The sequence below is a fragment of the Ruegeria sp. BHSB172 genome (assembly GCF_059613165.1).
The window spans coordinates 55,761-111,227 of sequence record NZ_JBXWRZ010000007.1; the positions used below are offsets into that span (position 1 = coordinate 55,761).

At 62.4% G+C, this 55,467-nt stretch carries 55 protein-coding genes and 1 other RNA gene (2 of these 56 running past the window's edge); 34 read left to right on the forward strand and 22 right to left on the reverse strand.

The features are described from left to right. On the forward strand, positions 1-773 hold the 3' portion of the coding sequence (locus AC2FM3_RS05845; protein ID WP_496679849.1) for a DUF808 domain-containing protein. Its footprint begins 199 nt before the window's first position; only the last 773 of its 972 coding nucleotides appear in the window; its start codon lies off the left edge, out of view; its stop codon occupies positions 771-773. Between the two features lie 57 nt (positions 774-830). Here AC2FM3_RS05845 and tkt read toward each other — a convergent pair whose 3' ends face one another. Then, positions 831-2,852, reverse strand: a complete 2,022-nt coding sequence (tkt, locus tag AC2FM3_RS05850; RefSeq protein WP_496679851.1) for a transketolase — start codon at positions 2,850-2,852, stop codon at positions 831-833. A gap of 235 nt (positions 2,853-3,087) precedes the next feature. Here tkt and AC2FM3_RS05855 point away from each other — a divergent pair, with 235 nt between their 5' ends. Genes AC2FM3_RS05855 through AC2FM3_RS05865 form a run of 3 tightly spaced genes read left to right on the forward strand, consistent with a single transcriptional unit; the run spans position 3,088 to position 4,615 of the window. Further along, the gene (locus AC2FM3_RS05855) at positions 3,088-3,876 is read left to right on the forward strand and encodes a hypothetical protein (RefSeq protein ID WP_496679853.1); all 789 of its coding nucleotides are present in this window, start codon (positions 3,088-3,090) and stop codon (positions 3,874-3,876) included. Beyond that, positions 3,876-4,271, forward strand: a complete 396-nt coding sequence (locus tag AC2FM3_RS05860; RefSeq protein WP_496679855.1) for a cell division protein ZapA — start codon at positions 3,876-3,878, stop codon at positions 4,269-4,271. Before AC2FM3_RS05855 ends, AC2FM3_RS05860 begins: the two co-directional genes overlap by 1 nt. Positions 4,272-4,300: 29 nt before the next feature. Beyond that, the gene (locus AC2FM3_RS05865) at positions 4,301-4,615 is read left to right on the forward strand and encodes an MliC family protein (protein ID WP_496679856.1); all 315 of its coding nucleotides are present in this window, start codon (positions 4,301-4,303) and stop codon (positions 4,613-4,615) included. Positions 4,616-4,624: 9 nt separating this feature from the next. Here the strand turns inward: AC2FM3_RS05865 and grxD are convergent, their stop codons facing one another. The 6 genes from grxD to AC2FM3_RS05895 all read right to left on the reverse strand — a co-directional run bounded on the left by grxD (position 4,625) and on the right by AC2FM3_RS05895 (position 12,417). Continuing rightward, positions 4,625-4,987 carry a Grx4 family monothiol glutaredoxin gene (gene grxD / locus AC2FM3_RS05870; RefSeq protein ID WP_496679859.1) on the reverse strand — a complete coding sequence of 121 codons (363 nt, stop codon included), beginning with the start codon at positions 4,985-4,987 and terminating at the stop codon, positions 4,625-4,627. Positions 4,988-5,189: 202 nt separating this feature from the next. Beyond that, the gene (locus tag AC2FM3_RS05875; protein WP_149775191.1) at positions 5,190-5,426 is read right to left on the reverse strand and encodes a BolA/IbaG family iron-sulfur metabolism protein; all 237 of its coding nucleotides are present in this window, start codon (positions 5,424-5,426) and stop codon (positions 5,190-5,192) included. Positions 5,427-5,565: 139 nt separating this feature from the next. Continuing rightward, positions 5,566-7,725, reverse strand: coding sequence for a phosphoribosylformylglycinamidine synthase subunit PurL (gene purL, locus AC2FM3_RS05880; protein WP_496679862.1), 2,160 nt, complete (start codon positions 7,723-7,725; stop codon positions 5,566-5,568). Positions 7,726-7,813: 88 nt separating this feature from the next. Then, entirely contained in the window at positions 7,814-8,965 is a 1,152-nt protein-coding gene (locus tag AC2FM3_RS05885) for a BamA/TamA family outer membrane protein (RefSeq protein WP_496679865.1), read from the reverse strand. 8 nt (positions 8,966-8,973) lie between these two features. Beyond that, a complete protein-coding gene (locus AC2FM3_RS05890; protein ID WP_496679867.1) occupies positions 8,974-11,247 on the reverse strand; it encodes a mechanosensitive ion channel domain-containing protein in 2,274 nt (757 codons plus the stop codon). Positions 11,248-11,508: 261 nt separating this feature from the next. Then, entirely contained in the window at positions 11,509-12,417 is a 909-nt protein-coding gene (locus AC2FM3_RS05895; protein ID WP_496679870.1) for a LysR family transcriptional regulator, read from the reverse strand. 169 nt (positions 12,418-12,586) lie between these two features. On the opposite strand from AC2FM3_RS05895, the gene AC2FM3_RS05900 reads away from it, so the two are divergent. From AC2FM3_RS05900 to AC2FM3_RS05945, 10 genes are all read left to right on the forward strand, one after another. Next, the gene (locus tag AC2FM3_RS05900; RefSeq protein ID WP_496679872.1) at positions 12,587-16,006 is read left to right on the forward strand and encodes an indolepyruvate ferredoxin oxidoreductase family protein; all 3,420 of its coding nucleotides are present in this window, start codon (positions 12,587-12,589) and stop codon (positions 16,004-16,006) included. Positions 16,007-16,082: 76 nt separating this feature from the next. Next, positions 16,083-16,961, forward strand: a complete 879-nt coding sequence (locus AC2FM3_RS05905; RefSeq protein WP_496679875.1) for a lysophospholipid acyltransferase family protein — start codon at positions 16,083-16,085, stop codon at positions 16,959-16,961. Between the two features lie 8 nt (positions 16,962-16,969). Continuing rightward, positions 16,970-17,779 (forward strand): glutamate racemase, encoded by an 810-nt coding sequence (locus tag AC2FM3_RS05910; RefSeq protein WP_496679877.1) that lies wholly within the window; start codon positions 16,970-16,972, stop codon positions 17,777-17,779. A gap of 95 nt (positions 17,780-17,874) precedes the next feature. Beyond that, positions 17,875-18,903: an N-acetyl-gamma-glutamyl-phosphate reductase gene (gene argC / locus AC2FM3_RS05915; RefSeq protein WP_496679879.1), complete on the forward strand. Its 1,029-nt coding sequence runs from the start codon at positions 17,875-17,877 to the stop codon at positions 18,901-18,903. Between the two features lie 7 nt (positions 18,904-18,910). After that, positions 18,911-19,357, forward strand: coding sequence for a cytochrome c maturation protein CcmE (gene ccmE, locus AC2FM3_RS05920; protein WP_496679880.1), 447 nt, complete (start codon positions 18,911-18,913; stop codon positions 19,355-19,357). A 130-nt stretch (positions 19,358-19,487) separates the two neighbouring features. Then, positions 19,488-20,099, forward strand: a complete 612-nt coding sequence (locus tag AC2FM3_RS05925) for a holin-associated N-acetylmuramidase (RefSeq protein ID WP_496679882.1) — start codon at positions 19,488-19,490, stop codon at positions 20,097-20,099. Next, positions 20,090-20,665 (forward strand): holin family protein, encoded by a 576-nt coding sequence (locus AC2FM3_RS05930; RefSeq protein WP_496679884.1) that lies wholly within the window; start codon positions 20,090-20,092, stop codon positions 20,663-20,665. The genes AC2FM3_RS05925 and AC2FM3_RS05930 overlap by 10 nt, the downstream gene beginning before the upstream one ends. Before the next feature lie 74 nt (positions 20,666-20,739). After that, positions 20,740-22,704 carry a heme lyase CcmF/NrfE family subunit gene (locus AC2FM3_RS05935; RefSeq protein ID WP_496679887.1) on the forward strand — a complete coding sequence of 655 codons (1,965 nt, stop codon included), beginning with the start codon at positions 20,740-20,742 and terminating at the stop codon, positions 22,702-22,704. Continuing rightward, a complete protein-coding gene (locus AC2FM3_RS05940; RefSeq protein ID WP_496679890.1) occupies positions 22,701-23,156 on the forward strand; it encodes a cytochrome c-type biogenesis protein in 456 nt (151 codons plus the stop codon). The genes AC2FM3_RS05935 and AC2FM3_RS05940 overlap by 4 nt, the downstream gene beginning before the upstream one ends. Before the next feature lie 72 nt (positions 23,157-23,228). Then, entirely contained in the window at positions 23,229-24,005 is a 777-nt protein-coding gene (locus AC2FM3_RS05945; RefSeq protein ID WP_496679892.1) for an enoyl-CoA hydratase-related protein, read from the forward strand. Between the two features lie 3 nt (positions 24,006-24,008). Here AC2FM3_RS05945 and bmt read toward each other — a convergent pair whose 3' ends face one another. Together bmt and AC2FM3_RS05955 are read right to left on the reverse strand one after the other, a co-directional pair. Continuing rightward, complete coding sequence (gene bmt, locus AC2FM3_RS05950) at positions 24,009-25,022, reverse strand: betaine--homocysteine S-methyltransferase (RefSeq protein WP_496679895.1); 1,014 nt, start codon at positions 25,020-25,022, stop codon at positions 24,009-24,011. Between the two features lie 118 nt (positions 25,023-25,140). After that, positions 25,141-25,458 carry a DUF1476 domain-containing protein gene (locus tag AC2FM3_RS05955; protein ID WP_496679965.1) on the reverse strand — a complete coding sequence of 106 codons (318 nt, stop codon included), beginning with the start codon at positions 25,456-25,458 and terminating at the stop codon, positions 25,141-25,143. 188 nt (positions 25,459-25,646) lie between these two features. Here AC2FM3_RS05955 and purC point away from each other — a divergent pair, with 188 nt between their 5' ends. The 6 genes from purC to AC2FM3_RS05985 all read left to right on the forward strand — a co-directional run bounded on the left by purC (position 25,647) and on the right by AC2FM3_RS05985 (position 33,839). Beyond that, positions 25,647-26,402, forward strand: a complete 756-nt coding sequence (gene purC, locus AC2FM3_RS05960; protein WP_496679897.1) for a phosphoribosylaminoimidazolesuccinocarboxamide synthase — start codon at positions 25,647-25,649, stop codon at positions 26,400-26,402. 89 nt (positions 26,403-26,491) lie between these two features. Continuing rightward, entirely contained in the window at positions 26,492-26,722 is a 231-nt protein-coding gene (purS, locus tag AC2FM3_RS05965) for a phosphoribosylformylglycinamidine synthase subunit PurS (RefSeq protein ID WP_149775174.1), read from the forward strand. A 33-nt stretch (positions 26,723-26,755) separates the two neighbouring features. Continuing rightward, positions 26,756-27,424 (forward strand): phosphoribosylformylglycinamidine synthase subunit PurQ, encoded by a 669-nt coding sequence (purQ, locus tag AC2FM3_RS05970; protein WP_496679901.1) that lies wholly within the window; start codon positions 26,756-26,758, stop codon positions 27,422-27,424. Between the two features lie 36 nt (positions 27,425-27,460). Further along, positions 27,461-29,233, forward strand: a complete 1,773-nt coding sequence (locus tag AC2FM3_RS05975) for a sensor histidine kinase (RefSeq protein ID WP_496679904.1) — start codon at positions 27,461-27,463, stop codon at positions 29,231-29,233. A gap of 13 nt (positions 29,234-29,246) precedes the next feature. After that, positions 29,247-30,581, forward strand: coding sequence for a sigma-54-dependent transcriptional regulator (locus AC2FM3_RS05980; RefSeq protein ID WP_093961984.1), 1,335 nt, complete (start codon positions 29,247-29,249; stop codon positions 30,579-30,581). Between the two features lie 501 nt (positions 30,582-31,082). After that, positions 31,083-33,839, forward strand: coding sequence for an Rne/Rng family ribonuclease (locus AC2FM3_RS05985; RefSeq protein ID WP_496679906.1), 2,757 nt, complete (start codon positions 31,083-31,085; stop codon positions 33,837-33,839). Between the two features lie 44 nt (positions 33,840-33,883). On the opposite strand, the gene AC2FM3_RS05990 is transcribed toward AC2FM3_RS05985, so the two are convergent. After that, the gene (locus AC2FM3_RS05990; RefSeq protein WP_496679907.1) at positions 33,884-34,117 is read right to left on the reverse strand and encodes a sulfurtransferase TusA family protein; all 234 of its coding nucleotides are present in this window, start codon (positions 34,115-34,117) and stop codon (positions 33,884-33,886) included. Between the two features lie 105 nt (positions 34,118-34,222). On the opposite strand from AC2FM3_RS05990, the gene AC2FM3_RS05995 reads away from it, so the two are divergent. From AC2FM3_RS05995 to AC2FM3_RS06010, 4 genes are all read left to right on the forward strand, one after another. Then, complete coding sequence (locus tag AC2FM3_RS05995) at positions 34,223-34,975, forward strand: cytochrome c biogenesis CcdA family protein (RefSeq protein ID WP_496679909.1); 753 nt, start codon at positions 34,223-34,225, stop codon at positions 34,973-34,975. 78 nt (positions 34,976-35,053) lie between these two features. Continuing rightward, positions 35,054-36,268 carry a hypothetical protein gene (locus AC2FM3_RS06000; protein WP_496679910.1) on the forward strand — a complete coding sequence of 405 codons (1,215 nt, stop codon included), beginning with the start codon at positions 35,054-35,056 and terminating at the stop codon, positions 36,266-36,268. Then, a complete protein-coding gene (locus AC2FM3_RS06005) occupies positions 36,265-37,614 on the forward strand; it encodes a cytochrome P450 (RefSeq protein WP_496679912.1) in 1,350 nt (449 codons plus the stop codon). The genes AC2FM3_RS06000 and AC2FM3_RS06005 overlap by 4 nt, the downstream gene beginning before the upstream one ends. Before the next feature lie 72 nt (positions 37,615-37,686). Further along, positions 37,687-38,568: a fructose bisphosphate aldolase gene (locus AC2FM3_RS06010; RefSeq protein ID WP_496679913.1), complete on the forward strand. Its 882-nt coding sequence runs from the start codon at positions 37,687-37,689 to the stop codon at positions 38,566-38,568. A gap of 2 nt (positions 38,569-38,570) precedes the next feature. On the opposite strand, the gene AC2FM3_RS06015 is transcribed toward AC2FM3_RS06010, so the two are convergent. From AC2FM3_RS06015 to fumC, 4 genes are read right to left on the reverse strand one after another with little or no spacing between them, the layout of a single operon-like run. Continuing rightward, positions 38,571-39,173, reverse strand: coding sequence for a DNA-3-methyladenine glycosylase I (locus AC2FM3_RS06015; RefSeq protein ID WP_496679915.1), 603 nt, complete (start codon positions 39,171-39,173; stop codon positions 38,571-38,573). Between the two features lie 51 nt (positions 39,174-39,224). Continuing rightward, complete coding sequence (locus AC2FM3_RS06020) at positions 39,225-39,455, reverse strand: ribbon-helix-helix domain-containing protein (RefSeq protein WP_496679917.1); 231 nt, start codon at positions 39,453-39,455, stop codon at positions 39,225-39,227. Beyond that, positions 39,452-39,628 carry a DUF4169 family protein gene (locus tag AC2FM3_RS06025; protein ID WP_496679919.1) on the reverse strand — a complete coding sequence of 59 codons (177 nt, stop codon included), beginning with the start codon at positions 39,626-39,628 and terminating at the stop codon, positions 39,452-39,454. Before AC2FM3_RS06025 ends, AC2FM3_RS06020 begins: the two co-directional genes overlap by 4 nt. Next, the gene (fumC, locus tag AC2FM3_RS06030; protein WP_496679920.1) at positions 39,628-41,022 is read right to left on the reverse strand and encodes a class II fumarate hydratase; all 1,395 of its coding nucleotides are present in this window, start codon (positions 41,020-41,022) and stop codon (positions 39,628-39,630) included. Before fumC ends, AC2FM3_RS06025 begins: the two co-directional genes overlap by 1 nt. A 249-nt stretch (positions 41,023-41,271) precedes the next feature. On the opposite strand from fumC, the gene AC2FM3_RS06035 reads away from it, so the two are divergent. Next, positions 41,272-41,793 carry a hypothetical protein gene (locus AC2FM3_RS06035; protein WP_496679923.1) on the forward strand — a complete coding sequence of 174 codons (522 nt, stop codon included), beginning with the start codon at positions 41,272-41,274 and terminating at the stop codon, positions 41,791-41,793. A 24-nt stretch (positions 41,794-41,817) separates the two neighbouring features. Here AC2FM3_RS06035 and AC2FM3_RS06040 read toward each other — a convergent pair whose 3' ends face one another. The 8 genes from AC2FM3_RS06040 to AC2FM3_RS06075 form a co-directional block, all read right to left on the reverse strand. Continuing rightward, positions 41,818-42,288 (reverse strand): SspB family protein, encoded by a 471-nt coding sequence (locus AC2FM3_RS06040; RefSeq protein WP_496679924.1) that lies wholly within the window; start codon positions 42,286-42,288, stop codon positions 41,818-41,820. 76 nt (positions 42,289-42,364) lie between these two features. After that, positions 42,365-43,618 carry a chromate efflux transporter gene (chrA, locus tag AC2FM3_RS06045; RefSeq protein WP_496679927.1) on the reverse strand — a complete coding sequence of 418 codons (1,254 nt, stop codon included), beginning with the start codon at positions 43,616-43,618 and terminating at the stop codon, positions 42,365-42,367. Between the two features lie 255 nt (positions 43,619-43,873). Next, positions 43,874-44,305, reverse strand: a complete 432-nt coding sequence (locus tag AC2FM3_RS06050) for an ester cyclase (protein ID WP_496679929.1) — start codon at positions 44,303-44,305, stop codon at positions 43,874-43,876. A 102-nt stretch (positions 44,306-44,407) separates the two neighbouring features. Continuing rightward, positions 44,408-44,755: a transfer-messenger RNA gene (gene ssrA, locus AC2FM3_RS06055) on the reverse strand. Positions 44,756-44,789: 34 nt separating this feature from the next. After that, positions 44,790-45,152: a DUF4345 family protein gene (locus tag AC2FM3_RS06060; protein WP_093961997.1), complete on the reverse strand. Its 363-nt coding sequence runs from the start codon at positions 45,150-45,152 to the stop codon at positions 44,790-44,792. A 64-nt stretch (positions 45,153-45,216) separates the two neighbouring features. After that, complete coding sequence (locus tag AC2FM3_RS06065) at positions 45,217-45,867, reverse strand: hypothetical protein (RefSeq protein ID WP_496679931.1); 651 nt, start codon at positions 45,865-45,867, stop codon at positions 45,217-45,219. A gap of 13 nt (positions 45,868-45,880) precedes the next feature. Then, positions 45,881-47,281, reverse strand: coding sequence for a selenium-binding protein SBP56-related protein (locus tag AC2FM3_RS06070; protein WP_496679932.1), 1,401 nt, complete (start codon positions 47,279-47,281; stop codon positions 45,881-45,883). 127 nt (positions 47,282-47,408) lie between these two features. Further along, positions 47,409-48,140, reverse strand: coding sequence for a FadR/GntR family transcriptional regulator (locus AC2FM3_RS06075; RefSeq protein WP_496679934.1), 732 nt, complete (start codon positions 48,138-48,140; stop codon positions 47,409-47,411). A gap of 111 nt (positions 48,141-48,251) precedes the next feature. Here AC2FM3_RS06075 and AC2FM3_RS06080 point away from each other — a divergent pair, with 111 nt between their 5' ends. The 9 genes from AC2FM3_RS06080 to dxr form a co-directional block, all read left to right on the forward strand. Continuing rightward, positions 48,252-48,989 carry a DUF2182 domain-containing protein gene (locus AC2FM3_RS06080; protein ID WP_496679937.1) on the forward strand — a complete coding sequence of 246 codons (738 nt, stop codon included), beginning with the start codon at positions 48,252-48,254 and terminating at the stop codon, positions 48,987-48,989. A 17-nt stretch (positions 48,990-49,006) separates the two neighbouring features. Beyond that, entirely contained in the window at positions 49,007-49,636 is a 630-nt protein-coding gene (locus AC2FM3_RS06085; protein ID WP_005983316.1) for a DUF1326 domain-containing protein, read from the forward strand. Further along, the gene (locus AC2FM3_RS06090) at positions 49,636-50,163 is read left to right on the forward strand and encodes a DinB family protein (RefSeq protein ID WP_496679938.1); all 528 of its coding nucleotides are present in this window, start codon (positions 49,636-49,638) and stop codon (positions 50,161-50,163) included. The genes AC2FM3_RS06085 and AC2FM3_RS06090 overlap by 1 nt, the downstream gene beginning before the upstream one ends. Continuing rightward, positions 50,164-51,267 carry a dimethylsulfoniopropionate demethylase gene (locus tag AC2FM3_RS06095; protein ID WP_496679940.1) on the forward strand — a complete coding sequence of 368 codons (1,104 nt, stop codon included), beginning with the start codon at positions 50,164-50,166 and terminating at the stop codon, positions 51,265-51,267. Between the two features lie 102 nt (positions 51,268-51,369). Beyond that, on the forward strand, positions 51,370-52,365 hold the full coding sequence (gene acuI, locus AC2FM3_RS06100) for an acryloyl-CoA reductase (protein ID WP_496679941.1): 996 nt from the start codon (positions 51,370-51,372) through the stop codon (positions 52,363-52,365). A gap of 180 nt (positions 52,366-52,545) precedes the next feature. After that, positions 52,546-53,109: a ribosome recycling factor gene (gene frr / locus AC2FM3_RS06105; RefSeq protein WP_496679942.1), complete on the forward strand. Its 564-nt coding sequence runs from the start codon at positions 52,546-52,548 to the stop codon at positions 53,107-53,109. 9 nt (positions 53,110-53,118) lie between these two features. Beyond that, positions 53,119-53,850: an undecaprenyl pyrophosphate synthase gene (gene uppS, locus AC2FM3_RS06110; protein ID WP_496679945.1), complete on the forward strand. Its 732-nt coding sequence runs from the start codon at positions 53,119-53,121 to the stop codon at positions 53,848-53,850. Next, on the forward strand, positions 53,847-54,629 hold the full coding sequence (locus AC2FM3_RS06115) for a phosphatidate cytidylyltransferase (RefSeq protein ID WP_496679946.1): 783 nt from the start codon (positions 53,847-53,849) through the stop codon (positions 54,627-54,629). The genes uppS and AC2FM3_RS06115 overlap by 4 nt, the downstream gene beginning before the upstream one ends. Beyond that, a protein-coding gene (gene dxr, locus AC2FM3_RS06120; RefSeq protein WP_496679947.1) for a 1-deoxy-D-xylulose-5-phosphate reductoisomerase crosses the window boundary here: on the forward strand, positions 54,629-55,467 show its 5' portion. Its footprint extends 334 nt past the window's final position; only the first 839 of its 1,173 coding nucleotides appear in the window; its start codon is at positions 54,629-54,631; its stop codon lies beyond the right edge, outside the window. The genes AC2FM3_RS06115 and dxr overlap by 1 nt, the downstream gene beginning before the upstream one ends.

The following is a 55,467-nucleotide window of genomic DNA, read 5'->3' on the forward strand; positions in this document are numbered from 1 at the left end:
CACGGGGGTCGATTTTCAACAAGGTCATTCTGCTGCTGCCGGTGGCCTTGCTGCTTGCGAATTTCGCACCATGGATGATCACGCCCTTGCTGATGATTGGTGGGTCATACCTGTGCTTCGAGGGGGCCGAGAAGATCTTCCACGTGCTATTCCCGCATGGCAGCCACGTCATCGAAGAAGACATGAACGTCCGTGATCCGGGTCATCTGGAGGAGCAGAAGATCAAGGGTGCCATCAAGACTGATTTCATCCTGTCGGCCGAAATCATGACCATCGCGCTTTCTGCCATTGAGGCGCCAAATGTCTGGATGCAGGCGGCGACGCTGGCGGTTGTGGGGATCGGTGTCACGGTGGCCGTTTATGGCTCGGTCGCATTGATCGTCAAAATGGACGATGTCGGGCTTTATCTGGCCAAGAACGCGCTGACGTCGGTCGGCCGCGGGTTGGGCCGCGGGCTGGTCAAGGCGATGCCAAAGGTCATGAAGACGCTGTCGGTCGTGGGTACGGCGGCGATGCTATGGGTTGGCGGCTCGATCATGATCCATGGGCTAGAGGTGCTGGGCTTTGGCTGGTTGGCACACCATATCCACGATTGGGCTTATGCGGCCGGTCATGCCGTGCCCGATCAATGGGCCGGTGCGGTGGAGTGGATCAGCAAGGCCGCGATGGATGGCGTGTTCGGGCTGGCCTGGGGGTTCGTTCTGATACCGTTGGCGACCAAGGTCATCGCGCCGCTGTGGCCCAATAAGCCAGAGCAGAAAGCGGACCATTGAAGCCCAAAAGAAAAGGGCGGCACGATGGCCGCCCCTTGAATGCTTGGTTCGGCTGGATCAGCCCAGCAATTCCTTGACCTTTGCAACCGTTGCCTCGGCGGTGATGCCGAAATGCTTGTACAGCTCGCCGGCGGGAGCAGACGCGCCAAAGCCCGACATACCGATGAAACCGGCCTTGGCCTCGCGGCCACGCTCGCCTAGCAGCCAGCGGTCCCAGCCGCCGGCACGGACGGCGGCCTCTATGCCGACGCGGACGGGCCCGGCAGGCAGGACCTTCTTGCGATAGGCTTCGTCCTGCTCGGCGAACAGCTCCATGCAGGGCATCGAAACGACCCGGGTACCGATCCCTTCGGCCTCGAGCATCGCTTTTGCCTCCATGGCCAGCGACACCTCGGACCCGGTGGCGATCAGGATCGCCTGACGCTTGCCCTCGGCCTCGGCCAGAACATAGGCGCCCTGGGCGGTCAGGTTCTTGGCCTTGTGCTGGGTGCGCACGGTCGGCACGCCCTGGCGGGTCAGCGACAGAACCGAGGGGCTGTCTTTGAAGGTCAGCGCCAGTTCCCAGGCCTCGGCAGTCTCGACGGTGTCGGCGGGGCGGAACACATAGGTGTTCGGCGTCGCGCGCGAGATCGCCAGATGCTCGACCGGCTGGTGTGTCGGGCCGTCTTCGCCCAGACCGATCGAGTCATGGGTCATCACGAAAACGCTGGGGATCTTCATCAACGCGGCCAGGCGCATCGACGGACGCGCATAGTCGGTGAAGGCCATGAATGTGCCGCCATAGGGGCGGATGCCACCATGCAGCGCCATGCCGTTCATCGCCGCGGCCATGCCGTGTTCACGGATGCCGTAGTGGATATAGCGGCCCTTGCGGTTTTCCGGCAGGAACACGCCCATATCGGCCGATTTGGTGTTGTTCGACCCGGTCAGGTCCGCCGAGCCGCCAACCGTCTCGGTCATGATCGGGTTCACGACGTTCAGCACCTTTTCCGACGAGGCGCGGGTGGCCAGCTTGGGCTGGTCTTCAGAGATCTGCTTTTTCAGTGCGCGGATCGCGCCGGCCAGCTTCTTCGGTACCTCGAACGCATAGGCACGGTTGAACTCGGCCTGCTTGCGCTCGGACAGTTGGGCGAAACGCTCTTCCCAGGCCGCGCGGTCCGCAGCGCCGCGAGCACCGATCGCTTCCCAGGCCGCTTTGACCTCGGCCGGGATTTCGAACGGACCGTAGGGCCAGCCATAGGCCTCTTTTGCGGCTTTCAGCTGTTCGGCATCGGTCAGAGCACCGTGACCTTTCGAGGTGTCCTGCGCGGCATGGCCCAAGGCGATATGGGTCTTGCAGGCGATCATCGACGGCTTTTTCGACGCCTTCGCCTCGGTGATGGCCGCGTCAATGGCCTCGGGATCGTGACCGTCGATCTCGATTACATTCCAGCCCGAGGCCGCAAACCGGCGCACCTGGTCGGTGCGGTCGGCGATGTCCACGGTGCCGTCGATGGTGATATTGTTGTTGTCCCAGAACACGATCAGCTTGCTTAGCTCGTGCCGACCGGCCAGGGTGATCGCCTCCTGGCTGACGCCTTCCATCAGACAGCCGTCCCCGGCGATCACATAGGTATAGTGATCGACGACCTTCTTGCCGTAATGCGCGCGCTGGATCTCTTCGGCCATGGCGAAGCCCACGGCATTGGCGATCCCTTGCCCAAGCGGGCCGGTGGTGGTTTCAACGCCGTCTAAAAGGAAGTTTTCCGGGTGGCCGGCCGTCTTGGCGCCCAACTGGCGGAAGTTCTTGATCTCGTCCAGCGTGACTTGTTCGTAGCCCGTCAGATACAGCAGCGAATAGATCAGCATCGAGCCGTGGCCGGCCGACAGGATGAACCGGTCGCGGTCGGGCCATTTGGGGGCGGATGCGTCGAATTTCAGATGCTTTTCAAACAGAACGGTCGCGACATCGGCCATGCCCATGGGCATTCCCGAATGGCCGGAATTGGCGGCCGCGACGGCATCGAGGGTCAGGGTGCGGATGGCCGCAGCCTTGGCCCAGTGTTCAGGGTTGGCATTGCGCAGCGCTGTCAGGTCCACGGATGTTTTCCTTTGGGTTACGGGCAGATTGCGCGCTGAATACCATTCACCCCTCAAAGTGCAAGCGGAACCGGCCGTGGCGCCGGGGGCGCGGTTGAACTGTGTTGTCCAAGTGTTTGAAAGCAAACACTGGGTATTTTGGCGCACATTCCGCTAGACTATGAATGAGATCGGGACGGCTTGATTCGGCCGGCGTAAGAAGAGAGCGAACCTTGGCAAAAGGGCAACAGGAGCAATGAGTCAGATCGAAGACCTTCACAGACGCATCACCGCCGCGATGGACCGGATCGGTGCCGGGATCGAGGCGATGCAGGCCGGAGGGGATGGCGGCGACGGCAAATTGCGGGTCGCGCTGGACGAAGAGCGTCTGGCCAACGCGCAGTTGGAGGAACGCCTGAAGTCCGTCAAGGAGCGCTATGAGCAGGAAATCGACGCCTTGCGCGGGCAACTGGGCGAGGCCAAGTCCCAGCTTACGGCGGTCGAAGCCGCGCGGGCCGAACTGGCCGAGGCCAAGGCCGCGCTGGAAAACCAGGATGAACTGGCGGCGTTGAAATCCGAGATCGAGAGCCTGCGTACCCGCCCGGATGACAGCGAGGAACTTGCCCAGCTACGCGCCGAGGTCGAGCGCTTGAAGCCATCAGAAGAAAAGGGCGAGGTGATGCGGAGCGAGATCGCCCGGCTCAAGGCGGAATTGGCCGACGGCGAACGTGTGGCCGAGCTGAACGCCGAGCTCGAGATGCTGCGCGCCGAGCGGGTGAGCCACGGCGCGGCGATGTCGCGCCTCGATGACGATCTTCAGCGTCTGCGCAAGGCCAACGCGCAGTTGCAGGAAACCGTGGAAGAGCTGCGCAAGGCAGTCGCGGACGGGTTGCCCGATGCCGAGCTGCTGAACCGCGCGACCGAGGCCGAGCTTGAAGCAATCCGCGCCGCGCGGGCCACGGATGCGGCCGAGGCCCACGCGATTCTGGCCCGGCTCGAGCCGCTGCTGACCCATGCCAACCTTGCCGAAGGAGAGGTGGAGTAATGCCGGAAGTGACCATTCATATCGGCGGGCGCGGTTTCGAAGTGTCGTGCCGGGACGGGGAAGAGCCGTTCCTGCATGCCGCAGCCAAGCTGCTGGATGACGAAGCGCAGGTTTTGACCGACCAGATCGGACGCATGCCGGAATCCCGCATGCTGTTGATGGCGGGGCTGATGCTGGCCGACAAGGCTGCGGCGTCCGATGACAGGATCAAGGCGCTGGAGGCGCAACTGGCCGAGGCGCAGGCGGAACTGGACAGTCTGCGCAACGCACCGCCGCCCGAACCCGAGCGGGTCGAAGTGGCCGTTGTGCCGCCCTCGGTGACGGACACGCTTGCCGAGTTGGCGGCGCGTGCCGAGTCACTGGCGGAAATGGTTGCAGAGAAGTCAGGGAAATGAAAATGGGCCGTCTGACTGTTTTGGCCGGTATGGCTACACTGTGCGCGTCCATGGCGCAGGCTCAGATCGACATCTTGCCGGTCACCTTCACCTGCGAAGGTGGGATCGAACTTGCGGTCACGTATTTCAACCCGCCCGAGGGTGACGGGGCAGCAGCCATGGTAGTGGACGGTCAGTTGATCGCATTGCGGCAGGTTCCGAGTGGATCGGGTATCCGATACGAGTCTGTCGGCGGGCAGGGGACCTATGTTCTGCGGTCCAAAGGCTGGGATGCGGTTATCAGTTTCGCCGCAGCCGGGGCCGGCAGCGAAACCGATGTTCTGAAGGGCTGTACAAGCCGCTAAGCCGCAGGCTCAGGCGTTGGCTTCGCGGATCTTGTCGGCGGCTTCCTTGTTGTAAGCCACGCCGTTTTCATCGAAAAGGGTGTCCAACTCGCCCGAAAGGGTCATCTCGGTGACGATATCACAGCCGCCGACGAATTCGCCTTTGACATACAGCTGCGGAACGGTCGGCCAGTCTGAATAGTCCTTGATGCCCTGACGAATGTTCTCGTCGGCCAGAACGTTCACATCGATGTAATCCACGCCCATGTAGTTCAAAACGCCTGCCACGCGCGAGGAGAATCCGCATTGCGGCATCTCCTTGGTGCCTTTCATGTACAGCACCACGTCGTTGTTCTTGACGGTTTCATCGATCTGGGTCTTCACGTCGGTCATTTCGCGTTTCCTAGGCTGGGCCCGCCGCGGCGGCGGGCAGTCATTTTACGTGGTGGTCGCTCCACCGTTTGTCGGCTTTCAGGTTCTTGACGGGCTCCCGGTTCGGTTCATTGGCTTTCGTCATTTCGCCCGATTCCCGGGAAGGTTTCTCGATACTTTTTGCATCAGACCAGTCGACGGGTCTTGTTGCGTTTGCTCCGGGTTACTCCGGTGCGCGCGTGGTCAGGGCCAGCGCGTGAAGTTCTCCGTCAGGGCCATCCATCTTGCCCTTAAGCGCCGCATAGACGGCGCGCTGCTGCTGCACCCGGTTCTTGCCGCGAAAGCTCTCGTCCACGACCATCGCGGACATGTGCACGCCGTCACTTCCCCCGACCTTGATGTCCGCGTTCGGAAAGGCCTCGCGCAGCAGGGTTTCGATTTCATGAGCGCTCATCGGCATGTAGGTTCTCCTGAAGGTCTTTCCCAAGATGTAGAGCGATGCCAAAGCCCGTGCAAGGGGGCGCGGGCAAAGGCGAAACAAGCACCCTGCGCCAGTTCGGCAGGCGCAGGGTTCGGTGCGTAAAGGGTGTGAACGAGGCTCAGGCTACGGCCTCGGCAAAGCTGGTGCGATAGATCGTCGACAACTCGGCCAGAGTGGCCTCGGACGAGCCGATGCGCACGGTCTCGCCGGTAAAGCGGCCGACGCTGGTGATGGGCACACCGGCCTGGCCTGCGGCGATCATCAGAGCTTCGGCCTGATCGAAATTGCAGGCCACAAGGTACCGGCCCTGATCCTCTCCAAACAGGAATTCTGTCGAAGCGTCCTCAAGATGCACGCCGACGCCGGACCCTTCGGCCAGTTCGAAAGCGGCAAGCGCCAGCCCGCCGTCGCTGAGGTCGGTGCAGGCCTTGATCAGGTGACGGTTGGCGCGGATGAAATCTCCGTTGCGTTTCTCGGCGTCCAGATCCACATGCGGGGCGTCGCCGTCTTCGCGGTTGAAGACTACGGCCAGTAGGGCGGATTGGCCAAGATGCCCCTTGGTTTCACCGATCACCAGCGCCACATGCCCTTCGCGAACCTCGGTGCCGATGATCTCGTCGGCGTGCTCCAAAAGGCCGACTGCACCGATGGTCGGCGTGGGCAGAATAGCCTGGCCATCGGTTTCGTTGTACAGCGACACGTTGCCCGAAACGATCGGCATGTCGAGCGCCGAACAGGCCGCGCCGATGCCTTTGATGGCGCCAACGAACTGGCCCATGATCTCGGGCTTTTCAGGGTTGCCGAAATTCAGGTTGTCGGTGGTGGCCAGCGGCTTGGCACCCACGGCAGTCAGGTTGCGATAGGCTTCGGCCACTGCCTGCTTGCCGCCTTCCTCGGGGTTGGTGCGCACGTATCGAGGGGTCACGTCCGAGGTGAAGGCCAGCACCTTGTCGGTGCCATGCACGCGCACCATGCCTGCGCCCAGGCCAGGGGTTCGGGCGGTATCGGCCATGACCATGGTGTCGTATTGCTCATAGACCCACTGTTTGGCCGCGTAGTTGGGCGAGGAGATGAGTGCGCGCAACCCGTCAATCGGGTCGATCTGCGGCACTTCGGCCATCTCTTCGGCGACAGGGGTCGGAACCCATGGACGGTCGTATTCCGGCGCACGGCCCGACAGCGGCGAAAGCGGCAGGTCGGCTTTGACCTCGTTTCCGTGCATAATCAGGAAGCGGTCCTCGGCGATTGTTTCGCCAACGATGGCAAAATCTAGGTCCCATTTCTCGAATACGGCCCGAGCCTCGGCCTCGAGCTCGGGCTTCAGCACCATCAGCATGCGTTCCTGGGACTCGGACAGCATCATCTCGTAGGCGGTCATGTTCTCTTCGCGCTGGGGCACGCGGTCGAGGTCGAGCTTGATGCCCAGCTTGCCCTTGTCGCCCATTTCCACCGCGGAACAGGTCAGGCCAGCCGCGCCCATGTCCTGAATCGAAATCACGGCGCCGGTCTGCATCAGTTCCAGCGTCGCCTCCATCAGGCGTTTTTCGGTGAAGGGGTCACCGACCTGCACGGTCGGGCGCTTTTCCTCGATCGTGTCGTCAAATTCGGCCGAGGCCATCGTGGCGCCGCCCACGCCGTCGCGGCCGGTTTTGGCGCCCAGATAGACAACGGGCATGCCCACGCCCGACGCGGCCGAGTAGAAGATCTTGTCGGCATCGGCCAGCCCGGCGGCAAAGGCGTTCACGAGGCAGTTGCCGTTATAGGCCTGGTGGAACCGCACCTCGCCGCCTACGGTCGGTACGCCGAAACAGTTGCCGTAGCCACCGATGCCTTCCACCACGCCGTTGACCAGCTGGCGGGTCTTGGTGTGGTCAGGTTCACCGAAGGACAGCGCGTTCATCGCCGCGATGGGCCGTGCGCCCATGGTGAACACGTCGCGCAGGATGCCGCCCACGCCGGTTGCCGCGCCCTGATAAGGTTCGATGTACGAGGGGTGGTTGTGGCTTTCCATCTTGAAGACCACGGCCTGCCCGTCGCCGATATCAACCACACCGGCGTTTTCACCCGGGCCGCAGATCACCTGGGGGCCCGAGGTAGGGAGGGTGCGTAGCCATTTCTTCGAGGACTTGTAGGAACAGTGCTCGTTCCACATGGCCGAGAAAATCCCCAGCTCGGTAAAGGTCGGCTCGCGCCCGATAATCTCGAGGATCATGTCGTATTCTTCGGGCTTCAACCCGTGCGCGGCAATCAGTTCCGGTGTGATGGCGGGCTCTTGCATTGTCTGTCCTGTCCCCAAGCTGGCCGATATTGCGCGCCTTTTAGGGCAAGGGCGCGCCGGGGGAAAGGGCCAAGAACGCGCAGCCGTGTCAGAACCGCTGTCCGACATAGATGTAGAGGTTGTCCTCCTGCTGGTCGTTGCGGCTTACATCTATCGAGAAATCGAGCGGAAATTTCTTGGAAACCCGGTAACGCGCGCCGATCCCGTAGGCCGAATTGGTGCCGTTGTCGCTCAGATCGCTGAAACTCTGGCCGGTTTGTCCCACGCCAGCAAAGGCGATGAGGCCGATGCGCTGGCCCACCCGTTGGCGAAGCTCGACCTGCAGAGAAGCCGAGCGCAGATCGAGAAGCTGGGTTGCCGAAAACCCTCGGAAGGCATCCACCGTTCCGATGCCGCATTGATCGAAGAACGGTGTTTCGGACGAAGCGGCGCAGACAGATAGCCGGCTGGCGATGACACCGTCGGCCCAGGGGCTCAGGTAAAACGTGTAGTTGAGGTAGGACTTGGAATAATCCTGCACCTGCCCGCTGAGCCCGTAGCCCTGTGATGCTTCGAAATGCAGGACTTGGCCGCTGGTCGGGTAAATCGTGTCATCCCGTGTATCCCAGTCGGACACCAGGCCCAAATTCCCAACCTCGACATTCAGAAACTGGTCGAAGGGAGGTGGGATCGGCGGCAGTCCCGCAAAGGCGGGGGTGATGGTCGTGTCGAGATACCGGAAGGTCACGCCGAAGGACAGGTCAGGCGTTACCCCATAGGACAGCCCGAGCCTGCCCAGAAAACCGTCCTGACGGATGGGGATCACACCAACCCCGGTGAAAAGGTCGTATTGGACGTCTGCTGTCCCGTAGAGTGCCTCGATGATCCAACGGTTGTTGTCCATATTGAGTTTGAATGCACCGGCTGCGGCCATGCTGCCATTGCCGGAGCGCAATCCACCGGCACCTATCACCGAAGGGTTGGATCCTTCGTCCATCTGGAAAAGATACCCAGCGCCCAGAATGAGGCCGGAACCGATTGTAGGGTTCGAAAAAGGAATCGGGGCGACGACGATCGATCCTCGCTGAAATCCGACGATTTCGTCTTCGGTGTAGTCGTCCAGAACTCCGAGGTTCTTTTCGAGGACACTATTGGCGTCCTGCGCCGCCGCTGCACTTGCCAAGGCGACGCCTGCGCTTGCGAGAAGCGGCCTGACTAGCGATCGCAACACGCGGACACCACTGTCTTTGCGCTTGGGCACACCGCGTCCTATTTCTTTCCCTGCTGTTGCTGCTCGGCCTGTTGTTCGGCCTGCTGAGTTGCGATTTCACCGGCAGCCGCACTGATGGCCGCTTTCTGTTCATCTGAAAGATGTTCCGTCTCCTCCAGGCCCGGGATCGCAACGCGGACCTCGCGGCGGGCGAACTCGATGCCGTTTTCGTTGAAGGCGGCCTTCACCCGGTTGAAGATCTCTTTGCGCAGGGTGAACTGCTTGCCTGGCTTGGCCATGAACTTGCCGCGGATGATCATGCCGACATCGTCGAAATCGAACACGCCCTGCGATTTGAAGGGCTGCAGGAAACCGTCCTTGTGGACCGGGTCCTCCATCATCTCGGCACCGATCTTCTTGAAAATCTTCTTTACCTTGTTCGGATCGGTGTCGAAGGGCACGGTGAACTTCAGCTTCATGATGACCCAGTCGCGGCTGTAGTTGGTCAGCTTCTGGATCTCGCCATAGGGAATGGTGTGCACCGGGCCGCGATGGTGGCGCAGTTGCATCGAGCGGATCGAGATCTTTTCGACCGTGCCGGTAGTACCGCCCACGTCGACATATTCACCGACTCGGAAAGCATCGTCGATCAGAAAGAAGATGCCGCCCACGATGTCCGAGACCAGTTTCTGCGCGCCAAAACCGATGGCCAGGCCCAAAATGCCGGCACCGGCCAGAAGCGGCGTGATGTCCAGGCCCAGCGCGCCCAGCGCCAGCAGGGCGAAGATCACCGAGATCGCGACCTGAGCTGTCACGCGCAGCAAAGGCAGAACCGTGGCCAGGCGCGAGCCGCCGGCACCGCCGCCTTCGCCGGCTTCCTCGTCGGGGCTCTGCTCCGAGGCTGTCTGCTCCTTGGCCAGGCGGCGGTTGATCCAGAGCGAGACCACCTCGTTCAGGATGTAGCCGACCGCGATGATGATGAAGAACTGAACCAGCTTGCTGCCCGTTTCAGAATCTCCGCCCGCGATTTCCTGCAGGTCCAGATCCCATGCGTTGGCGATCATCAGGACGACCAAAACGCCGGCCAGAACGCGCCCGATGCGGATATAGCTGCGCTTGGTTGCCCGGTAGGCGCGTTCGGCGACCGGCCCGTCACCGATCATAGGCGGCAACAGATGGCGGGTCAGTCCGCGGATGAAGGTATCGAGCGCCGGCGCGATCAGCAGCCAGAACATGGTGACGTAATGCGCGCCCCCTGCCAGCAGGGCGAAAACCCGAGGGTCGCGTTGCGCGGCGAGGAATTCGACCAGCAGCCAGGTGCCGATGGAAACGGCAATGGCGAAATAGGGGTAGTAACGCGCCACCTCTTCGTCGAACTGTGTGCGATCTGGGTCCGAGCCGCGCATCATTTCGGTCAGCCCTTCGCGGGCCGTCCAGGCCATTACGGCGATGTAGATGTGGATCGAGGTGTTCAGCCAGAACCCCAGCCGCGACTCGCCCGGCTGCACGCCGTTCATCATGTTGAAATCCAGGATGAACATGGTGAAGCCGATCAGCAGAAATAGACCGATCAGGTTGCGATGCAGGTACTTGGCCCATTTGTCGTCGATACTGACCAGCCGCAGCCGGGGCTGCTGTGGGGCAAGGATGAACCGCGAGATCGCCGCCCCCAGCCGCGGGAACCAGATCAGATAGAACACGAAGGGCCCCGCCTGTTCGATTTGCGCATCGTCCAGAAATCGGCGGCCAACGAAAACCAGCGTGTAGTAAAAGACCAGCAGGCCCAAAAACTCGCCGCAGAAGCGTTTGAACAGGTAAAGCACTGCGCCCTTGAGGTCCGAGGACGCGTCTTCGGGGATCAGCCGGATCCAGCGGCGGGTCCACAGGCCGAACAGCTTTTCAGCCGCATACCCGATCGCAAGCGCCAGAAAGGTGAACCCGAACAGGGTCATGAGGCCGTTTGCGCCGAATTTGTTGCCAAAATTGGAGAAGGCCTCGACCTGGGCCGATATCAGAACCGGGACCTTGCGGATCACGTCCATCCATGATGCCGCCATCTGGCTGGCTGAGTCCGAAATGGTCTGAATCAGGCCGCGCTTTGTGCTCTGCTGTTCGGCTTGCTGCCTTGCGACCGCGTCCAACCGTTCCAGCAGGATGGCGCGCACCTGGTCGTCGGACATGCGGGCGACCAAGTCATCGACTTGTTCGGGAGTCAGATCTTCGGGAATCGACACCGGGGCGGCGGAACTGCCGGTCTCTTGGGCCGCTGCGGGTAGGGTCAGCATGAGGGCCGAAACCGCCGCCATCAGAATACGCAAGAAATGTGTTGCCATTATTCCCTCGATCACAAAATGATTGTTTTTCGCGATCATAGGCAGCGCAGAGCGCATTTTACAAACAAAACGCGACCGGATGCGGTGTTGATGAAAAAAAAAGGCCGAGCACTAAGCTCGGCCGTAGTCCAACAGGGAGGTATGAAGATGATGAGCGTTTCAGCATCATCGCCTTCGCGTGGTCATTTAGGGATCAGTTTGTGAACGATCAAGAATTTTTTGCACGTGAACCCTCATGGCCGCTATGCGATTCGTGCATGGCTAAAGCTTTCCCAGCTCTTTCAGATGCTTGCGGTGCGCGATGATCTCCTCCTGCACGAAGTCGCGGAAAGCCGCGACCCGTTTCGAGTGACGTAGTTCCTCGGGATACGCCAGATAGACAGGCACCTCGGCGGTTTCGATATCCGACAGAATTGGAACCAAGTTGGGAAAATCTTCGGTTACGTAGTCAGGCAAAACACCAATGCCAAGGTTGTTCAGCACACCTTGAAGGACGCCGAAATAGTTGTTTACGGTCAGCAACGAGCTGGGCTCATACGTCATAAGATGGCTGACCATCGTGGCTCCGACGCCAACTTGCGGGGCCGAGGGTGTCTGGCAAATCAGACGGTGCTTGGAAATGTCTTCCAGCGTTTGTGGCGCTCCGCCGTGCATCTCGAGGTATTCAGGCGTTGCATAGAGCATCATCCGAACGGTCATCAGGCGTTTGCGCACCAGATCGGCCTGGCTGGGTTCCTTCATGCGGATCGCGACATCGGCCTCGCGCATGGGCAGGTCGAGGACGCGCTCTTCCAGCATCAAATCGATGTTGAGATCGGGGTATTGTTCGTACAGTTTCGGCAGGCGTGGGGCGAGCCACAGCGTGCCGAAGCCGAATGTGGTGGTGACGCGCAGGACGCCAAACACCTCTTCTTCGCTGTCGCGGATGCGGGCGGCGGCAGTTTCCAGCCGCTTGGACATGGCGGTGGTGGCATCGAACAGAAGCTCGCCCTGTTCGGTCAGAATCAGGCCGCGCGCGTGGCGATGAAACAGCGTGGCGCCCAACGCCTCTTCCAAGGCACGAATCTGGCGGCTGACGGCGGATTGGGACAGGTTCAGCTTGTCGCCGGCATGCGTGAGGCTGCCGGCATCCGCCACCGCGTGAAAGATTCTGAGCTTGTCCCAATTCATCGTCGCAACTTTCGTTATGATTTCGCAGACCTATATGAAAGAGGTAGCAAGTTCCACATTCAAAGGCGGAAATCGTTAAGCTGCAGGGGGATTTTCCTATACAGGTCAGAAATTGTGACCTAAAATGATGGCAAATGCAGCACACTGTTCCGACGTGGGGAGGCGTCTGATGAGTCAGCCAAAGATTTCGCTCAACGACCGTTTCGATCTGACCAAAAGCCCGGTTCTGCTGAACGGCACGCAGGCGCTGGTGCGCCTGATGCTGATGCAGAAGGAACGCGACCGGGCGGCGGGCCTCAATACTGCCGGTCTGGTCACTGGTTACCGGGGTTCGCCTTTGGGGGCGGTCGACCTGCAGATGTCTCGTGCGCAGAAGCAGCTGGCCGAAAACGACGTGGTGTTCCAGTACGGCCTGAACGAGGACCTGGCCGCGACGGCGCTGTGGGGCAGCCAGCAGGCGGGTCTGCGCGGCGATGGAAAGTATGACGGCGTGTTCGGCCTATGGTACGGCAAGGGGCCGGGTGTGGACCGGTCGGGCGACGTCATGCGTCACGCCAACATGGCCGGAACCGCCAAGCACGGCGGCGTTCTGATGGCGATGGGTGACGACCACACCGGCGAAAGCTCGACCGTGCTGCACCAATCTGAATGGTCGATGGTCGACATGTACATGCCCGTGGTCAGCCCGGCCGGGGTGCAGGAAATCCTCGACTATGGAATCTACGGCTTTGCGCTCAGCCGGTTTGCCGGGGTCTGGGTCGGGCTCAAGACGATGAAGGATACGATCGAGGTGACCTCGGTCGTGGATGGCCGGCCCGACAGGATGCAGCTGGTGACGCCGGAATTCGACATGCCCGAGGGCGGGCTGAACATCCGTCTGGGCGACACGCCGCACCTGCAGGAGGCGCGGATCATCGACTACAAGCGGTTCGCGGCCGAAGTGTTCTCGCACGCCAACCGGATGGACCGGCGGGTCTGGGGCAAGCCCGGGGCCAAGATCGGCATTGCCGCGGCGGGCAAGAACTGGCTGGACCTGGTGCACGCCATGTCGCTGCTGAACATCGACGAGGCCGAGGCCGAACGGCTGGGTATCACCACCTACAAGATCGGCCAGACCTTCCCGCTGGACATGAAGGGGTTCCATGACTGGGCCGAGGGCCTGGACCTGATCATCATCGTCGAAGAAAAGCGCAAACTGATCGAGGTGCAGGTCAAAGAGGCGATCTTTGATGACCGTCGCGGACGTCGTGTGTACGGCTGGTACAAGGGCGGGGCAGGCACGCTGCACCGCGAAGAGCTGTTCCCGACACGTGGGGCGCTTGATCCGATCATGATCGCCGAGAAGCTGGGCGAGATCCTAATCGAGGAAGGTCGCGAAACCGACGGGATCCGCGCAGGGCTGGCCAGCCTGCATGAGGCCCGCCGCAACGACAACGCGCAGGAGATCGCGACGCGGCTGCCCTATTTCTGCTCGGGCTGTCCGCACAATAGCTCGACCAAGGTGCCCGAAGGTAGCCGGGCCTACGCCGGGATCGGCTGTCACTACATGGTGCAGTGGATGGATCGAGAGACCACCGGCTTTACCCAGATGGGCGGCGAAGGCGCCAACTGGATCGGTGAGGCGCCGTTCTCGACTACGAAACACGTGTTCCAGAACCTGGGCGATGGCACTTACAACCATTCGGGCGTTCAGGCGATCCGGGCGGCGCTGGCGGCCGGAACCAACATCACCTTCAAGATCCTGTTCAACGATGCGGTCGCCATGACCGGCGGGCAGGAGAACGAGGGCCATTTGACCGCCGAGCGCATTGTGCGCGAGGTCAAGGCCATGGGCGTCCAGTATGTGGCCGTCGTCTATGACGAGAAGGAAGACGTGAACTTCAAGGCGCTGCCCGGCGACGTGGAAATCCACGAACGGGCCGAGCTGATGGCGGTTCAGAACAAGTTCCGCGAGATCGAAGGCGTGTCGGTCATCGTCTACGTCCAGACCTGCGCCGCCGAGAAACGCCGCCGCCGCAAGCGCGGCACCTTCCCGGACCCGAACAAGCGTGTCTTCATCAACTCGGACATCTGCGAAGGCTGCGGCGATTGCGGGGTGCAGTCGAACTGTGTCTCGATCGTGCCTAAGGAAACCGAGCTGGGACGCAAGCGGGCGATCGACCAGTCCAGCTGCAACAAGGATTTCTCGTGCCTCAACGGGTTCTGTCCGTCCTTCGTCACGCTGGAAGGTGCCAAGATACGCAAGGAAGCCACCACCGAGATCGACATCCCCCATCTGCCGCAGCCGGTTCTGCCGCAGATCGAGGGCACGCATAACGTGGTCATCACGGGCGTCGGCGGCACCGGAGTCGTGACCATCGGGGCGGTTCTGGCGCAGGCCGCGCAGATCGACGGCAAAGGCGCGGGCATGATGGAAATGGCCGGGTTGGCGCAGAAGGGGGGCGCGGTGCATATCCACTGTCGCCTGGCCAACAAGCCCGAGGACATCAGCGCCATTCGCGTGGCCACCGGCGAGGCGCATGCGCTGATCGGCGGCGACCTCGTGGTGTCGGCCGGGGCCAAGACGCTGGGGCTGACGCGCACTGGTCAGACCGGCGCGGTGGTCAACAGCCACGAGATCATCACTGGCGATTTCACCCGCAACACCGAGTTCCACATTCCGGTCGACCGGCTGGAACTGGCGCTCGAGGCGCGGCTGAAGGACGGGCTGGCCCTGTTCGACGCGACCGAGCTGGCACGCGCGGTGATGGGCGACTCGATCTATTCCAACATGATGGTGTTCGGGGCGGCGTGGCAGCGCGGTCTGCTGCCGGTCAGCCATGAGGCGATCATGACCGCGATCGAGCTGAACGGCGCCGCGGTCGAGCGCAACAAGCGCGCCTTCGAGGTCGGCCGATGGGCGGTTCTTCACCCCGAGGAAGTGGCGCGCATCGTGGCCCCCACGGTGACCGAGTTGCCCAAGACGCCCGAGCAGGCCATCGCCTTCCGCTCCGATCATCTTGTGACCTATCAGGGCAAACGGTTGTCCAGGCGCTATCTCAAGCTGGTCGAGTCGATCGAAGACCCGAAGGTCCGGGATGCCGTCGCGCGTGGCTATCACAAGCTATTGTCTTACAAGGACGAATATGAAGTGGCCCGCCTGCTGCTGGACAGCCGCGACAAGGCCGCCGCCGAATTTGACGGCGATTTCAAGATGACCTTCCACCTGGCGCCGCCGATTCTGGGTGGCAAAGGGTCGGACGGGCGTCCTCGCAAACGGCAATTCGGCGAATGGCTGCTGGGGCCGATGAAGTTTCTGGCCAAGCTTAAGGGGCTGCGTGGCACGCCGCTGGACATCTTCGGTTATACCGCCGAGCGCCGGATGGAGCGGGCCTTGATCCGTCAGTACGAGAAGGACATGAAAGAGGTCCTGCCCAAGCTGGATGACAACACCCGCGATGCGATTGTCGCGCTGGCGCGGTTGCCGCTGGACATCCGCGGTTTCGGTCCGGTATTGGCCGCCAACGAAGCCAAGGCCGCCAAGCGGCGTGAGGAACTTCTAGCCGTGATCCGGCAGGGAGGGACCGAGACGCGGGCCGCGGCCGAGTAACGTCACATCGGTGTCACGGAGGCGCGGTAGGATCAGTGTCCGCGCCGTCCCGTGACGGCCACACCGGAGACCCGTGATGAAATCACGTCGCCAAGTCGCTCGGGATATTTCCTACGCCCATTCTGCTGAAACGCGGGGTGGGCGCATGGTCATCAAACTGATGGAGAACACGACCGGTCGGCTGCGCCTGATCCGGCGCGCGGATGGTTACGAGCGAGAGGTCGCCAATGGCCGCGATTTCTGGTCGGTCATGGTCGAACGCTACGGGCTGAGCCTGAATGTGGTGGGCGGGGCGCTGTCCAACATCCCCAAGGACGGCCCGCTGATCCTGATCGCCAACCATCCTTACGGGATCCTGGATGGATTGATGATGGGGCATGTGCTGTCCCAGACCCGTGGAGATTTCCGGATTCTGGCCAATCATGTGTTCCACAAGGCCGAGGACCTGAACCGCATTATCCTGCCGATATCCTTCGATCAGAGCAAAGAGGCGATGCGGCTGAACCTGCAGACTCGCAAAACCGCCTTGGATTATCTGGGACAGGGTGGCGCAATCGGGATTTTTCCCGGCGGTACGGTCAGCACGGCAGCCCGGCCGTTCGCGCACCCGATGGACCCGGGCTGGCGCGGTTTCACCGCGCGGATGGTGGCCAAGTCGAACGCCAACGTGGTGCCTTTGTTCTTTGATGGCCACACTTCGCGCCTGTTCCAGATCGCCAGCCATTTGCATGTCACGTTGCGCATGGGGTTGCTGATCAAAGAGTTCAAAAAGCGAGTCGATACCCCGGTTGATGTGGTCGTGGGGCAGCCCATCGGCCGCGACGTACTAGACCCATTGGCCGGCGATACGCGCAAGATGATGGATTTCTTGCGCAAAGCCACGTATGAGCTGTCTCCGAAGCCGCTGAAGTCGTATGACTATGGCTATGAATTCGATGAACGGCATCGCGCCTGAAGGGGCAAATGGCAGTAGGCATCTTTGATTCCGGATTGGGCGGGCTGACCGTCCTGAACGCCGCGCAGACACGTCTGCCGGAGGTGGATTTCCTATATTACGCAGACAGCGCGCACGCGCCTTATGGCGTGCGCGACGCCGAGGATATCTACAACCTGACCCGAAACGCGGTGCAGGACCTGTGGTCGCGCGGCTGCGATCTGGTGATACTGGCCTGCAATACGGCAAGCGCCGCGGCGCTGCGGCGGATGCAGGAAGAGGGCGTGCCCAAGGGCAAGCGTGTTCTGGGTGTGTTCGTCCCGCTGATCGAAGCACTGACCGAGCGCCAGTGGGGCGACAACAGCCCCCCGCGCGAAGTGGCGGTCAAGCACGTGGCCCTGTTCGCCACGCCGGCGACCGTGGCCAGCCGTGCGTTCCAGCGTGAACTTGCGTTCCGCGCCATCGGCGTGGATGTCGAGGCGCAGGCCTGTGGTGGCGTGGTCGATGCCATCGAAGAAGGCGACATGATCCTGGCCGAGGCCCTGGTGCGGAGCCATGTGGACGCGCTGAAGCGAAAGATGCCCCATCCGCAGGCTGCGATTCTGGGCTGCACGCACTACCCGCTGATGGCCGAGGCCTTTCAGGCGGCCTTGGGGCCGGACGTGCAGGTGTTCAGCCAGGGTGACCTGGTTGCCGAAAGCCTTGCCGACTATCTGAAGCGGCACCCCGGCATGCTGGGCACCGGTGAGGCCGGGTTCCTGACCACGGGCGATCCCAAGAAGGTCAGCGACCGGGCAACGCAGTTTCTGCGACGACAAATCACCTTTCAGGCCGCCTGACTTCGGTCAAGGACCGGGGCGGCGCGCGGATTTATTCGGGGGAACCGTCCATGCGATGGTTGCCAGTCGTGACACATTAAGGAACGAGGTCTGACATGACCCACAAAATCGCAATCTTGGGCGCTTCGGGCTATACCGGTGCCGAACTGGTGCGGCTGATCGCCGAACACCCGAACATGGAAATCACCGCTCTGGCGGCCGAGCGCAAGGCCGGGCAGACCATGGCCGAGGTGTTTCCGCATCTGCGCCATCTGGACCTGCCGCGCCTGTGCAAGATCTCGGAAATAGACTTTGGCCAGATCGACCTGTGCTTTTGCGCGCTGCCGCACAAGACCAGCCAGGAAGTGATCCGCGAGTTGCCCTCTGACCTGAAAGTCGTTGATTTGTCGGCGGATTTCCGGCTGAGCGATCCGGCGGAATACGAGAAATGGTATGGCAACCCGCATGTCGCGTTGGAACAGCAGGCCGAGGCTGTCTACGGCCTGACAGAGTTCTACCGCGACGAGATCCGCACCGCCCGGCTGGTTGCAGGCACCGGGTGCAACGCGGCGACGGGGCAATATGTGCTGCGGCCGCTGATCTCGGCCGGGGTGATCGATTTGGATGACATCATTCTTGATCTGAAATGCGCTGTCTCAGGGGCAGGGCGGGCGTTGAAAGAGAACATTCTGCACGCCGAGCTGAGCGAAGGCACCAACGCCTATGCCGTCGGCGGGACCCACAGGCATCTGGGCGAGTTCGATCAGGAGTTCTCGAAGCTGGCCGGCCGTGCGGTTCACATCCAGTTTACGCCGCACCTGATCCCCGCGAACCGGGGCATTCTGGCGACCTCGTATGTAAAGGGCGACCCGCAGAGCGTATATGAAACGCTGTGTGCGACTTATGCGGACGAGCCCTTCATCCACATGCTGCCTTTTGGTGAGACGCCTTCGACCCACCATGTGCGCGGGTCGAACTTCTGTCACATAGGCGTCGTTGCTGACAGGATCGAACGCCGTGCCATCGTGATCGCGGCGCTGGATAACCTGACAAAAGGTAGCAGTGGGCAGGCCTTGCAGAACGCAAACCTGATGTTAGGTGAACCTGAAACGACGGGGCTGATGATGGCCCCACTGTTCCCATGAGGGCGAGATGAAGACGCTGAAGAAACGTCGTCGTGTACAGATCATTCTGTTGGCTTTCGTCGCCTTGGCCCTGGCGACGGGCCTGATCGGTTATGCAATGCGAGACGGGATCAACTATTTCCGCTCGCCCAGCCAGGTGATCGCCGAACCGCCGGCGCCGAACGAGGTGTTCCGCATCGGCGGGCTGGTCGAAGAAGGGTCAATCGTGCGCGGGCAGGGCGAGACGGTGCGCTTTGTCGTGACCGATGGCGGTGAAAGCGTTCCGGTGTCGTTCACCGGAGTGCTGCCTGACCTGTTTTCCGAGGGCCAGGGCATGGTCGGCACCGGCAGCTATGTCGACGGCGTTTTCCAGGCTACCGAAATCCTCGCGAAACACGACGAGACTTACATGCCCAAAGAGGTCATGGACGCCCTGAAAGAGCAGGGTGTATACAAGGAGGCCGGCGAGAGCTGATCCTGGCACTGCCGCACGGTGGTTGATCGAGGCGGGCGTTGCGCGGTAGGGCCGGGCAACGCCCGCTGTCGTTTCGAGCCATTAAATCTTTTGGCCGAGTTTTGGCTGCACGAGAACACAGAGGTGCAGCATGCAGACGGTTCGGCAGATCGCGTGGGAGATCGTGGCCCGCGAAGGTGGGTTCGTCGATGACCCGGATGACCCGGGCGGGGCCACGAAATACGGCGTCACCATCCACACGATGCGCCGCCTTGGGGTCGACCTGACGGATGATGGCGTGGTTGACCGGCGCGACGTGATGGCGCTGAGCCGGGAACAGGCGGTCGAGATATTCATCGCGCATTTTTTCCGGAAACCCCGGCTTGGGCTTGCCCCCGAGGCGCTGCAGCCGTCGCTGTTCGACATGTATGTCAACGCTGGGGCCCAGTCCGTACGCATTCTGCAGCGCCTGCTGGTGCAGATGGGGTTCGCGGTGATCGTTGACGGGGTGATGGGGCTACAGACCGCCGCGGCTTGCGCGCAGGCCGCCGTACCCGATCCGATGGCGCTGCGCGATGCCTACGGGGTGGCGCGGCGGAACTATTATTTCCGGCTGGCCGACCGGCGACCGGCCTCGCGCAAATATGTGCGTAGCCGGACCGGCGGCAAGGGCGGATGGATCCGTCGGGCCGAGGCGTTTCTGTCTCCGTCCTACCATCTGAGTGAATCGGAGTTTCACGAAAGGGTCGCAATATGGGGTTGATTGTGGGAATTTTCGATCTGCTGTTCGGGGGCGGACGCAACGTGGTGCGCGAAACAGCCGAAGTTTTCCGAGAAAATGCCGAGGCCGGCGCCGTGCGCGACGTCGAGATGCGCGGGCAGGCCATGAGCCAGTTCGGCGCCGAATTTGCGGTGCCGAGCAAAGGCGGATTCGACCGGTTCATGGACGGGCTGAACCGGCTTCCACGCCCGGCGCTGGCCTTGGGCACGCTGGGGCTGTTCGTTGCGGCGATGGTCGATCCGTTGTGGTTTGCGGCGCGGATGCAGGGCATCGCGCTGGTGCCCGAGCCGCTGTGGTGGCTACTGGGCGTGATCGTGTCCTTCTATTTCGGGGCGCGGCATCAGGCCAAGGTGCAGGATCTGCAACGCGACATCTCGGTCACGATGATGCGCGCGCCGCAGGTGATGGCCAACCTGCAGACGCTGCGCCAGATGCGGGCGGACAGCCCCGGCGCAGCCGACCCGGGCACGGATGCGGAACTGACGGCCCAACTGACCGCCCCGGACCCCAACCCGGCGCTGGACGACTGGCGGCGTCTGCGGGCCTGAGGCGCGACACTATGTGCGAGTAAGGGCGGCGAAAGTGATTGGCGCTCGGCACGGGGCGAGGGTATACCGGGCGCATGATTACCGAGCTTGGACATTTCGCCCTTATCCTCGCCTTTCTGGTGGCCATTGCGCAAAGTGTCGTGCCGTTGATCGGCGCGGCAAAGCGGTGGCCTTCGTGGATGTTTTTCGCCGAACCGGCCGCGGTGTCGCAATTTCTGCTGGCCGGGTTCGCCTTCGGCGCGTTGGTCTGGGCCTTCGCGACGTCGGACTTTTCATTGCGGATCGTGGTCGAGAACAGCCATTCGGCCAAACCGATGCTGTACAAACTCAGCGGCACTTGGGGCAACCATGAGGGCTCGATGCTGTTGTGGGTGCTGATCGTTGCGATCTTTGGCGCCATGGCGGCCTTTTTTGGCGGCGGCCTGCCGCCTACGCTGAAGGCGCGGGTGTTGGCGGTGCAGGGGGCCATCGGCGTGGCATTCTATGCCTTCATCCTGTTCACTTCGAACCCGTTCGACCGGCTGCCCGTGGCCCCGTTTGACGGGCGCGACCTGAACCCGCTGCTGCAGGATCCGGGGCTGGCCTTCCATCCGCCATTCCTGTACTTGGGCTATGTGGGGCTAAGCATGGCGTTCAGCTTTGCGGTCGCGGCCCTGATCGAGGGGCGCATCGACGCCGCGTGGGGCCGTTGGGTGCGGCCGTGGACGCTGGCGGCGTGGATCTTCCTGACCATTGGCATCGCGCTGGGGTCCTGGTGGGCCTATTACGAGTTGGGTTGGGGCGGTTTCTGGTTCTGGGACCCGGTCGAGAATGCCTCGTTCATGCCTTGGCTGCTGGCCGCCGCGCTGCTGCATTCGGCTATCGTGGTCGAAAAGCGCGAGGCGCTGAAAAGCTGGACCATCCTGCTGGCCATCATCGCCTTTGGTTTCTCGCTTATCGGAACCTTCATCGTGCGCTCGGGCCTTCTAACGTCGGTCCATGCCTTCGCCAATGACCCCGAGCGCGGGGTGTTCATCCTCTTGATCCTTGTGGTCTTCGTCGGCGGCGCGCTGACCTTGTTCGCCGCGCGGGCGCAGGCGATGGAGGCCAAAGGGGTGTTCGGCATGGTCAGCCGCGAAAGCGCGCTGGTGCTGAACAACATCCTGCTGGCCGTCAGCAGCTTTGTCGTGTTCGTTGGCACCATGTGGCCGATGCTGGCCGAGATGATGTTCGACCGGAAACTGTCGGTGGGGCCGCCGTTCTTTGACGCCGCGTTCACGCCGTTCATGGTGGTATTGGGGATCGTGCTGCCCCTGGGCGCTATGCTGCCGTGGAAGCGGGGCAAGCTGGGCCGGGTTGCGTGGCAGTTGCGCTATGCCTTCGTTCTGGCTGTGTCGCTGGCCATCCTCGTCTGGGTGGTACAGACGGGGCGCAGCGCGCTGGGGCCTGTGGGGTTGTTCCTGGGCGCCTGGATCACCTTTGGCGCCATCGTCGACCTGTGGAGCCGAACGGGCCGCAAGGGCAGCGTGGCGCGCCTGATGCGTCTACCGGGGGCAGATTGGGGCAAGGCTGTGGCCCACACCGGGCTGGGCATCACGATGTTCGCCATCGCCGGCCTGACCGCTTGGGAGGTCGAAGACATCCGCGTCGCCCGTGTGGGCGAGACATTCGAGGTCGGAGGGTTTGCCTTCACCCTGCAGGGGGTGCGCGAGGTCGAGGGCCCGAACTATTTCTCGACCATGGCGGATGTCCTCGTGGAAAAAGATGGCCGAACCGTCGCAACCCTGAACCCCGAAAAACGCACTTATCCGGTGGCGGCGATGCCCACCACTGAAGCGGCGATCGACTACCGCTTTCTGCGTGACGTCTATGTTGTGATCGGCGACCAGCAGGATGACGGCGGCTGGGTCATTCGGACGTATATCAAGCCTCTGGCAAATTGGATCTGGGGGGGCTGCATCCTGATGGCCTTGGGTGGGCTGCTCAGCCTGTCCGACCGCCGGTTCCGCGTGGCGGCGGGGGCGCGCAAAAACATGCCCGCAGGAGTTGCAGCGGAATGAAACGCCTGATCCTTGTTCTGATGTTGCTGGCCACGCCCGTGCTGGCGGTGCAGCCGGACGAAGTGCTGGACGATCCGGTTCTGGAACAGCGCGCGCGTGAGATCAGCGCCGGGCTGCGATGTCTGGTCTGCCGCAACGAAAGCATCGACGAAAGCAACGCCGAACTGGCGCGCGACCTGCGCCTGCTGGTTCGGGAACGGTTGGTGGCCGGCGATACGGACGAAGAGGCGGTTGACTTCATCGTGGACCGCTATGGCGAATATGTTCTGCTCAAGCCCAAGACCACGGGTGTGAACCTGCTGCTGTGGCTGGCCGGGCCGATCATGTTGCTGATCGCGGCAATCATGGGCTGGAGTTTCCTGCGCGGCCGCGCCCGCAGCGCCGCAACGGCCGAAACCGACGCTCTGAGCGAGGAAGAGCAGGAGCGGCTGCGCCGTATTCTGGAAGACTGACGCGTGGTTTGACTTTCCCTTGCCGGGCAATTGCGTCAGGGTTCGGGAAAATCTGTGCCAGGTGAGGACTTCATGGAATACGAAACGGTGCTTTTGAACATCACGGACGGTCTGGCGGTGCTGACGCTGAACCGGCCCGACAAGATGAACGCGCTGACAACCCAGATGCGGGCCGAGATCACCCACGCGATGAAACAGGCAGCCCATGACGCGCGGGCCGTGGTCGTGACCGGGGCGGGGCAGGCCTTTTGTTCCGGCCAGGATCTGGGCGATGCCTCGAGCACCGGCAAGATCGACCTGGAAGGCACGCTGCGGGACGAATACGAGCCGATGCTGAAGGCAATCTGGGATTGCCCGGTCCCGACGATCGCCGCCGTCAACGGTCCGGCTGCCGGGGCCGGGGCCAACCTGGCGCTGTGTGCCGATGTGACGATCGCGACCGAAAGCGCTTATTTTCTGCAGGCATTCGCCAAGATCGGTCTGTTGCCCGATGCCGGCGGTACCTGGTTCATGCCGCGCCAGATGGGGATGGCCAAAGCGATGGGGGCGGCACTGTTCGCTGACAAGATCAGCGCCCGTCAGGCCGATGACTGGGGCCTGATCTACGAAGCCGTGGCAGATGACGCATTCGAGGCCCATTGGCGCAAGCGCGCCGAGTATCTGGCCAAGGGTCCGACCGCAGGTTTCGGCGCGATCAAGAAGGCGATCCGCGGCACGTGGGAAAATTCGCTGGAACAGCAGCTGCAGGTCGAGGCCCATCTGCAGGGCGAATGCGGGCGCACACGGGACTTTGCCGAAGGCGTGGTGGCTTTTTTGGAAAAACGCGTCCCCCGGTTCGAGGGACGCTGACCTTCAGGCCCGGCGGCGCCGGCGTGTGCGCCGTTCGGGCGTAGCCTCGTCGCCGGTTCCGTCACTGGCGGACGAGAACGGTCCCAGCGCATCGGTGATCTGGTCCAGTGTCGGACGCGCGCCGCCTGGCGTGGTGTCCAGCGCCTTGCGCATTTCGCGCAGGTGTTCGGGCATGGTCCCGCAGCAGCCGCCAATTATGGTAGCCCCGGCGTCGCGCGCCATGGCGGCGTAACGGCCCATCAGCTCGGGCGTGCCGTCATAGTGGATGTGGCCATCGACATATTTCGGAATGCCCGCATTGCCCTTGGAGATCAGGGGGCGTTCGGTTCCCTGAGCAACAAAACCCAAAACTGTGCGTAGAATGTCTGAAGCGCCGGTTCCGCAGTTTGCGCCAAAGGCGATCGGCGGGTTGGGCAAGGTTTCGACCAGCTGCGCCAGATCGGCCGAGGTGACGCCCATCATGGTGCGCCCGGCGGTGTCAAAGCTCATGGTGCCACACCAAGGCATGTCGGCCAGGGCAAAGGCCTCGGCCGCGGCGCGGAATTCCTCGGGGGCGCTGATGGTCTCCAGCCACAGCACGTCGACGCCGCCGGCTTTCAACGCCTCGGCCTGTTCATGGAACATCTCAACCGCCTCGGCATGGGTCAGGCTGCCCACTGGTTCCAGGATTTCGCCGGTCGGGCCGACCGATCCTGCAACCACGACCGGACGCCCGGCGGAATCCGCCACCTCGCGCGCCAGTTCGGCGCCGATGCGGTTCAGCTCGGCCACGCGGGTATGCGCATCATGCAATTTCAGACGTGCAGCGGTTCCGCCGAATGTATTGGTCAGGAACAGGTCACTGCCTGCATCCACCGACCCCTGATACAGGGCGCGGATCTTGTCGGGCTGGTCGGTGTTCCACAGCTCGGGCGCGTCACCCGATTGCAGCCCCATGTTGAACAGGTTCGTTCCGGTGGCGCCGTCAGCAAGAATGGCGTCCTTCGTTTCCAGCAGTCTGGTCAGCGCATTGGTCATTGGAGATGTCCGGAGTTGTGGCCCCGAGGGCCAAAAATTTAGACGCCCCGTGTCGCATGACCGGGACGTCAAATCAAATTCATAATACTCATGAAGATCATGAGGTGGGCGGCGTGCCTCAGTTGGCTTCGCTCATCACCTGAGCTTTGGCCACTGGCAGCAGTTCCGCCATCTTGGCGCGGATTTCCTCGGGGCTGGACAGATCGCCCAGATCGGCGGCGACTTTGCGCACCACGTCTTCGTGGCCGGCTTCTTCGAAATCGGCGATTACCACGGATTTTGCGTACTCGGCGGCCTCATCGCCACTTTTGCCCAGTTTTTCAGCAGCCCACAGGCCCAGCAACTTGTTGCAACGGGCTTGCGCCTTGAACTGCATTTCTTCGTCATGGGCGAATTTTGCTTCAAAGGCGTTTTCGCGGTCGTCGAACGTGGTCATCGGTGTCGGGCCTCTTCGGGTAGTGTTGCGTTTGATGATGATATGACCATACGCGCGGTCGGGTGCAAGGTATTTGCGCTGCATCAAAGCCTCTCGGATGCATGAACTTGCGGGAAAGGGGGGCTTGCACTATGAGAGCGCCAGAGCGCAGGGACTCATTCCCTCGCCCCACGCTGGAAAGGTCGCACATGGCGCGTCGCAAGAAGATTTACGAAGGCAAGGCCAAAATCCTGTATGAAGGCCCCGAACCGGGCACGATCGTGCAGTATTTCAAGGATGATGCCACCGCGTTCAACGCCGAAAAGAAGGACGTGATCGACGGCAAAGGGGTCCTGAACAACCGCCTGAGCGAATTCTTCATGTCCGGCCTGAACCAGATCGGCGTGCCGACCCACTTTATCCGCCGCCTGAACATGCGCGAACAACTGGTGCGCAGCTGCGAGATCATCCCGCTGGAGGTGATCGTCCGCAACTATGCCGCCGGGTCGTTGTCGAAAAGGCTGGGTATTGCCGAGGGCACGCAGCTGCCGCGTCCGATCGTCGAGTATTGCTACAAGGACGATTCGCTGGGTGATCCGCTGGTGACCGAGGAACACATCGCCGCCTTTGGCTGGGCCAGCCAGCAGGACATGGACGACATCCTCAGCTTGGCGCTGCGGGTGAACGACTTCATGAGCGGCGTGATGCTGGCGGTGGGTATCCGACTGGTCGACTTCAAGATCGAGATCGGTCGTGTCTACGAGGGTGACTTCCAGCGCCTGATCGTCGCGGATGAGATCAGCCCCGACAGCTGCCGCCTGTGGGACATCGAGACAGGGCAAAAGCTGGACAAGGACGTGTTCCGCCGCGATCTGGGCAGCCTGACCGACGCCTATTCAGAAGTTGCGCGGCGGCTGGGAGTTCTGCCCAAAAGCAACGTGACAAAACCCACGCTGATCAACTGACGCCGGGGCCCAACCAGGGGCAGCGGCAACAAGGATTTGGAAATGGCGAGGCCACACGGTTTCGCAAGTGAACCAGAGGACGACCTGAGATGAAGGCACGAGTGCACGTTATGCTGAAAAACGGGGTTCTGGACCCGCAGGGCGAGGCCGTGCGCCATGCCCTGGGCGCCCTGGGGTTCGACAAGGTCGAAGGCGTGCGTCAGGGCAAGGTGATCGACCTTGAACTGGCCGAGGGCGCAACCGAGGCCGACGTGGCCGAGATGTGCGAAAAGCTGTTGGCCAACACGGTCATCGAACGTTACGAGATCGAACTGGTCTGAGTTTTCCAGCCGTTTCCCCAAGGAGGGTTTGCCATGCGCGCTGCCGTTGTCGTGTTTCCCGGGTCCAACTGTGACCGGGATCTTGCCGTTGCCTTCGAACAGGTCGGGTTTCAGGTCGACATGGTCTGGCACAAGGATGCCCAACTGCCGCAGGGCGTGGACATCGTGGGCGTTCCGGGCGGTTTTTCCTATGGCGACTACCTGCGCTGCGGCGCGATCGCCGCGCAATCGCCGATCTGCAAGGCCGTGGTCGAACATACCGAACGCGGCGGCTATGCCGTCGGCATCTGCAACGGGTTCCAGATTCTGACCGAGACCGGCATTCTGCCAGGCGCGCTGCTGCGAAATGCCGGGTTGAAATACATCTGCCGCACGGTGGAATTGAAGGTCGAGACCGCCGACAGCGCCTTTACTCAGGGCTATGACGCCGGCGACGTGATCCGCATTCCGATCGCGCATCACGACGGCAACTATTTTGCCGATGACGACACCGTCAGCCGCCTCCGAGACGAAGACCGAATCGCGTTTACCTATGTCGACAATCCGAACGGCTCGCGTGGTGATATTGCCGGCATCCTGTCGCACAACCGGCGCGTGCTGGGTATGATGCCCCATCCCGAAAGGGCGGCGGATCCTGCGCATGGCGGCACCGACGGGGTGGCGCTCTTCCGCGCATTGTCGGGGGTGCTGACGCCTGCGTGACTTGAGGTCAGGTGCATCGGCGCGTAGCCTCGGCTCATGACATCCGACGCGCAAAAAGGCTGGAAATCGATCTTCGGCAGCGTCGCCCCGCTGGGGTGGCGGTTGCGGCTGGCGGTATTCGGCCTGTTGCTGGCCGCGGCCGCGACCGTGTGGGTCACCAACAGCCTGCTGACCGACCGGTTCACCGAATCCACCCGCAATCGGGCTGAACTGCGGCTGACGCTGTATTCCGGCAACCTGCTGAGCGAGCTGCGCCGCAACGCCATCGTGCCGCAGTTGCTGGCGCGGGATCCGACGTTGATCTCGGCCTTGCAGTCGGGCGATTTCTCGTTGTCGACGCAACGCCTGCTGTCCTTCGTCGAGGAAATCGGCGCGGCGTCGCTGATGCTGTTGGACCGCGACGGCCGGGCGGTCGCCGCGACCGACCGCAACCGGTTGGGCGAAGGGCACCGCAGCGCGGCCTATTTTGTGGAGGCGATCCGGTCCAATTCAACGATTTTCTCGGTCATCCCGCGTGAGGCCGGGGGCTATCACTTCGTTTATTCGCGGCGGCTTGAAGCCGGCGCCGAGATTCTGGGCGTGATCGTCGTCGAGGTGGACCTGCAGAAATTCGAAAGCGCCTGGGCCGGGATTTCGGATGCCGTGATGGTGACCGACAGCACTGGCACGATCATCTTGTCGACCGAACCTCAGTGGCGTGGGTTGAACGAGCAGGAGGCGCTGTTGCGGCAGCACCCGCAGGGGGCCATCGAGCGCGCCATACGGGCCACCGCCGACTGGACGGCACTGCCGCCCGACGCCTACCTGCAGGGCGAAGCGGTCATGCGAATGGAGACGCGGATTCCGTTCCGCGGCTGGAAGATGACCTCGTTCACGACCTATTCCTCGATCCGCGAAAAAGTGAACAGCGTTCTGGCGCTCGAGATCATGGGCTTTGCGATTCTGCTGGCGCTGGCCTTCTATGCGCTTAGCCGCAGGGCGACTTTTCGCATGGCGCTGTTCCAGCGCGAGTCGGCGGAGCTTCGCGCATTGAATGCCCGCCTGCAGCGCGAAATCGCCGAGCGGGAACGGGTTGAAAAGACGCTGGAAGTGGCGGAACAGACGCTGGCGCAAAGCTCGAAGCTGGCCGCTTTGGGAGAGATGTCGGCGGCGGTGAGTCACGAGCTGAACCAGCCGCTGGCGGCGATGAAGACCTATTTGGCGGGCGCACGGCTGCTGCTGCGCCGCAACCGCCCAGAAGAGGCGTTGGCCAGCTTTGGCCGCATCGACGGTCTGATCGAGCGGATGGGCGCGATCACGCGGCAGCTCAAGTCTTACGCTCGCAAAGGGGCGGATGCGTTTTCGCCCGTGAATCTTGGCGAGGCGCTGGCTTCGTCGCTGTCGATGATGGAGCCGCAACTGCGTCAGCGCCACGTCAAGATCAGCCAGATCCTGCCTGAAGAGCCGGTGATCGTGATGGGCGATCGGATGCGGCTGGAGCAGGTCATGGTGAACCTCTTGCGCAATGCGCTGGACGCCACCAAAACAGTGGTGGAGCCCGAGGTGGAGATCATACTGGCCGCGGGCGAAACCGCCGTTCTGGCGGTACGCGACAACGGCCATGGGATCGAGAATATCGAGAACCTGTTCGAACCCTTCTACACCACGAAACGCGCCGGTGACGGGGTCGGCTTGGGGCTTGCCATCTCGTCGGGTATCGTGAACGACCATGGCGGACGGCTGACCGCGCGCAACGGCCAGAACGGCGGCGCGGTGTTCGAGATGCAACTGCCCATCTTGGGGCAAGACGGCCTGGAGGCCGCAGAATGACGAGGATCTAGCTATGGCACAGGCCATGAAGATTGCCATCGTGGATGACGAACAGGACATGCGCCAGTCGATCAGCCAGTGGTTGGCGCTGTCCGGGTACGACACCGAGACCTTCGCCAGCGCCGAAGATGCGTTGAAGGTTCTGGGGCCGGATTATCCGGGGATCGTGATCTCGGACATCAAGATGCCGGGCATGGATGGCATTCAGCTGTTGAAAAAGCTGATGGGCGCCGACAGCACCTTGCCGGTGATCATGATTACCGGGCACGGGGATGTGCCGATGGCCGTCGAGGCGATGCGGGTGGGGGCGTTCGACTTTCTGGAAAAGCCGTTCAACCCCGATCGGATGTCGGAACTGGCCAAACGCGCCAGTAACGCGCGACGGCTGACGCTGGACAACCGGGCGCTGCGGCGCGAGCTGTCGGGCGGCACCCAGATCATGAACAAGCTGATCGGCGCCAGCCCGGTGATGGAGCGCCTGCGCGAGGATATTCTGGACCTGGGCCAGGCCGACGGGCATGTGCTGATCGACGGCGAAACCGGCACCGGCAAGACCCTCGTGGCGCACGCGCTGCATGCAGTGGGAAGCCGGGCGGGCAAGAAATTCGTTCTGGTCTCCTGTGCCGCGCTCGAGGAAGAGGCGCTGGCCAAGCGGCTGTTCGGACCCATGATGCCCGAGGACACGCAACTGCCCGCCATCGAGGAAGCCCGGGGCGGCACTCTGGTGCTGGAGGATATAGAGGCGCTGAGCGACACGCTGCAGGCGCGGTTGCTGAGCGTGATGAACGAGCAGGGAACACCGGCCGAAACCCGGATCGTTGCGATCTCGAACCTGCAGGAAGCGGGCAAGACCAGCGAGGACGTGCTGCGGCCCGATCTGTTCTATCGTCTGGCGGCGCTGCGGATCACCATGCCGCCGCTGCGGCAGCGGGGCGAGGATATCCTGACCCTGTTCACCCGGCTAAGCGAGCAGTTTGCCGAAGAATACGGTTGTGAGGCGCCGCAAGTCAGCGCCCAGGAGGCCGCGCAGCTGTTGCAGGCCCCATGGCCGGGCAACGTGCGCCAGTTGATCAACATCGCCGAACGCGCGGTTCTGCAGTCGCGGCGCGGTTCGGGCACCATCGCGTCGCTGCTGATGTCCGATCATGAAGAGATGCAGCCGGTAATGACCACCGAGGGCAAGCCGCTGAAGGAATACGTTGAGGCGTTCGAACGGATGCTGATCGACAACACCATGCGGCGGCACAAGGGGTCGATCGCCTCGGTGATGGAGGAATTGTGCCTGCCGCGCCGGACGCTGAACGAGAAGATGGCCAAATACGGGCTGCAACGGGCAGATTATTTGTGAGGGAGGGGCCAGCCCCCTCTTGGCCTTTCTGGCCAATTCTCCCCCGGGATATTTGCGGCCAGATGAAGATCAGGCGACAATTGAACATGGGCCGTGCAGTTTGCCCATTGTGTTTTCCACAGGACTGCTTTTAATGTGTCAGGACGGACCCGGCCCGAATTGGGGCTGACGTGTCCCGGATCATTGAGTTTCGCTGCTTGGCCGCGGATGGTGACCCATCTCTCCGGGTGAAGCATGCAGATTGTGCCCAGCAATGGGCAGTAGAGCACCTGAGCCCTTTCATCGGGCAAAAGGAATAATGGGCAGGCAGCGGCATGGTCGCGCCTGTCGGAGAAGAACCGCGATGACGCGCGCGCAACGATTGAGTGTACGAGCAGGGTGGCGAGTTGCCGATCCCTGCCGCGCGCCGTCCGAAATCGCCCAGACAAGACACCACCCCAGATGCGCCTGTCCGCCTGGACAGGTCAGGACAGCGCGTTTGGTGCGGTGCATCAAGGACACATGGCAAAGAAAATGCTTATCGATGCCACCCACGCGGAAGAGACCCGCGTCGTGGTGGTGGACGGAAACAAGGTCGAGGAATTTGATTTTGAGTCCGAGAACAAACGCCAGCTTGCCGGCAATATCTATCTAGCAAAAGTCACGCGCGTCGAGCCTTCGCTGCAGGCGGCCTTCGTGGATTATGGTGGAAACCGCCACGGATTCTTGGCGTTTTCCGAGATCCACCCGGATTACTACCAGATCCCGGTCGCCGACCGCGAAGCGCTGATGGAAGAGGAACGGGCCTATGTCGAGGCGCTGAAGGCGCGTGACGAGGCGGATGAAAGCGGTCCGAAGAAGCGCCGTTCGCGGTCGCGGTCCAAGGCGGCGTCGGCCAAGTCGGATGACCCGGTGGAAACCCTCGAGGTTTCCAGCGAGCCGACCGGCATGGAAACCATCGACCTCGACGTGGATGGGAGCATTGCGGACCTGCCTGTGCCCGAGGGCACCTCGCCGATGGAGACGGTGGCAGAGACGCCCGTTGAGGAGCCGGATGAACCGGCGGTGGATGAACCCGTCGCGGTTGGTGACACAGAAGCCGAGACCGACGCGCCTGCGAGTCAGGTGGAAGCTGACGATGGTGAGAACGGCGCAGATGACGAAGCGCCCGCCAAGCCTGACGCAGCCGCCAAGGACGAGTCGATCGAGTCGGTGGCCGATGACGATGACAGCGAGGATATACGGCCGCCGCGCAAGCCGCGTCCGCGTCGCTACAAGATCCAGGAAGTCATCAAGGTGCGCCAGATCCTGCTGGTGCAGGTCGTCAAGGAAGAGCGCGGCAACAAGGGCGCGGCGCTCACGACATATCTATCGCTGGCGGGCCGCTACTGCGTGCTGATGCCCAACACCGCGCGTGGCGGCGGCATCAGCCGCAAGATCACCAACGCCGCGGATCGCAAGAAGCTGAAGGAGATCGCGTCGGAGATCGACGTGCCCAGCGGCGCGGGCCTGATCATCCGGACCGCGGGTGCCAAACGCACCAAATCCGAGATCAAGCGCGACTATGAGTACCTGCAGCGGTTGTGGGAGCAAATCCGCGAGCTGACACTCAAGTCGATCGCGCCGGCGAAGATCTACGAGGAAGGGGACCTGATAAAGCGGTCGATCCGGGATCTGTACAACCGGGAGATCGACGAGGTTCTGGTCGAAGGCGAGGCCGGGTACCGCATCGCCAAGGACTTCATGAAGATGATCATGCCGTCGCACGCCAAGAACGTGAAACGGTACGAGGACCAGCTGCCGCTGTTCGCGCGTTATCAGGTGGAAAGCTACCTGAGTTCGATGTTCAACCCGACGGTACAGTTGAAGTCGGGCGGCTATATCGTGATTGGCGTGACCGAGGCGCTGGTGGCCATCGACGTGAACTCGGGCCGGGCCACCAAGGAAGGCTCGATCGAGGAAACCGCGCTCAAGACCAACCTCGAGGCCGCCGAGGAAGTGGCACGCCAGCTGCGCCTTCGCGATCTGGCCGGTCTGATCGTCATCGATTTCATCGACATGGACGAGCGCAAGAACAACCTGGCCGTCGAGAAACGCCTGAAGGACAAGTTGAAGACGGACCGTGCGCGGATCCAGGTGGGGCGGATTTCGGGCTTTGGTCTGCTTGAGATGAGCCGACAGCGCCTGCGCCCCGGCATGCTCGAGGCAACCACGCAGCCTTGCCCGTCGTGCCACGGCACCGGGCTGATCCGCTCGGACGACAACATGGCGCTGGCCATCCTGCGCCAGATCGAGGAAGAAGGCACCCGCCGCCGCTCGCGCGAGGTTCTGGTGCGCTGCCCGGTCAGCATCGCCAACTATCTGATGAACCAGAAACGCGAGCACATCGCCCAGATTGAGTCCCGCTATGGCTTGTCGGTCCGGGTCGAGGGCGACGTTCATCTGGTCAGCCCCGATTTCTCGATGGAGAAGTTCAAAACCGCGACCCGGGCGGTGCCCGAGGTCTCGGCGCCGGTGGTTTCGGCCTCGGCGTCGTTGATGGATCTGGTCGACTCCGAGGAGGAGGCCGTGGACGATGCCGACGCTCAGGAGACGTCCGAGGAGGAGGCAAAGCCCAAGCGCAAGCGTCGTCGTCGGCGTCGCAAGAAGAACGGCGGAAATGCCGAGCAGCCCGAGGGCGCCCAGGCCGAGAACAAATCCGGCACCGTGACGGAAGATTCTGCGGCGGAAGAGTCGGAGGACGCCGTTACCGCCTCTGAGGACGGTGCAGGGGACGAGACTGCCGAGACGGAACAAGCAGCCGAGGTGGAGAAGGCCGAGGAGGAAAAATCCGCCAAGCCGAAACGGCGCCGGGCACCGCGGCGGAAGAAGACCGCCGAGGCCGAGGTGGCAGCCACTGAGCCGACCAATGAGAGTGAAGCCGGAGAGAATGCTCCGGCGGCGCAGGAGGCTCTGTCCGAACCGGCTGTAACCGATGAGGGGGCGTCAAACGAGACGCCGACTGCTGAGGTTCAGCACGAGACCGATACCGCAGTAGCGGAGGCACCGAGTGAGCCGGTCGTTTCGGAGGAAAGCCAGGTTGAGGCTGTCGAAACCGTCGCCCTGTCGCCCGCCGAAGCGGATGCATCACCTGCGGACCAAGGCGTTGACGCGACCGAAACACCCGCTGAGCCCGCAGAGGAGGCGCACAGCGGCGCGGTCCTTGAAGTGGCTACGGAACAACCCGCGCCCGCCCCGGCCAAGCCCAAAAAACGCGGGTGGTGGTCGCTGGGAAGCTGAACGAAAAGGCGGGCCAATCGGCCCGCCATTTTTTTCTTAGGGCATCACGCGTTTTTTCGGATCAGATAGACTTGGTGATCGGGCATGTCCTGTCGCCCAACAAGTTCGTGACCGGATTCCGCGCAGAAATGCGGAACATCGACGACGGCGGCCGGATCATCGGCCAGCAGGCGCAGAATAGACCCCGCCGGCATGGATTTCAGCCTTTTGCGGGCTTTCAGAACGGGCAGGGGACACAAAAGGCCCAGCGCGTCAAGGGTTTCGGCTTCATGAGTCATGTGCCTCAGATATTTGCCGCGAAGCGCTCTGTCCAGCATGCAGCCACGAGGATGTGACCGAATGGCCCCGTGACGCGGCCGTTCGGATACCCTATCTGCAGTGTCATGTTCGGAATCGATATCATCGACGCGGGGCTGCTGCCCGCCATGTTCATCGCGCTGGTCGGCGGGTTGATCAGCTTTCTGTCGCCCTGCGTGTTGCCGATCGTGCCGCCCTATCTGGCCTATATGAGCGGCGTGACCATCCACGAGATGCAGGATCAGGCGCAGGCCCGGCGCAAGGCGACCCTGTCTGCGCTGTTCTTCGTGCTGGGGCTGTCGACGGTGTTCCTGCTGCTAGGCTTCACGGCCTCGGCCTTTGGCGCCTTCGTGCTGCAGAACCAGGAGCTGTTCGCTAAGGCCTCGGGTCTGGTGGTGATCGTTTTCGGCCTGCATTTCCTGAACGTGTTCCGCATTCCGATCCTGGACCGTGAGGCGCGGGTCGAGACCGGGGACGCTGGCGGATCGGTATTCGGGGCTTACATCCTTGGGCTGGCCTTCGCATTCGGCTGGACCCCGTGCATCGGTCCCCAGCTGGGCGCGATCCTGTCGCTGGCCGCGTCCGAGGCCTCGGTGGCGCGGGGCACGTTGCTGTTGGGGGTCTATGCCGCAGGCCTGGGCATTCCGTTCCTGCTGGCGGCGATGTTCCTGAACCGGTCGATGTCGGTGATGAACAAGCTGAAGCCGCATATGGGCACGATCGAAAAGGTCATGGGTGGCCTGTTGCTGGTGGTCGGCATCATGCTGGTGACGGGCCTGTTCAGCCAGTTCAGCTGGTGGCTGCTGGAAACATTCCCGGCGCTGGCCACTCTGGGCTGACGCGGCGCCCGGCCGCGATGATCGGGCCTTACCTTGGCCACATCGCTGCGCTAACCTGCCCGCAACAAGGGCAGAGGCATGAGCAGTCAGGTTCCGCAATCTGGGGTACAACGACGCCGGGTGTTCTATATCCCCGGCTATGATCCGATCCATCCCCGCCGCTATCGCGAACTCTATCGGAAAGAGGGGCGCACGCAATCAGGGATTTCCGGGTATCAGTTGGAGGTCTCGGCCAAGACGGGCGATGGCCCCTATGGCTGGCATGTCCGGTTGGTGCAGGACGGGGCCGAGGTGCAGACGGAGGTCGAGGTTCTGGTCTGGTCCGACATCGTACGCGACAGCATGGACAGCTCGATCCCGGCGACCTATTGGCAATTGCTGCGCACGGCGTGGGTCTACATTGCGACCGGCACGCTGTGGCGGCTGGTAGGCTTGCGCAAGGGCCCGGTGATCGCTGCGCTGTATCCAGTGGGGATGTTGCTGGTGCAACTGGCGGCGGCAGTGGCACTGGGATGGGGCCTCGTGGCGTTACTGTTCCCGTGGGTCGGGGTTTTGGCGCTTCTGCCAGCGCTGGCGCTTTTGGTGGTGGTCCTGCGCTGGTTTCGCAAGATCGACAACCGTCTGTTCGCCTATTACCTAATGCACGACTATGCCTATTCAGCGCGGCTGCGCGGGGAAACGCCGCCCGAGTTGCAGGCCCGGTTGGACGAATTCCGTGCCACTATCGCGGCGGCTCTGCATTCGCCGGTCGATGAGGTTCTGGTGGTGGGCCACAGTTCCGGCGCGCATCTGGGGGTCTCGGTTCTGGCCGACCTGCTGCGGCGGGGCAATGTGCCGCCGGATGGCCCCGTCCTGTCCTTCCTGACATTGGGGCAGGTGGTGCCGATGGTGTCATTCCTGCCGCGGGCCGATCGGTTGCGGGCCGACCTGCAGCTGCTGTCGCAGACCGAGCAGTTGACATGGGTCGATGTCTCGGCGCCCGGGGATGGCTGCGCGTTTGCCTTGTGTGATCCGGTTGCGGTCAGCGGCGTTGCCGGGCCTGGCAAACGCTGGCCGCTGGTTCTGTCAGCCGCTTTCACGCAAACCCTGTCGCCCGAACGCTGGGGAGCTTTGCGCTGGCGGTTCTTCCGTCTGCATTTCCAGTATCTTTGCGCGTTCGACCGGCCGGGCGACTATGATTATTTCCGCATCACCGCCGGGCCGCAGACATTGGGCGCGCGGTTCGCCGAGCGTGCCCCGTCGAAGTCGCGGATCGAGCGGGCGGTGTCCAAATACCGAACGGTGCGCGCATGACCCCGCCCAAGCCGCCCGTCAGACCTGACAAGGTATCGCTGTGGCAATACCTGCGTCTGTTCCGGCGTGACATCCTGTCGGCCCAGCCGCAACGCCTGTACCGCGCCTGGATGGCCGAGTTCCGGACCCCATTCTTCCGGTCCTATCTGATCAACCAGCCCGAACTGATCGACCGGGTTCTGAAACACCGCCCCCAGGATTTCCCGAAATCCGGCCGGATCAGCGAAGGCCTGCGGCCCTTGTTGGGCCAATCGGTATTCCTGACCAATGGTGCGACCTGGGAGCGCCAGCGCCGCATCATCGACCCGGCCTTCGAGGGCGGACGGCTGAAGCAAACCTTTCCCGCGATTCTGGCCTCGGCCGAGGCTTGCGCCGAACGCCTGCGCGACAAGACAGGCGTACCGGTCGAGATCGAGGAAGTCACCAGCCATGCCGCCGCCGATGTGATCTTTCGGACCCTGTTCTCAGTGCCGATCGAGCACGAGATCGCCGCACAGGTGTTCGAGAAATTCCGCGCCTATCAGCGGCAGCAACCGCTGCTGAACCTTGCGGCTTTCGTGCCGCTGCCCGACTGGGTGCCCCGGTTCCACGCGCGCAAGACCCGCCGTGCGGCGGCCGAAATCCGCACCTTGATCGCCCGCCTGACCCGCGAGCGGGCCGCGCAGATCGCCTCCGGCACTGCGCCCGACGATCTGGCCACCAAGATCATGACCACGCCCGACCCCCTGACCGGACAGAGTTTCAACACCGACGAGATGATCGACCAGGTCGCCATTTTCTTTCTGGCCGGGCACGAAACCAGCGCTTCGGCCTTGGCGTGGGCGCTGTACCTGATGGCCGCCTATCCCGACTGGCAGGAACGCGTGGCCGAGGAAGCTGGCGCGCAGGACAAAATCAGCTTTGCCAGCATGTCCATACTGCGCATCAGCCGCGATGTGTTCCGCGAGGCGCTGCGGCTCTATCCCCCGGTGCCGATGATGGTGCGCGAGGCCACATGCCCCGAACGCTTCCGCGACCGCGACGTGCCCAAGGGCGCGCAGATCGTACTCAGCCCATGGCATCTGCACCGCCATGAGCGGCTGTGGGAAGACCCCGACGGCTTTGACCCGGCCCGCTGGGCGACCGAAAACGGCAAAGCCTGCCAGCGTGCGGCGTTCATCCCGTTTTCGGCCGGGCCGCGCGTCTGCACCGGGGCGGGGTTTGCGATGGTTGAGGGGCCGTTGATCCTGTCGATCCTGCTGCGCCGGTACCGGTTCGAACCTGTTGAGGGCCGCACCCCGGTACCGGCGGCGCATCTGACGGTCCGGTCGCGCGACGGAATCTGGCTGCGCGTGGTTGAGCGCTAACAAACTATCATCGCCCCGCGCCATGCTGTATGCGATTGGAAAGGCGGAATCATTACTGAACGGGAAAGTGTTATGTCCAAGGCTGAACAGCGCGAACAGATGATCAACGGTGCGGGCTTCATCGCGGCTCTGGATCAGAGCGGCGGCTCGACGCCCAAGGCGCTGGCGCTGTACGGGGTACAGCCGTCCGACTATGGCTCGGACGAGGAAATGTTCGCCGAGATCCAGAAGATGCGCGCCAGGATCATCCTGGCCGATGACTTCACCCGCGACAAGGTGATCGGCGCGATCCTGTTCGAGCGCACGCTGGGCGAGGAAATCGAGGGCCGCAAGGTGGCCGATTACCTGTGGTCGGTCAAAGGCATCGTGCCGTTCCTCAAGATTGACAAAGGGCTGGAGGACACCGCCAACGGTGTGCAGCTGATGAAGCCCATCCCGGGCCTGGCCGAGACGCTGGCCAAGGCCGAAGGCGTGTTCGGCACCAAGGAACGTTCGGTCATCCACGAGGCCAATGCCGAGGGCATCGCCGCCGTGGTGAAACAGCAATTCGACGTGGCTCGCGAGGTGATCGCGGCCGGCATGGTCCCGATCATCGAGCCCGAGGTGAACATCAAGTCGGACACCAAGGCCGAAGCCGAAGAGATCCTGCAAGCCGAAATCCTCAAGAACCTCGACGAGTTGGTCGAGGGGCAGGACGTCATGCTGAAGCTGACACTGCCCAGCAAGGCCAATCTGTATGACGAGGCCGCCGATCATCCGCGTGTTCTGCGTGTAGTGGCGCTGTCGGGCGGTTATTCGACCGACGAGGCCTGTGACCTGCTGGCGCAGAACGGCAAGATGATCGCCTCTTTCTCGCGTGCGCTGACCGAGGGGCTGTCGAAACAGCAGTCGGATGCCGAGTTCAACGCGGCCCTGGGCAGCAATATCGACAAGATCTACCGCGCCTCGGTCTGAGGTCAGACCGGTTTGGTGAATGAGCGGCGCATCTGCGCCGCTTTTTCGCGCATGGCGCAGCCGCTGGCGTGGTCATTCACCAGCCCCATTGCCTGCATGAAGGCAAACACCGTGGTGGGGCCAACAAATTTCCACCCGCGCTTTTTCAGATCCTCGGACATGGCGACCGACTCGGGCGAAGTCGACGCCGTCTGCGGCGCAGGAGGAGTCTCGGGCTCGAACCTCCAGACATAGGCCGCCAGTGAGCCGGTTTCGGCCACCAGCTCCTGCGCGCGGCGGGCGTTGTTGATCACCGCCTCGATCTTGCCGCGATGGCGGATGATGCCGGCATCTTGCAGCAGGCGCTCGACGTCCGCTTCAGAAAAGCCGGCCATCACGTTGAAATCAAATCCGGAAAAGGCTTTGCGAAAGTTTTCGCGCTTGGCCAGAATGATGCGCCAGCTGATGCCGGACTGAAAGCTTTCAAGGCAGAGCTTCTCGAACAGGCGCTGGTCGTCATCCACCGGATAGCCCCATTCTTTGTCGTGATAGTCGAAAAACTCCGGCGCGGCCTGACACCAGCCGCATCGCGGTTGGCCATCCGCGCCGGTCACGAGATCGCGCATCAAGTGTACCCTTTTTGTTCACAATCAGCCTAGACACCGACGGGGATCAGATCAAGGGGTGCGATCGGATGACCGGTACCAGTTTAGAACAAAGACACGAATGGCCGACGCCAGGCCGGTCTCGGGGTCGCGCGCCACATCAATTTCCGAGGCCAAAACATTGATCGGCATACCTTTTGCTTTGGCGATGTCTCGGAACGCCTGCCAGAACTCATCCTCGAGCGAAACCGAAGTGCGATGCCCCTTGAGGGTCAGCGAGCGTTTGACGGGCGGGCCGCTCATTCATCCAGCTCGTGATTTTCCAGATCTCGGCGAGCTTTGTCCGTACGGGCCTTGTCCAGCTGCTTTTCCGCTTTACTGCGCCCGAACGCCGCCGCGTTCCGGTCGGCGCGGGCCTTTTTCTCGGCCCGCGCCTTTTCCTTGCGATACCGGTTCAGATTGACCGGCTTGCCCATCAGTCCTTGGGCCCGATCATCTGCTCGGGGCGCACGACGGCGTCAAAGGTCGCTTCATCGACAAAGCCCAGCTTGATGGCCTCTTCCTTCAGCGTGGTGCCGTTCTTGTGCGCGGTTTTGGCGACCGTGGTGGCGTTGTCATAGCCGATGGTGGGGGCCAAGGCGGTCACCAGCATCAGCGATTCCTTCATCAGCTTGTCGATGCGCGCCTCGTTGGCCTTGATACCCAGCAGCATGCGCTCGGTGAAGCTGTCGGTCGCGTCGCCCAGCAGCTGGATCGACTGCAGCAGGTTGTAGGCCATCATCGGGTTGTAGACGTTCAGCTCGAAATGGCCCTGGCTGCCGGCGAACTTGATCGCGGCGTCGTTGCCCATGACGTGGGCCGCGACCTGGGTCAGCGCCTCGGCTTGGGTCGGGTTGACCTTGCCCGGCATGATCGACGAACCGGGCTCGTTTTCCGGCAGGATCAGTTCGCCCAGACCCGAGCGCGGCCCCGAGCCAAGGAAGCGGATGTCGTTGGCGATCTTGTAGCAGCTGCCCGCGACCGTGGCCAAAGTACCCGACAGGAATACCATCGCATCATGGGCGGCCAACGCCTCGAACTTATTGGGCGCGGTGACGAAGGGCAGGCCGGTGATTTCGGCCATGTTGGCCGCAACGGCCTCGGCCCAGCCTTTCTGGGTGTTCAGCCCGGTGCCGACGGCGGTGCCGCCCTGCGCCAGCTCGTAGATGCCGGGCATGGCGGCGTTCACACGGGCGATGCCCTGACGGATCTGGTGGGCATAGCCGCTGAATTCCTGGCCCAGGGTCAGCGGGGTCGCGTCCTGGGTATGGGTGCGGCCGATCTTGATGATATCTTTGAATTCTACCGACTTCTGCTCTAGCCCGGCGGCCAGCTTTTCCAGCCCCGGCAGCAGAACGTCGCGCACGCTCATCGCGGTGGCGATGTGCATCGCGGTTGGGAAGGTGTCGTTCGACGACTGGCCCATGTTGCAGTGATCGTTCGGGTGCACCGGGTCCTTCGAACCGATCACGCCGCCTAGAATCTCGATCGCGCGGTTCGCGATGACCTCGTTGGCGTTCATGTTCGACTGGGTGCCCGAACCGGTCTGCCAGACGACCAGAGGGAAATTGTCGTCGAACTTGCCCTCGATCACCTCTCCGGCGGCCTCGATGATGGCGTCGGCGATGCGTGCGTCCAGCTTGCCCGTTGCCTTGTTCTGCATGGCGCAGGCCTTCTTGACCACGCCCAGCGCGCGGATGATGGCGACGGGCTGTTTCTCCCAGCCGATGGGGAAGTTCATGATTGAGCGCTGCGTCTGCGCCCCCCAGTACTTGTCGGCCGGAACCTCGAGCGGGCCAAAACTGTCGGATTCGGTGCGGGTCTGAGACATCTGTCACTCCGTCTGGTATGCAGTCGCATGCCGTTTAGCCGCAGCCACGCCGCGGCGCAATCGGCCAGTTGCGCGCACCTTAATCTGATGGGCAGAAAAGGTATAGCCGGGCGAGGTGCGTCATTTTTCTTTCGGGTGGTCGACCCATCTGCCATTGTGCCGGTGGCCCGCGTGTCTAGAATGCGAAGGGCGGGAAACGTAGAGGTCGGGATGTTTCGTTTGGGGCTGAAAAAATCACAGTTTGCGCAGATGCGGGTTTGGGCGGCTGTCGTGGCGATGCTGATCGGAGTTCAGGCCGGCGCAGCGGATATCGGGCCCTTTGTCGGTGACTATGTCGGGTCGGCCCAGGTCGTGGATGCGGACGGAACCGCGACCCCGCGCGACATGAGCGTGCGCATCTCCGAAACCGATGACGGGTTCAATGTCAGTTGGACAACAGTGACATATAAGGCGGATGGCCGGGTGAAAGAGCAGTCGTTCTCGGTTGACTTCCGGCCGTCGGACCGCCCTCAGATCTATTCGGCGGCGATGAAACGCAACGTGTTCGGCCACGAAGTGCCGCTGGATCCAATGAAGGGTGAACCCTTCGTATGGGGCCGCATAGTCGGCGACACGCTGACCGTGTTTTCCCTGTTTATCGACCACGAAGGCGACTATGAACTGCAGCAATATGACCGAACGCTGGCCGAAGGCGGGCTGAACCTGTCCTTCTCGCGCTTCAGCGACGGGCGCGAGGCGCGGTCAGTGGATACGTTCCTGCGCAGGAAATAGCGTTTCAGCCCTACAATCGGCCGATCAGGGCTGTTTGCGGAAACTGTCCAGCGATACAATGTCGGCGTCGTGGTGCGGCTTGTCCTCGGGCTCGACTTCGATCGAGTCTTCTTCGGTCGCCGCGATTTCCTCTTCGTCTTCTTCGGGGCCTTCGAAGCGCAGCCCGAATTCGACCGACGGGTCCACGAAGGTCTGGATTGCCGCAAAGGGGATATACAGCGGTTCGGGCGAATCTCCGAAATTCAGCGTGATGGCAAAGCCGTCGTCATCGACGCTCAGGTTTTCGAACCAATGCTGCACCACGATCGTCATTTCATCCGGGTAGCGCTGGCGCAACCAGTCGGCAATTTCAACACCGGGTGTGCGGGTGTCGAATGTGATGAAGAAATGATGCGCCCCGGGCAGCCCCGACTCCGAGACCCGTTGCAGAACGGTCTTGATCAGGCCGCGCATGGCGGTGTGCATTAGGTTGCCGTAGTCGATGCCTTGCGACATGTCTTGTCCTCGAAAGTGGTTGCCCCAAGCATAAGGGATTCGGGCGGAAACGAAAGGCCCGGCAGCGCCGGATTGTTCAAAGAAAATGCAGGGCCAAACCTGCTGCGGCCATGGCGGCCAACGCGACCCCGAAACCAGATTTCAGTCGGAATATCAACAGCCCGGCGGCAACTGTCAGTGCAAGCGCCTGAAAATTCAGGCTGGATGGAACGGGTATCGGGATCGAGACGGGGCCAAGGCCGTATCGGGCCACGTCTGCAAAAATCACGTTCAGCGCGAACCACACCGACAGGTTGAGAATCACCCCGACGACAGCCGCCGAGATTGCGCTCAAGGCGCCGGACAAGCGCGGGTTCCGGGCGATGTGATCCAGATATGGGGCCGACAGGAAGATCCAAAGAAAGCAGGGGACGAAAGTCGCCCAAAGTGCGACCGCGCCTGCGGCCAGGGCCAAACCGGGGCCACCGGCGATCTGACCGGTCAGCATGGCCACGAATTGCGTCACCAGGATCAGAGGCCCCGGAGTTGTCTCGGCCAGGCCCAGCGCATCGATCATCTGGTCGGCCGAGATCCAGCCATGCTGCGCCACCACCGTCTGGGTCATGTAGGACAGCACCGCGTAGGCGCCCCCAAAGCTGACAACCGCGAGTTTGGCAAAGAACCAGCCCAGATCGGCCAGCAGCGTCTGACCCGACGCCGTCAGCAGAGCCAGCGGCAAAAGCCAAAGCGTCATCCAGACCAAGGCGGTGCGTATCGCGTGCCTTTCCGCTGGGAGCCGACCCGGATCGGACGGCGGATGTGTCGTGCGGGACATAACGTACCCCCAACAACCGGCCGCCAGGACGATCAGCGGGAAGGGCAGGTTTAGCGCAAAAATGGCCAGAAAAGCCAGCCCCGCGATAACGCGAGACTGCAGCCCCGAGAGGGTCTTGCGCGACAGGTTGATCAGGGCCTGCAGCACGATTGCAATGACGGTCGCCTTGACACCCAGAAAAGCCGCCTGGACAGGCGGCAGGTCGCCATAGGCGGCATAGAGCATCACCAGCGCAGCGATCACGATTGCGCCGGGCAAAACGAAAAGCGCGCCCGCGATCAGCCCGCCGGGCACGCCGCGCAGGCGCCAGCCGGCATATGTGGCCAGTTGCATCGCCTCGGGGCCGGGCAGCAGCATGCACAGCGACAGGGCGCGCAGAAATGTCTGTTCGTCCAGCCAGGCACGGCGGTCCACCAGTTCCCGGTGCATCAGCGAGATCTGGGCGGCCGGCCCACCAAAGGACAACACTCCGATACGGCCGAACACCCGGACAAGATCCGCGACCGAGGGGCTCATCCGCAGGCCATGACCGAGGCGACTGCCGGAGTGCCGAGGGTTGGCGCGCGCAGGCGCGTGTGCTCAAGCAGAGGCCGCATGCCCGGCGGGGGAATTCGACCCTGCATTTGATAGTGATCCCCAAACACCGGCCCCGCCATGGCACACGCCCTTTCGCATTCCGAAATCTGGCAACCCGCGGCGCCATCCCTTGGCGGGCGAGTTGCCGGTCTTGGACCTTGCTATGCGGGCTTTGCCTGTACGGTCAAGAAACGGTCAGGCCCAATCCAGCCGTTGTCCGGTCATGCAGACGGGCAATGTGTCCTGGGGAAACTGGCCGAGCTGTTCGAACAGCGACACGAAATCGAACTGATTGTAGGCTTCGACCATCTTGTCACCCTTGAACCGCGCCATGACCTGTCCGGTGACCTCAAGCGGCGCACCATTGTCGGCACGCGATGTCCTTACATGCAGGACCGCCGAGGCCCAGTCGCCGCTTTCGATGATTTTCGGCAGGCCCACCTGAATGTCGCCCAGAACATGACGGAAGGCCATCACCAGATCGCGGAAATCGTCCACGCCGACCTGCATTTCCGGTATCAGCCCTTCGGCCATCGTTTCGGGCGCGAAATATTCGTCGATCGCGTCGACATTGCCTTTTTCCCAAACCTCCGAGTACCAGGCCCGAAGAATCTCTGCATGAGTCATCCCAGCTCTCCTGTCTAGCTTAGGAGAGACTTGCGCATAGAGGTGAAAAAACCCTGAACACCGTCAGGATCAGGGCAAAAACCGCAGACAAATGGTTGGGAAAGTGCAGGTTTCTGTTGCCAGGCACCTGCGAACCCCGCCTTACGCGGCTAGGCGCAAGGGCTTAAGTTTCGGTCTGGTTACTGCTTACGCAGCAACGGCAACCGGAGCACGATTGTCATTTGCAATTGTACTGTTTTCGCCGGTAACGGTGGCAGACAGCCGGGACAAAGCTAACCCCTTTAGACGTTCGTCGATCCTGTTTCGGCCCCATGATCCCCAAATGAAGGATGTATGGTGGAGCCGCCGGGTACCGCCCCCGGGTCCGATCCGCTTATTACGAGCGCGTTTATGTCCATAGTCCCGAAGGACAGCATTTATATAGGTGAGGATTTTTGCGGATGCAAACCCCCAAAGCGCGAGACGATCGCGATTTTTCAACCGTTCACGCGGGCTTGGAGAGGTTGGCTGCGATCAGCCAGATCGCCAGCACCAGCTCGATTCCGCCGAAGGTCAACGCTTTGGCCAACGGGGGATTGTCCAGCAGTACGGACACGAACCGACCCAGCGCCGCGCCCGCATAGACGACGCCCAACATCGCGTAGGCCATCGGGTGGTTCAGCCACAATACGGCGATGCCGGTCACGACAAACAGCCCGCCGACCGAGGCCCGCATTTCGCTGAGGCCCATCGTGCTGTTGGTGGGCGCAAGGTCAAGCGAGGCCGCCGTCCAGGCCGGGGCCAAAAAGCCGAACAGGCCAAAGCCGATGGTCAGAAGGGCTGCGATGATGTTGAGTGTTCCGGTCATGGGGGCCTCGCGTTTCAAATGCCTGCCAATCGAACCTAATCTGTTTTGGGGCAGGGGGAAGACCTCAGATTGCGGCCCACAGGCCGAGCACGCCCACGAGGATCAGACTGAGCGCCCAGACCATTTCCAGGTTGAACCAGCTGCGCGAAAGGAATTGCAGGCCCAGCCAGCGATAGACCGCGAACGCCAGCGCGCCGCCACCCAGCATCATCGCGCCGGTATGGACCGCGGCCACCGTCAGAACCAGCAGGCCATTGGTGCCCATGATCTCTGACACGGCTCTGTGGCCGGTATCCAGCTCGTCCAGTCCGCACAGGCCCAGATAGATCGGCACAAGCATAAGCGCCGCACCATGCGCTAGCGCCACCAGAAACGACCACAGTGCCAGCCTACTGGGCGGCACGCGCGCCAGGAACCGTGGATGCCGACGGGTGATCGCGATGTAGAGGCCCATGGCGATCACGATCAGGGCTGCTCCGATCCGGATTTCGCGCTGATAGTCTACGAGGATGGTCATCACCGCAAAGGGCAGCAATACGCCCAGCATCGCCAAGAAATGCCCGCCCGCCAAGGCTGCCAACGCGCGCCACAAGGCGGATTGACGTTGCTCCATCAATGCAGCCGACACGGCCAGCGGCCAGCCCATGCCGGGGTTCAGCCCGTGATAGGCGCCGCTCAGCAAAACGGCCAGCCAGAGGCCGGCCGTCGATGTCATCAAGACGTCCAATTCAGACCGAAGGGTAGCAGAAACTGTCGGTGGAGCAGTCTCCCCCCTCAAGCCGGATCTGATGGGCGCGATAACCTTTGGGGAATTCGACCCAGAAGTTCCTGTCGAGCTTCAGGCCGCCTTTTTTGCCGACATCCGCCTTGACCATCGCCGCGCCGCGCTCGCCGGGATAGAACTGATCATCCCAGGTGGAATAGAGCGAATTGGTCCAATAGACGCGTTTCCCGTCACGGCTGATCTCGACCATTTGCGGGCCATAGCCAAAGTCCTTGCCGTTGGGGTGCTTGGTCTTCTTGACGATGCCGCCGATCTCGACCTTGCCGGCCAGTTTGGGCTTCATCGGGTCCGAGACATCGTACTGGTGCATTTCACCGGTACCCCAGCACGCGACGTAAAGGTATTTGTCATCCAGGCTCAGGTCGATGTCGGTGACCAGCGGCGGCACCGCCGAGAACCCTTTAAGAAGTTCGGGAAGATCAGCAGGATCAGCGGGTTGGGGGTCGATCGTAATGGTCTTTTTGGCGTGGAACTTGCCTTTCTTGTCGCGCCACCACGTAAAGATCGCGCCCTGCAGGTTGGTGGTGTCGACCACCACGCCGCAGAACCCGTATTCCTTGACAGGATCGTGCGCAGGCCGGATTTCCAGCGCCATCTGGTGGTTCTCGCCCAGGTCGATGGTCTGGATGTTGGTGCGGTCGCGCAGGTTCCAGAAATGGATCCGGTGGCCATATTTGTTCGACAGAAGGTCCTCGGGTAGCAGGCCGTTCTCGAATTGCGGCGGCAGGCCCCATTCGGAACTGACCATGTAGTCACGCGGCAAGTTCCACCAGAAATCATAGTGCTTGTCCTGCACGCCGCGTTCGATCTCGTAACGCCCGATGATGTCGAAGGTTTCACAGTCCATGATGAAGATGCCCGGTGGACCGTCAGTGCCCTTCTCGCCGCCGCCGCCCAAGGTGCTGACATAGATGCCTTCGGGGCCGCAGTGAATCGTGTGCGGGCGGGAATATCCAGTTTTTGCATAGACTTCCTCGGGTTCTATGATCTTGTGGATATAGGCCTGAAGCGGGTCCTTCACGTCGATGACATAGATCCGGCTCGAGCGGATACCGGGGATGATCAGGTACCGGCGCTCAAGGAAGGCGTGGCCGGTCAGCGGCGACAGGGCCGAGGAACAGGCGTTCCATCCGAAATGGTGAAACTCGTCGCCCTTGTTGGGCATCATCACCTTGTGAACGATCTTGCCGTAGTCGCCCGAAGTTGGGTCGACGTTTACAACGGCCAAACCGTCGGGCTGCGAGAAATCAGGGCTGAGCATCAGCGTGAAGGCCAGGGCCTCGGGCGGGGCCTCCATGGCCAGTTTGGCGGATGGATAAAATGTAGGATCCGGTCTTTTGTTCATAACGTCCTCCCGTAAGTCATTGAAAATCAATTTTATTGAGAGTGCCGGTCTTCCCGCCGGATGATGGTCTGCCTGCCCGAGTGTCCTTTCCGTTGATGTGATGCGTCAAGAATTATTCAAGCGGCGCTCAGGCCGGTTTCCGCCGACGTTCAGCCACGTCATGGGCAAGGTGGCGCGAGTAGGTTTCCAGCTCGACCAGCGCAGCGTCGACGGTCTCGGCGTCTTGCGCCTCCAGCGCGTCGGCGATCTTGCTGTGCAGGCGGATGATCTCCTCGCGCGAGCGGGCGGTAAAGGTGATCATGTTCATCAGGGGCTGCATCGCCTCGACCGCTCCGGCCAGTTGATAGGACAGGACAGGGTTGCCCGCACCATCGACCAGCGCCCGGTGAAAAGCCACGTCCGAGGCGCAGAAGGCCTCATCCGTCAAACCGGGTTGCGCCTGGCGGAAAATTTCCGCGCGCATGGTGGCCAGTTGATCTGCGGTGCGCCGCTGCGCCGACAGGGGCGCGCAGGCCCGTTCCAACGCATAGCGGGCCTCGCAGGCGGTGTCGAAGCTGACCTCGTTCATCGACAGCAGCAGCGTCGAAGTCGTGATCTGCTGGGAATAGGCGTCCTGGAAACTCAACCGGTTGACGAACGCACCTCCGGTCGCGCCGCGCTGTGTGCGGATCAACGACTGTGCCGCCAGCCGCTTCAGCGCCTCACGCACGGTGGGACGCGACACTTGGAACTGATCCGCCAGCTCGGATTCCGAGGGCAGGCGCTCGTCCACGATCAGCTCTCCGGATACGATCGCATCGCGGATGGCCTGGGCGATCTGCGCAGATAGGTCGGTGCTTTTCTGCGGGTCGATTTTCATCTTCTTGGGGTCACCGTGAAAAATTTATTTGTCTGACATTTAAAAGTCTGACATTTGAAAAGCAAGGAGTGAGTCGCAGGGAGGGCCGTGACTGTGGATCGTATAAGAGCCATGACAGCGCCGCATTGGCTGGGCCTGTTCGCTGCGATCCTGTCGGCCTGGGGGGCGCTGTACCTGATGGCGGTGCCGGCCGAGATGCGCGCCCTTGGTGCGGTATACGGCGAGGATTTCTGGCGCAGCCTGTGCACGGTGACCCCTGATGCGGCGGGGCTGCTGAAGATGGTGGCCATGTGGGCGTTGATGTCGGCGGCGATGATGGCGCCGACGGCTTTGCCGGCCTTTGCCACCTATGACGACCTATCCCACGCCACGCAGGGCACTCGGTTCGGGCATCTGCTGGCTGGGTATCTGACGGTCTGGTTTGGCTTTTCCGTTCTGGCGGCGCTGGCGCAAATGGCGCTGTACCGGGCGGGCGCGGTGAACGGGCTGGGCGAAAGCGTTTCGGGGCTGCTGTCCGCAGGCCTTCTGGCCGTCGCCGGCCTGTACCAGTTTTCAGCCATCAAAGAGGCCTGCCTGAGCAAGTGCCGTCATCCGCTGACCTTCTTCATCCAGCATTGGGACGAGGGCCCGTGGCGCAATGGCCTGCGGCTGGGGCTGGTGTGCCTGGGCTGCTGCTGGGCGCTGATGCTGCTGGCCTTCGTGGGTGGCGTGATGAACCTGGCCTTCATGGGGCTGGCCACGATGCTGATGGTTTTCGAAAAATTGCCCGACCTTGGCCGACTGGTGACCCGCCCGCTGGGCGTGGCGTTGCTGATCGGGGCCGCCTGGGTCGCGTTTACGACAGTCTGACAAGAGGAGAGACAGACATGGCTTTGGATACGGTGGGCACGGTGCCCTGGACCATCAAGGGCGAGTTGATCCTGAACTGCAACTGCACGGTGTTCTGCCCCTGCGTGGTCAGCCTTGGGAAGCATCCGCCGACCGAGGGCTACTGCCAGGCCTGGGCGGGCATCCGCATCGATGAGGGCCAATATGGCGACGAGGACCTGTCAGGTCTGAACGTGGGCCTGTTCCTGGAAATCCCCGGCAACATGGGGCGCGGCAACTGGAAGGCTGCGGCCTTCATCGACGACCGCGCGTCCGAGGCGGCCTATGAGGGGCTGGTCAACATCTTCTCGGGCGCGGCGCGCGGTACGACAGGCCTGTTCTCGGTACTGGTCAGCGAGTTCCTGGGGGCCGAGCGGTCGCCGGTGCATTTCGAAACCGAAGGCAAGGAACGCCGCCTGATGGTCGGCAAGAAGATCCAGGGCGCGGTGGTCCCGGTCGAGGGCAAGGACGGCAAGGAGATCGTCGTCACCAATACCGAATACTGGATGGGCCCGGACATCACAGTGGCGACCGCGACAAAGGGCAAGGTGCGCGCCTTTGGGCGGGTCTGGGATTTCGACGGCCGCTCCGCCGAGATCTGTCAGATCGACTGGCACGGGCCCCGGTAATGATCACCGGCGTCTTTGCCCGGCGGATGGCCCGCTATAACCGTTGGCAAAACAGCCAGTTGGCGGGCTTTCTTCATAAGCTTTCAGCCAAGGAATTGACCCGGGAATGCGGCGCGTTTTTTGGGTCGATCTTGGGCACGGCGAACCATCTGCTTTGGGGCGACTGGATCTGGATGTCGCGGTTTGGCAAGGGTACGGGCCCGGACAGCCCCCCGCACCGCAAAGGCGGCGGCATCCAAGAAAGCGTCCATCTGTGCCCCGATCTGGCTCACTGGTTGCCGCTGCGCGAAACGATCGACGCGCGGATAGGCGCCTGGGCGGACACCCAGGGAGATGACCCGATCAGTGGGTCGCTCACTTGGTACTCCGGAGTGAAAGAGAAAAATATTACAATGCCTTACGCAGAGTGTGTGATCGGTTTCTACAACCATCAGACGCATCACCGGGGGCAAATCCACAAAATGCTGACCGAGGCCGGCTCTGAGGCGCCGGTCAGTGATCTCGTTTTCTTGCCCGAGGAGGTCTAAGTGCCACAGATTTCTTTGTCGCGCCGGCTGCGGCGCACGCCGTTCTCTGACGGGGTCGAGGCGGCCGGTGTCAAAGGCTATACCGTCTACAACCGGATGTTGCTGCCGACGGTGTTTGAAAGCGTCGAGGCCGACTATCGGCATCTCAAGACCCATGTGCAGGTCTGGGATGTGGCCTGCGAGCGGCAGGTCGAACTGCGCGGCCCCGATGCGGCGCGGCTGATGCAGATGCTGACCCCGCGCGACCTGCGCGGCATGTTGCCGGGTCAATGCTACTATGTGCCGATCGTGGACGAAACAGGGGGCATGCTGAACGATCCCGTGGCGGTGAAACTGGCGGATGACCGCTGGTGGATCTCGATCGCAGACAGCGACTTGCTTTTGTGGGTCAAGGGCCTGGCCAACGGGTATAGATTGGATGTTCTGGTGGACGAGCCGGACGTGTCGCCCTTGGCGGTGCAGGGACCCAAGTCGGATGATCTGATGGCGCGGGTCTTCGGGGACCGGGTGCGTGATATCCGCTTCTTCAAGTTCGACATGTTCCAGTTCGAGGGGCGTGATCTGGCGATTGCACGGTCGGGCTATTCCAAACAGGGCGGGTTCGAGATCTATGTCGAGGGCGGCGACATCGGCATGCCTTTGTGGAACGCACTTTTCGCCGCCGGAGAGGACCTGCAGGTTCGGGCGGGTTGCCCCAACCTGATCGAGCGGATCGAAGGCGGGTTGCTGTCTTACGGCAACGACATGACGGACGACAACACGCCCCATGAGTGCGGGTTGGGCAAGTTCTGCAACACGCATACGGCCATTGGCTGTATCGGGCGGGATGCGCTTTTGCGGGTGGCCAAGGAGGGGCCGGTTCAGCAAATCCGCCCGATCGCGATCGAGGGTGAAGCGGTGCCACCCTGTGATCGGCCGTGGCCGGTATATGGTGGCGGCAAGCGCGTGGGTCAGGTGACTTCGGCCACCTGGTCGCCGGATTTCCAAACCAACGTGTCGATCGGTATGCTGCGGCTGAGCCACTGGGATCCGGGAACACGGATTGAGGTCGAGACACCGGACGGCATGCGGGATGCAGTCGTGCAGGCGAAGTTCTGGATTTGAGCCGGGAAGGGGGCTCTGCCCCCGTCGCTGCGCGACTCCCACGGGATATTTGGGGCCAGATGAAGGAACCGTCTGGCCGAGAGAAAGGAAAGGAATGTGAGCATGTTCAACGCTTTGGTGATGGAGAAGGACGAAGAAAGCGGGCTGGCAAGTCCGGTGATCAAGCAGATTTCGGAAGACGATCTGCCGCATGGGGATGTGCGGGTGGCCGTGGAGTACTCGACCGTCAATTACAAGGATGGTTTGTGCATGTCGCCCAAAGGCGGTGGTCTGGTCCGCAATTATCCGCATGTGCCCGGGATCGACTATGCCGGAACTGTCGAAGACTCCTCGGACGACAGGTACAAGCCCGGCGACAAGGTGGTGTTGACCGGGTGGCGCGTGGGTGAGGCGCATTGGGGCGGCTACGCCCAGAAGGCCAGCGCGCTGGCCGATTGGCTCGTGCCTCTGCCGCAGGGGTTGAGCACGCGCCAGGCAATGGCGGTGGGAACCGCCGGTTTTACCGCGATGCTGGCGGTCATGGCGCTGGAAGATCGTGGTCTGACGCCGGATCGAGGTCCGGTTCTGGTGACCGGTGCGGCCGGTGGCGTGGGCTCGGTCGCGACCGCGATTCTGGCGCATCTGGGTTACGAAGTCGCAGCCGTGACCGGGCGACCGGAGGCCGGGGAGTATCTGAAATCTCTGGGCGCTGCGACCATCGTGCCGCGCGAGGAGTTGAATGAGACCACCAAACGCCCGCTCGAGAGCGAGACATGGGCCGGGTGTGTCGATGCAGTGGGTGGTTCGATGCTGGCGCGTGTGCTGGGACAGATGAAATATGGCTGCTCGGTCGCTGCCGTCGGGTTGGCGGGGGGCGCGGCTTTGCCGGCAACGGTGATTCCGTTCCTGCTGCGGGGGGTGAACCTGCTGGGAATCGACAGCGTGATGCAGCCCTACGACAATCGCGTACGCGCGTGGAAACGGATCGCGACGGACCTGCCGATGGACAAGCTGGATTCGATGATCCAGCCGGCAACGCTGAAGGATCTGCCCAAACTGGGCGAAGACATTCTGAAAGGCCGGGTCAAGGGTCGCGTCGTGCTGGACGTGAATGCCTGACGGGCGGATTGTCGTCAAATCGGAACCGGCCTCATTGGGGCCGGTTTTTGTTCACGTATCGACGTACGGGGGCAAACGGAGTCCTGCTGTCGAGGCATTTGACGATCATCATTGCTATACATCCCATTTGCGATGGCTTATGACCCTAGCAAACAGACCTGAATAAGGGGAGTGAGCAGCATGTCTGATGACTTCGAACTGGATACCGACGATCTGAAGCGCCGCATGGAGGGCGCCATGGCCAATCTGCGCACCGAGTTTGCGTCGCTGCGCACCGGCCGGGCCTCGGCTTCGATGCTGGATCCGATCATGGTTGACGCCTATGGGTCGATGACTCCGATCAACCAGGTGGGCACCGTAAACGTCCCCGAACCACGCATGGTCACCATCAACGTGTGGGACAAGTCGCTGGTCGGCAAGGTGGAAAAGGCAATCCGCGAGAGCGGTCTGGGCATCAACCCGCAACTGAACGGCACCATCATCATGCTGCCGATCCCCGAGCTGAATGAGGAACGCCGGCGCGAACTGGGCAAGGTGGCCGGCCAGTATGCCGAACATGCCCGCGTGGCCATTCGCAATGTGCGCCGTGACGGGATGGACCAGATCAAAAAGGCCAAGGCTGAAGGCCTGTCCGAGGATGACCAGAAATTCTGGGAGAGCGAGGTGCAGGAACTGACGGATCAGATGATCAAGGCCGTTGACGCCGCGCTTGAGGCGAAACAGGCGGAAATCATGCAGGTCTGAGACGCGGAGATGCCCAAGGATCCCCTGATCGGCGAGTTGTGCGGGCCGCGCCATGTGGCCATCATCATGGATGGCAACGGGCGGTGGGCTCAGGCCCGTGGCCGTCCGCGTCTGTACGGGCATCATGCCGGGGCGCGGCGCGTGCGCGAAGTGGTCGAAGCCTGCCCGGGACTGGGGATCAAATACCTGACGATCTTTGCCTTTTCGACCGAGAACTGGAAGCGGACTCAAGTCGAAGTTGCGGGCCTGATGAGCCTTTTCAAGCGGTACATCATAAAGGAAACCCGGACGCTTGCCGAAAACGGTGTCAGGGTCCGGTTCATTGGAGACCGGGTCCGGCTGGATGCCAAGCTGATCGAGCTGATGGACCAGCTGGAACGGGAAACTGCCGACAACGACCTGGTGCATCTGACCGTGGCGCTGAACTACGGAGGCCGGGACGAGGTAGCTCGCGCAACCAAACGGTTGGCCAGGGATGTCGCCGAAGGCAAGCTGTGCCCCGATGACGTGGACGAGGAGACGCTGCCAAAATACCTGGATACGCGGGTTCTGCCCGATCCTGATCTGGTGATCCGGACCAGTGGCGAGGCGCGGATCTCGAATTTCCTTCTGTGGCAGTCGGCCTATTCGGAATACGAGTTCATCGAAACGCTGTGGCCGGATTTCACGGCCTCGGAGCTTGAGCGACTGTGCAAAAGCTACGGATCGCGTGAACGCCGGTTCGGAGCCGTCCCCGCATGAGTGACGGGCGTTGGTCCGATCTGACCGTCCGCGTTCTGTCGGCGGTGGTTCTGGTGGCAATCGGCGCGGTCGAGGTTTGGCTGGGCGGGCTGTGGTTCGAGACCTTCATCGCCGCGGCCTGCGGTATCATGATCTGGGAACTGGTCCGCATGGTTGACCCGCAGCGGGCCGGAGTTGCGGTGCAATTATCCGTGCTTACCGGCGTGGCGGTTCTTTTGGCCACTTATCTGCCGCCGGTGGCCACTTTGCCGGTTCTGATCGCGCCGGCGCTGGTCGGAGCCGGGCAGGTGGAGCGCGCGCGCGGGATCTATGCTCTGTTTGCGATCTGGATCGCGGCGGCGGGTTTCGGATTCATCTCGATCCGCGAGAACATGGGCTTTGGCTGGATGATCTGGCTGATCGCGGTCGTCGTCGCCACCGACGTGGCGGGCTATTTCGCGGGCAAAGCCATCGGCGGGCCGAAATTCTGGCCCAAGGTCAGCCCCAAGAAAACCTGGTCGGGTACGGTGGGCGGCTGGGTGGCCGCTGCTTTGGTGGGCGCCGCGTTCGCGGTTTATGCAAGCCTCGGGCCCGGGCTGGTTCTGATCTCGGTTTTGGCCTCGATGGCCAGCCAGGCGGGAGACATCGTGGAAAGCGCGACCAAACGGAAATTCGGAGTCAAGGACAGTTCGGACCTGATTCCGGGCCACGGCGGGTTTCTGGACCGGTTCGACGGCATGATGGGGGCATCGCTGCTGGTTCTGATTGCAAGTCTGTTCTACGCCCCCGGAGAGATGTGATGCGCAAGGTCTCCATCTTTGGCGCCACCGGTTCCATCGGGCAGAACACCATCGACCTGATCGCGCGGGACCCGACCGTCTATGACGTGGTGGCCGTGACCGGTGGCGCAAACATCCGGAAACTGGCCGAGGATGCCCGGCGCCTGCGCGCGCAGGTCGCCGTGACCGCGTTCGACGACAGGTTGCAAGACCTGCGCGCCGCGTTGGAAGGCAGCGGAATCGAAGCAGCGGCCGGGGCGACCGCGCTGGTCGAGGCCGCGGCGCGTCCGGCCGACTGGGTGATGTCGGCCATCGTCGGCGCGGCGGGTCTGGCGCCCGGGCTGGCGGCACTGGAACAGGGGGCGACGCTGGCGCTGGCCAACAAGGAAACACTGGTCTGTGCCGGGTCTCTGGTGCTTGAGACAGCAAGGCGGCATGGTGCGCGCCTGCTGCCGGTGGACAGCGAGCATTCCGCCGTGTTCCAGGCGCTGGTGGGCGAGGACATGGCCGCGGTCGAGCGCATAATCATAACCGCCAGCGGTGGGGCGTTTCGCGACTGGCCGGTCGAGCGGCTGGCGCAGGCGACGGTCGAGCAGGCGTCGAGCCACCCGAACTGGGACATGGGTCAGCGTATTACCATCGACAGCGCTTCGATGTTCAACAAGGCGCTGGAGGTCATTGAAACAAAGGAATTCTTCGGTATCGCGCCCGACCGGATCGAGGTCGTGATCCACCCCGAATCGATCGTTCACGCGTTGGTCGGGTTTCGCGACGGGGCGGTGATGGCGCATCTGGGCGCGCCCGACATGCGCCACGCGATCGGCTATGCGCTGCACTGGCCCGAGCGGCGCGAGCTGCC

Bases quoted from the DNA above. Each gene is read 5' to 3' on its own strand.
- bmt (WP_496679895.1), bottom strand. From the start codon at position 25,022: ATGACCAATGCGCTGACCAGACTGCTGGAAACGAAGGACGCCATTCTT.
- AC2FM3_RS05945 (WP_496679892.1), top strand. From the start codon at position 23,229: ATGGAATACGAAACGGTGCTTTTGAACATCACGGACGGTCTGGCGGTG.
- AC2FM3_RS06075 (WP_496679934.1), bottom strand. From the start codon at position 48,140: ATGAAAATCGACCCGCAGAAAAGCACCGACCTATCTGCGCAGATCGCC.
- AC2FM3_RS05860 (WP_496679855.1), top strand. From the start codon at position 3,876: ATGCCGGAAGTGACCATTCATATCGGCGGGCGCGGTTTCGAAGTGTCG.
- AC2FM3_RS05900 (WP_496679872.1), top strand. From the start codon at position 12,587: ATGAGTCAGCCAAAGATTTCGCTCAACGACCGTTTCGATCTGACCAAA.
- AC2FM3_RS06025 (WP_496679919.1), bottom strand. From the start codon at position 39,628: ATGGGCAAGCCGGTCAATCTGAACCGGTATCGCAAGGAAAAGGCGCGG.
- AC2FM3_RS06015 (WP_496679915.1), bottom strand. From the start codon at position 39,173: ATGCGCGATCTCGTGACCGGCGCGGATGGCCAACCGCGATGCGGCTGG.
- AC2FM3_RS05990 (WP_496679907.1), bottom strand. From the start codon at position 34,117: ATGACTCATGAAGCCGAAACCCTTGACGCGCTGGGCCTTTTGTGTCCC.
- AC2FM3_RS05935 (WP_496679887.1), top strand. From the start codon at position 20,740: ATGATTACCGAGCTTGGACATTTCGCCCTTATCCTCGCCTTTCTGGTG.
- AC2FM3_RS05925 (WP_496679882.1), top strand. From the start codon at position 19,488: ATGCAGACGGTTCGGCAGATCGCGTGGGAGATCGTGGCCCGCGAAGGT.
- acuI (WP_496679941.1), top strand. From the start codon at position 51,370: ATGTTCAACGCTTTGGTGATGGAGAAGGACGAAGAAAGCGGGCTGGCA.
- AC2FM3_RS05980 (WP_093961984.1), top strand. From the start codon at position 29,247: ATGGCACAGGCCATGAAGATTGCCATCGTGGATGACGAACAGGACATG.
- AC2FM3_RS05910 (WP_496679877.1), top strand. From the start codon at position 16,970: ATGGCAGTAGGCATCTTTGATTCCGGATTGGGCGGGCTGACCGTCCTG.
- AC2FM3_RS05955 (WP_496679965.1), bottom strand. From the start codon at position 25,458: ATGACCACGTTCGACGACCGCGAAAACGCCTTTGAAGCAAAATTCGCC.
- AC2FM3_RS06035 (WP_496679923.1), top strand. From the start codon at position 41,272: ATGCGGGTTTGGGCGGCTGTCGTGGCGATGCTGATCGGAGTTCAGGCC.
- AC2FM3_RS06085 (WP_005983316.1), top strand. From the start codon at position 49,007: ATGGCTTTGGATACGGTGGGCACGGTGCCCTGGACCATCAAGGGCGAG.
- AC2FM3_RS05995 (WP_496679909.1), top strand. From the start codon at position 34,223: ATGTTCGGAATCGATATCATCGACGCGGGGCTGCTGCCCGCCATGTTC.
- AC2FM3_RS05895 (WP_496679870.1), bottom strand. From the start codon at position 12,417: ATGAATTGGGACAAGCTCAGAATCTTTCACGCGGTGGCGGATGCCGGC.
- AC2FM3_RS05865 (WP_496679856.1), top strand. From the start codon at position 4,301: ATGGCTACACTGTGCGCGTCCATGGCGCAGGCTCAGATCGACATCTTG.
- AC2FM3_RS06010 (WP_496679913.1), top strand. From the start codon at position 37,687: ATGTCCAAGGCTGAACAGCGCGAACAGATGATCAACGGTGCGGGCTTC.
- purS (WP_149775174.1), top strand. From the start codon at position 26,492: ATGAAGGCACGAGTGCACGTTATGCTGAAAAACGGGGTTCTGGACCCG.
- purL (WP_496679862.1), bottom strand. From the start codon at position 7,725: ATGCAAGAGCCCGCCATCACACCGGAACTGATTGCCGCGCACGGGTTG.
- AC2FM3_RS06050 (WP_496679929.1), bottom strand. From the start codon at position 44,305: ATGACTCATGCAGAGATTCTTCGGGCCTGGTACTCGGAGGTTTGGGAA.
- purC (WP_496679897.1), top strand. From the start codon at position 25,647: ATGGCGCGTCGCAAGAAGATTTACGAAGGCAAGGCCAAAATCCTGTAT.
- AC2FM3_RS05940 (WP_496679890.1), top strand. From the start codon at position 22,701: ATGAAACGCCTGATCCTTGTTCTGATGTTGCTGGCCACGCCCGTGCTG.
- AC2FM3_RS05905 (WP_496679875.1), top strand. From the start codon at position 16,083: ATGAAATCACGTCGCCAAGTCGCTCGGGATATTTCCTACGCCCATTCT.
- frr (WP_496679942.1), top strand. From the start codon at position 52,546: ATGTCTGATGACTTCGAACTGGATACCGACGATCTGAAGCGCCGCATG.
- AC2FM3_RS05855 (WP_496679853.1), top strand. From the start codon at position 3,088: ATGAGTCAGATCGAAGACCTTCACAGACGCATCACCGCCGCGATGGAC.
- AC2FM3_RS06005 (WP_496679912.1), top strand. From the start codon at position 36,265: ATGACCCCGCCCAAGCCGCCCGTCAGACCTGACAAGGTATCGCTGTGG.
- AC2FM3_RS06080 (WP_496679937.1), top strand. From the start codon at position 48,252: ATGACAGCGCCGCATTGGCTGGGCCTGTTCGCTGCGATCCTGTCGGCC.
- AC2FM3_RS06065 (WP_496679931.1), bottom strand. From the start codon at position 45,867: ATGACATCGACGGCCGGCCTCTGGCTGGCCGTTTTGCTGAGCGGCGCC.
- uppS (WP_496679945.1), top strand. From the start codon at position 53,119: ATGCCCAAGGATCCCCTGATCGGCGAGTTGTGCGGGCCGCGCCATGTG.
- AC2FM3_RS06020 (WP_496679917.1), bottom strand. From the start codon at position 39,455: ATGAGCGGCCCGCCCGTCAAACGCTCGCTGACCCTCAAGGGGCATCGC.
- AC2FM3_RS06040 (WP_496679924.1), bottom strand. From the start codon at position 42,288: ATGTCGCAAGGCATCGACTACGGCAACCTAATGCACACCGCCATGCGC.
- AC2FM3_RS05930 (WP_496679884.1), top strand. From the start codon at position 20,090: ATGGGGTTGATTGTGGGAATTTTCGATCTGCTGTTCGGGGGCGGACGC.
- ccmE (WP_496679880.1), top strand. From the start codon at position 18,911: ATGAAGACGCTGAAGAAACGTCGTCGTGTACAGATCATTCTGTTGGCT.
- chrA (WP_496679927.1), bottom strand. From the start codon at position 43,618: ATGAGCCCCTCGGTCGCGGATCTTGTCCGGGTGTTCGGCCGTATCGGA.
- AC2FM3_RS05890 (WP_496679867.1), bottom strand. From the start codon at position 11,247: ATGGCAACACATTTCTTGCGTATTCTGATGGCGGCGGTTTCGGCCCTC.
- AC2FM3_RS06115 (WP_496679946.1), top strand. From the start codon at position 53,847: ATGAGTGACGGGCGTTGGTCCGATCTGACCGTCCGCGTTCTGTCGGCG.
- fumC (WP_496679920.1), bottom strand. From the start codon at position 41,022: ATGTCTCAGACCCGCACCGAATCCGACAGTTTTGGCCCGCTCGAGGTT.
- AC2FM3_RS05985 (WP_496679906.1), top strand. From the start codon at position 31,083: ATGGCAAAGAAAATGCTTATCGATGCCACCCACGCGGAAGAGACCCGC.
- purQ (WP_496679901.1), top strand. From the start codon at position 26,756: ATGCGCGCTGCCGTTGTCGTGTTTCCCGGGTCCAACTGTGACCGGGAT.
- AC2FM3_RS05875 (WP_149775191.1), bottom strand. From the start codon at position 5,426: ATGCCGATGAGCGCTCATGAAATCGAAACCCTGCTGCGCGAGGCCTTT.
- AC2FM3_RS06060 (WP_093961997.1), bottom strand. From the start codon at position 45,152: ATGACCGGAACACTCAACATCATCGCAGCCCTTCTGACCATCGGCTTT.
- argC (WP_496679879.1), top strand. From the start codon at position 17,875: ATGACCCACAAAATCGCAATCTTGGGCGCTTCGGGCTATACCGGTGCC.
- AC2FM3_RS06000 (WP_496679910.1), top strand. From the start codon at position 35,054: ATGAGCAGTCAGGTTCCGCAATCTGGGGTACAACGACGCCGGGTGTTC.
- AC2FM3_RS06070 (WP_496679932.1), bottom strand. From the start codon at position 47,281: ATGAACAAAAGACCGGATCCTACATTTTATCCATCCGCCAAACTGGCC.
- AC2FM3_RS06090 (WP_496679938.1), top strand. From the start codon at position 49,636: ATGATCACCGGCGTCTTTGCCCGGCGGATGGCCCGCTATAACCGTTGG.
- grxD (WP_496679859.1), bottom strand. From the start codon at position 4,987: ATGACCGACGTGAAGACCCAGATCGATGAAACCGTCAAGAACAACGAC.
- AC2FM3_RS05975 (WP_496679904.1), top strand. From the start codon at position 27,461: ATGACATCCGACGCGCAAAAAGGCTGGAAATCGATCTTCGGCAGCGTC.